55 protein-coding genes are annotated in these 55,829 nt (G+C 64.7%); 21 read left to right on the top strand and 34 right to left on the bottom strand.

The window, feature by feature from the left end; translation table 11 throughout:
• Positions 1-88: 88 nt before the first annotated feature.
• From U5A57_RS09270 to U5A57_RS09250, 5 genes are all read left to right on the top strand, one after another.
• Positions 89-673, top strand: a complete 585-nt coding sequence (locus tag U5A57_RS09270) for a DUF2760 domain-containing protein (protein WP_321910124.1) — start codon at positions 89-91, stop codon at positions 671-673.
• Positions 670-2,514, top strand: coding sequence for an Hsp70 family protein (locus U5A57_RS09265; protein ID WP_321910121.1), 1,845 nt, complete (start codon positions 670-672; stop codon positions 2,512-2,514). Before U5A57_RS09270 ends, U5A57_RS09265 begins: the two co-directional genes overlap by 4 nt.
• Before the next feature lie 5 nt (positions 2,515-2,519).
• Entirely contained in the window at positions 2,520-5,318 is a 2,799-nt protein-coding gene (locus U5A57_RS09260) for an Hsp70 family protein (protein ID WP_321910119.1), read from the top strand.
• Positions 5,319-5,414: 96 nt separating this feature from the next.
• Entirely contained in the window at positions 5,415-6,125 is a 711-nt protein-coding gene (locus U5A57_RS09255) for a YceH family protein (RefSeq protein WP_321910117.1), read from the top strand.
• Between the two features lie 29 nt (positions 6,126-6,154).
• Positions 6,155-7,642: a cytochrome P450 gene (locus U5A57_RS09250; protein WP_321910115.1), complete on the top strand. Its 1,488-nt coding sequence runs from the start codon at positions 6,155-6,157 to the stop codon at positions 7,640-7,642.
• Here U5A57_RS09250 and U5A57_RS09245 read toward each other — a convergent pair.
• On the bottom strand, positions 7,611-8,663 hold the full coding sequence (locus U5A57_RS09245; RefSeq protein WP_321910113.1) for a LacI family DNA-binding transcriptional regulator: 1,053 nt from the start codon (positions 8,661-8,663) through the stop codon (positions 7,611-7,613). The genes U5A57_RS09250 and U5A57_RS09245 overlap by 32 nt on opposite strands.
• A gap of 198 nt (positions 8,664-8,861) precedes the next feature.
• Between U5A57_RS09245 and U5A57_RS09240 the strand changes: the two genes are divergently transcribed.
• The 5 genes from U5A57_RS09240 (at position 8,862) to U5A57_RS09220 (ending at position 15,083) form a co-directional block, all read left to right on the top strand.
• Positions 8,862-9,887 carry a TRAP transporter substrate-binding protein gene (locus tag U5A57_RS09240; RefSeq protein ID WP_321910110.1) on the top strand — a complete coding sequence of 342 codons (1,026 nt, stop codon included), beginning with the start codon at positions 8,862-8,864 and terminating at the stop codon, positions 9,885-9,887.
• 52 nt (positions 9,888-9,939) lie between these two features.
• Positions 9,940-11,841 carry a TRAP transporter large permease subunit gene (locus U5A57_RS09235; RefSeq protein WP_321910108.1) on the top strand — a complete coding sequence of 634 codons (1,902 nt, stop codon included), beginning with the start codon at positions 9,940-9,942 and terminating at the stop codon, positions 11,839-11,841.
• Between the two features lie 100 nt (positions 11,842-11,941).
• Positions 11,942-12,481: a VOC family protein gene (locus U5A57_RS09230; RefSeq protein ID WP_321910106.1), complete on the top strand. Its 540-nt coding sequence runs from the start codon at positions 11,942-11,944 to the stop codon at positions 12,479-12,481.
• Positions 12,478-13,770, top strand: a complete 1,293-nt coding sequence (locus U5A57_RS09225; RefSeq protein WP_321910104.1) for a ribulose-bisphosphate carboxylase large subunit family protein — start codon at positions 12,478-12,480, stop codon at positions 13,768-13,770. The genes U5A57_RS09230 and U5A57_RS09225 overlap by 4 nt, the downstream gene beginning before the upstream one ends.
• Entirely contained in the window at positions 13,767-15,083 is a 1,317-nt protein-coding gene (locus U5A57_RS09220; RefSeq protein ID WP_321910103.1) for a four-carbon acid sugar kinase family protein, read from the top strand. The genes U5A57_RS09225 and U5A57_RS09220 overlap by 4 nt, the downstream gene beginning before the upstream one ends.
• A 24-nt stretch (positions 15,084-15,107) precedes the next feature.
• Here the strand turns inward: U5A57_RS09220 and U5A57_RS09215 are convergent, their stop codons facing one another.
• A complete protein-coding gene (locus U5A57_RS09215; RefSeq protein WP_321910100.1) occupies positions 15,108-15,962 on the bottom strand; it encodes an alpha/beta hydrolase in 855 nt (284 codons plus the stop codon).
• 202 nt (positions 15,963-16,164) lie between these two features.
• Positions 16,165-16,551 carry an SgcJ/EcaC family oxidoreductase gene (locus U5A57_RS09210; RefSeq protein WP_321910098.1) on the bottom strand — a complete coding sequence of 129 codons (387 nt, stop codon included), beginning with the start codon at positions 16,549-16,551 and terminating at the stop codon, positions 16,165-16,167.
• Between the two features lie 275 nt (positions 16,552-16,826).
• On the opposite strand from U5A57_RS09210, the gene U5A57_RS09205 reads away from it, so the two are divergent.
• The 3 genes from U5A57_RS09205 to ubiM all read left to right on the top strand — a co-directional run bounded on the left by U5A57_RS09205 (position 16,827) and on the right by ubiM (position 18,957).
• Complete coding sequence (locus U5A57_RS09205; RefSeq protein ID WP_035514678.1) at positions 16,827-17,036, top strand: hypothetical protein; 210 nt, start codon at positions 16,827-16,829, stop codon at positions 17,034-17,036.
• Positions 17,037-17,287: 251 nt separating this feature from the next.
• Positions 17,288-17,737 (top strand): hemerythrin domain-containing protein, encoded by a 450-nt coding sequence (locus U5A57_RS09200; RefSeq protein WP_321910092.1) that lies wholly within the window; start codon positions 17,288-17,290, stop codon positions 17,735-17,737.
• Complete coding sequence (gene ubiM, locus U5A57_RS09195; RefSeq protein WP_415774595.1) at positions 17,734-18,957, top strand: 5-demethoxyubiquinol-8 5-hydroxylase UbiM; 1,224 nt, start codon at positions 17,734-17,736, stop codon at positions 18,955-18,957. Before U5A57_RS09200 ends, ubiM begins: the two co-directional genes overlap by 4 nt.
• 2 nt (positions 18,958-18,959) lie before the next feature.
• On the opposite strand, the gene U5A57_RS09190 is transcribed toward ubiM, so the two are convergent.
• From U5A57_RS09190 to U5A57_RS09170, 5 genes are all read right to left on the bottom strand, one after another.
• On the bottom strand, positions 18,960-20,207 hold the full coding sequence (locus U5A57_RS09190; RefSeq protein WP_321910087.1) for a glycosyltransferase: 1,248 nt from the start codon (positions 20,205-20,207) through the stop codon (positions 18,960-18,962).
• Positions 20,208-20,350: 143 nt separating this feature from the next.
• On the bottom strand, positions 20,351-20,863 hold the full coding sequence (locus tag U5A57_RS09185) for a universal stress protein (RefSeq protein ID WP_321910085.1): 513 nt from the start codon (positions 20,861-20,863) through the stop codon (positions 20,351-20,353).
• Between the two features lie 11 nt (positions 20,864-20,874).
• The gene (locus U5A57_RS09180) at positions 20,875-21,423 is read right to left on the bottom strand and encodes a glycine zipper domain-containing protein (protein WP_321910083.1); all 549 of its coding nucleotides are present in this window, start codon (positions 21,421-21,423) and stop codon (positions 20,875-20,877) included.
• A gap of 76 nt (positions 21,424-21,499) precedes the next feature.
• On the bottom strand, positions 21,500-21,685 hold the full coding sequence (locus U5A57_RS09175; RefSeq protein WP_321910081.1) for a DUF3563 family protein: 186 nt from the start codon (positions 21,683-21,685) through the stop codon (positions 21,500-21,502).
• A gap of 160 nt (positions 21,686-21,845) precedes the next feature.
• Positions 21,846-23,192, bottom strand: a complete 1,347-nt coding sequence (locus U5A57_RS09170) for a HAMP domain-containing sensor histidine kinase (RefSeq protein ID WP_321910079.1) — start codon at positions 23,190-23,192, stop codon at positions 21,846-21,848.
• A 230-nt stretch (positions 23,193-23,422) separates the two neighbouring features.
• Here U5A57_RS09170 and U5A57_RS09165 point away from each other — a divergent pair, with 230 nt between their 5' ends.
• Entirely contained in the window at positions 23,423-24,136 is a 714-nt protein-coding gene (locus U5A57_RS09165) for a response regulator (protein ID WP_321910078.1), read from the top strand.
• 147 nt (positions 24,137-24,283) lie between these two features.
• Here U5A57_RS09165 and U5A57_RS09160 read toward each other — a convergent pair whose 3' ends face one another.
• The 3 genes from U5A57_RS09160 to U5A57_RS09150 all read right to left on the bottom strand — a co-directional run bounded on the left by U5A57_RS09160 (position 24,284) and on the right by U5A57_RS09150 (position 26,550).
• Positions 24,284-24,487 (bottom strand): hypothetical protein, encoded by a 204-nt coding sequence (locus U5A57_RS09160; protein ID WP_321910076.1) that lies wholly within the window; start codon positions 24,485-24,487, stop codon positions 24,284-24,286.
• A 34-nt stretch (positions 24,488-24,521) separates the two neighbouring features.
• Positions 24,522-24,872, bottom strand: coding sequence for an HdeA/HdeB family chaperone (locus tag U5A57_RS09155; protein ID WP_321910075.1), 351 nt, complete (start codon positions 24,870-24,872; stop codon positions 24,522-24,524).
• A 79-nt stretch (positions 24,873-24,951) separates the two neighbouring features.
• Positions 24,952-26,550, bottom strand: coding sequence for an AMP-binding protein (locus U5A57_RS09150; protein ID WP_321910073.1), 1,599 nt, complete (start codon positions 26,548-26,550; stop codon positions 24,952-24,954).
• 239 nt (positions 26,551-26,789) lie between these two features.
• On the opposite strand from U5A57_RS09150, the gene U5A57_RS09145 reads away from it, so the two are divergent.
• Together U5A57_RS09145 and U5A57_RS09140 are read left to right on the top strand one after the other, a co-directional pair.
• Positions 26,790-27,455, top strand: a complete 666-nt coding sequence (locus tag U5A57_RS09145) for a response regulator transcription factor (protein WP_321910071.1) — start codon at positions 26,790-26,792, stop codon at positions 27,453-27,455.
• A gap of 62 nt (positions 27,456-27,517) precedes the next feature.
• Complete coding sequence (locus U5A57_RS09140) at positions 27,518-28,900, top strand: sensor histidine kinase (protein WP_321910070.1); 1,383 nt, start codon at positions 27,518-27,520, stop codon at positions 28,898-28,900.
• Between the two features lie 49 nt (positions 28,901-28,949).
• Here U5A57_RS09140 and U5A57_RS09135 read toward each other — a convergent pair whose 3' ends face one another.
• The 3 genes from U5A57_RS09135 to U5A57_RS09125 all read right to left on the bottom strand — a co-directional run bounded on the left by U5A57_RS09135 (position 28,950) and on the right by U5A57_RS09125 (position 31,736).
• On the bottom strand, positions 28,950-29,957 hold the full coding sequence (locus tag U5A57_RS09135) for a hypothetical protein (protein WP_321910069.1): 1,008 nt from the start codon (positions 29,955-29,957) through the stop codon (positions 28,950-28,952).
• Positions 29,958-30,129: 172 nt separating this feature from the next.
• Positions 30,130-31,098: an alpha/beta hydrolase gene (locus U5A57_RS09130; protein ID WP_321910068.1), complete on the bottom strand. Its 969-nt coding sequence runs from the start codon at positions 31,096-31,098 to the stop codon at positions 30,130-30,132.
• Positions 31,099-31,217: 119 nt separating this feature from the next.
• Positions 31,218-31,736 (bottom strand): hypothetical protein, encoded by a 519-nt coding sequence (locus U5A57_RS09125; protein ID WP_321910066.1) that lies wholly within the window; start codon positions 31,734-31,736, stop codon positions 31,218-31,220.
• 213 nt (positions 31,737-31,949) lie between these two features.
• Here U5A57_RS09125 and U5A57_RS09120 point away from each other — a divergent pair, with 213 nt between their 5' ends.
• Positions 31,950-32,309: a hypothetical protein gene (locus tag U5A57_RS09120; RefSeq protein ID WP_321910065.1), complete on the top strand. Its 360-nt coding sequence runs from the start codon at positions 31,950-31,952 to the stop codon at positions 32,307-32,309.
• Positions 32,310-32,314: 5 nt separating this feature from the next.
• Here U5A57_RS09120 and flhC read toward each other — a convergent pair whose 3' ends face one another.
• Positions 32,315-33,025, bottom strand: a complete 711-nt coding sequence (gene flhC / locus U5A57_RS09115; protein ID WP_321910064.1) for a flagellar transcriptional regulator FlhC — start codon at positions 33,023-33,025, stop codon at positions 32,315-32,317.
• Positions 33,026-33,074: 49 nt separating this feature from the next.
• On the opposite strand from flhC, the gene U5A57_RS09110 reads away from it, so the two are divergent.
• Positions 33,075-33,269, top strand: a complete 195-nt coding sequence (locus U5A57_RS09110; RefSeq protein WP_321910062.1) for a hypothetical protein — start codon at positions 33,075-33,077, stop codon at positions 33,267-33,269.
• Between the two features lie 184 nt (positions 33,270-33,453).
• A complete protein-coding gene (locus U5A57_RS09105) occupies positions 33,454-34,386 on the top strand; it encodes a tyrosine-protein phosphatase (protein WP_321910060.1) in 933 nt (310 codons plus the stop codon).
• Between the two features lie 52 nt (positions 34,387-34,438).
• On the opposite strand, the gene U5A57_RS09100 is transcribed toward U5A57_RS09105, so the two are convergent.
• From U5A57_RS09100 to U5A57_RS09090, 3 genes are all read right to left on the bottom strand, one after another.
• Positions 34,439-35,752, bottom strand: coding sequence for an ATP-binding protein (locus U5A57_RS09100; RefSeq protein ID WP_321910059.1), 1,314 nt, complete (start codon positions 35,750-35,752; stop codon positions 34,439-34,441).
• 4 nt (positions 35,753-35,756) lie between these two features.
• The gene (locus U5A57_RS09095; RefSeq protein WP_321910058.1) at positions 35,757-36,536 is read right to left on the bottom strand and encodes a response regulator; all 780 of its coding nucleotides are present in this window, start codon (positions 36,534-36,536) and stop codon (positions 35,757-35,759) included.
• A 78-nt stretch (positions 36,537-36,614) separates the two neighbouring features.
• Positions 36,615-37,538, bottom strand: coding sequence for a hypothetical protein (locus U5A57_RS09090; protein WP_321910056.1), 924 nt, complete (start codon positions 37,536-37,538; stop codon positions 36,615-36,617).
• Positions 37,539-37,979: 441 nt separating this feature from the next.
• On the opposite strand from U5A57_RS09090, the gene U5A57_RS09085 reads away from it, so the two are divergent.
• Both U5A57_RS09085 and U5A57_RS09080 read left to right on the top strand, forming a co-directional pair.
• Entirely contained in the window at positions 37,980-38,579 is a 600-nt protein-coding gene (locus tag U5A57_RS09085; RefSeq protein ID WP_321910055.1) for a hypothetical protein, read from the top strand.
• A gap of 85 nt (positions 38,580-38,664) precedes the next feature.
• Positions 38,665-39,480, top strand: coding sequence for a response regulator (locus U5A57_RS09080; RefSeq protein ID WP_321910054.1), 816 nt, complete (start codon positions 38,665-38,667; stop codon positions 39,478-39,480).
• Positions 39,481-39,574: 94 nt separating this feature from the next.
• On the opposite strand, the gene U5A57_RS09075 is transcribed toward U5A57_RS09080, so the two are convergent.
• From U5A57_RS09075 to U5A57_RS09000, 16 genes are all read right to left on the bottom strand, one after another.
• Positions 39,575-40,219, bottom strand: a complete 645-nt coding sequence (locus U5A57_RS09075) for a flagellar basal body L-ring protein FlgH (RefSeq protein WP_321910053.1) — start codon at positions 40,217-40,219, stop codon at positions 39,575-39,577.
• A gap of 163 nt (positions 40,220-40,382) precedes the next feature.
• A complete protein-coding gene (locus U5A57_RS09070; RefSeq protein WP_321910052.1) occupies positions 40,383-41,204 on the bottom strand; it encodes a hypothetical protein in 822 nt (273 codons plus the stop codon).
• Between the two features lie 14 nt (positions 41,205-41,218).
• Positions 41,219-41,464, bottom strand: a complete 246-nt coding sequence (locus U5A57_RS09065) for a DUF6726 family protein (protein WP_415774047.1) — start codon at positions 41,462-41,464, stop codon at positions 41,219-41,221.
• Positions 41,461-41,646: a hypothetical protein gene (locus U5A57_RS09060; protein ID WP_321910051.1), complete on the bottom strand. Its 186-nt coding sequence runs from the start codon at positions 41,644-41,646 to the stop codon at positions 41,461-41,463. The genes U5A57_RS09065 and U5A57_RS09060 overlap by 4 nt, the downstream gene beginning before the upstream one ends.
• Before the next feature lie 428 nt (positions 41,647-42,074).
• Positions 42,075-42,974: a hypothetical protein gene (locus U5A57_RS09055; protein WP_321910050.1), complete on the bottom strand. Its 900-nt coding sequence runs from the start codon at positions 42,972-42,974 to the stop codon at positions 42,075-42,077.
• A 230-nt stretch (positions 42,975-43,204) separates the two neighbouring features.
• On the bottom strand, positions 43,205-44,338 hold the full coding sequence (locus tag U5A57_RS09050) for a branched-chain amino acid ABC transporter substrate-binding protein (RefSeq protein ID WP_321910049.1): 1,134 nt from the start codon (positions 44,336-44,338) through the stop codon (positions 43,205-43,207).
• Between the two features lie 328 nt (positions 44,339-44,666).
• Entirely contained in the window at positions 44,667-45,404 is a 738-nt protein-coding gene (locus U5A57_RS09045) for a FadR/GntR family transcriptional regulator (RefSeq protein WP_321910047.1), read from the bottom strand.
• Positions 45,405-45,448: 44 nt separating this feature from the next.
• Entirely contained in the window at positions 45,449-46,960 is a 1,512-nt protein-coding gene (locus U5A57_RS09040; protein ID WP_321910045.1) for an alpha-N-arabinofuranosidase, read from the bottom strand.
• A gap of 76 nt (positions 46,961-47,036) precedes the next feature.
• Complete coding sequence (locus U5A57_RS09035; protein WP_321910043.1) at positions 47,037-48,368, bottom strand: extracellular solute-binding protein; 1,332 nt, start codon at positions 48,366-48,368, stop codon at positions 47,037-47,039.
• A gap of 125 nt (positions 48,369-48,493) precedes the next feature.
• Complete coding sequence (locus tag U5A57_RS09030) at positions 48,494-49,357, bottom strand: carbohydrate ABC transporter permease (RefSeq protein ID WP_321910041.1); 864 nt, start codon at positions 49,355-49,357, stop codon at positions 48,494-48,496.
• Positions 49,354-50,280 (bottom strand): sugar ABC transporter permease, encoded by a 927-nt coding sequence (locus U5A57_RS09025; RefSeq protein WP_321910039.1) that lies wholly within the window; start codon positions 50,278-50,280, stop codon positions 49,354-49,356. The genes U5A57_RS09030 and U5A57_RS09025 overlap by 4 nt, the downstream gene beginning before the upstream one ends.
• On the bottom strand, positions 50,270-51,358 hold the full coding sequence (locus tag U5A57_RS09020) for a sn-glycerol-3-phosphate ABC transporter ATP-binding protein UgpC (RefSeq protein ID WP_321910038.1): 1,089 nt from the start codon (positions 51,356-51,358) through the stop codon (positions 50,270-50,272). Before U5A57_RS09020 ends, U5A57_RS09025 begins: the two co-directional genes overlap by 11 nt.
• A 297-nt stretch (positions 51,359-51,655) precedes the next feature.
• Positions 51,656-52,117: a DUF202 domain-containing protein gene (locus U5A57_RS09015; protein WP_321910036.1), complete on the bottom strand. Its 462-nt coding sequence runs from the start codon at positions 52,115-52,117 to the stop codon at positions 51,656-51,658.
• A 10-nt stretch (positions 52,118-52,127) separates the two neighbouring features.
• The gene (locus U5A57_RS09010) at positions 52,128-52,991 is read right to left on the bottom strand and encodes a hypothetical protein (protein ID WP_321910034.1); all 864 of its coding nucleotides are present in this window, start codon (positions 52,989-52,991) and stop codon (positions 52,128-52,130) included.
• Positions 52,992-53,110: 119 nt separating this feature from the next.
• Positions 53,111-54,622: an arylsulfatase gene (locus tag U5A57_RS09005; RefSeq protein ID WP_321910033.1), complete on the bottom strand. Its 1,512-nt coding sequence runs from the start codon at positions 54,620-54,622 to the stop codon at positions 53,111-53,113.
• A 48-nt stretch (positions 54,623-54,670) separates the two neighbouring features.
• Positions 54,671-55,588, bottom strand: a complete 918-nt coding sequence (locus U5A57_RS09000; protein ID WP_321910032.1) for a formylglycine-generating enzyme family protein — start codon at positions 55,586-55,588, stop codon at positions 54,671-54,673.
• Between the last annotated feature and the right edge of the window lie 241 nt (positions 55,589-55,829).

The raw sequence follows: 55,829 nt of genomic DNA, 5'->3' as shown, positions 1-55,829 counted from the left end.
CTTCCAGGCATCGATCGGGCCTCGTTGCGAGCCCGGCAGGTCGGCTCGCGTTGCCCGCGAGCCCTCAAGCGATATTGGAGTCGTCTACATGCCCGAATCGAATCTGTCTTTCTTCGGCCGCCTTTCGGTCGCGCTGGGATCCTTCTTCGCGATCCTCGGCGACGGCGAGCTTGCCGCCAACGTGCGCCGTCTGCGTGAAGGCGGGCTCGCACCCGCCGCGGCTGCCCCTGTGCCTGCCGCGGCTCCGGTCGCGAAGCCGGCGCCCGCGCCCGCACCCACCGTCATCAAGGAAGCGACGCCCGACGCCGCGTTGCAACTGCTCGGCCTGCTCCAGCGCAACGCGCGCTTCGTCGATTTCGTCGAGGAAGACATTGCCGGTTATGCCGATGCGGATATCGGCGCCGCCGCCCGCATCGTCCACGAAGGCTGCCGCGCCACGCTGCGCGACCACTTCTCGATCCGCCCGGTGCGCAGCGAGTCCGAAGGCTCGCGCGTGACGCTGCCGGCCGGCTTCGACGCCGCCGCCGTGCGCCTCACCGGCAACGTGGTCGGCGAGGCCCCGTTCAGCGGCAGCCTCACGCATCGCGGCTGGCGCGTCGAGGAAGTCAAGCTGCCGCAGCTCGTCAAGACGCACGACGCGCGCATCATCGCGCCGGCGGAGGTGGAGCTGTGAGCAATCCGCGCTATTCGATTGGGGTCGACCTGGGCACGACGCATTGCGCGTTGTCCTACGTCGACCTCGCCGCCAGCGATGGCGAAAAGACCCAGCAGGGCGTGCTGAACGTGACCCAGCTTACTGCGCCGGGCACGCTGGAATCGCCCGACCTGCTGCCTTCGTTTCTCTACTTGCCGCATGCGGGCGAGCTGACGCCGGGCGACCTCACGCTGCCGTGGACCACCACACGCGAGTACGCCGTGGGCGAGCTTGCGCGCAGCCGTGGCGCGGGCACGCCGATTCGCCTCGTGTCGAGCGCGAAGAGCTGGTTGTGCCACCCCGGCGTGGATCGCCGCGCGGCCATTCTGCCCAACGACGCGCCGCCTGAAGTCGCGCGTGTGTCGCCGCTCGAAAGCTCGGTGCGCTATCTCACGCACCTGCGCGAGGCATGGGACCACGCGCATCCCGAGGCGCCGTTTGGCGAGCAGGAGATCACCGTCACGATTCCGGCCTCGTTCGACCCCGCCGCGCGCGAACTGACGGCGGAAGCCGCGCAGGCGGCGGGCTACGCGAACATGACGCTGCTGGAGGAGCCGCAAGCCGCGCTCTATAGCTGGATCCAGAAGAGCGGCGGCGCGTGGCGCAAGGAAGTGAAGGTCGGCGACATCATCCTCGTGGTGGATGTGGGCGGCGGCACGACCGACCTTTCGCTGATCGCCGTGGTCGAGCGCGAAGGCAATCTCGAACTGCACCGCGTAGCCGTGGGCGAGCACATTCTGCTCGGCGGCGACAACATGGACCTCGCGCTCGCGCACGTGGTCGCGCGCAAGCTCGCGACCCAGGGCACGCAAGCGGACCCGTGGCAGCTGCGCGCGCTGACCTATGCGTGCCGCTCGGCGAAGGAAACGCTGCTCTCCGACGCCTCCGTCGATACGGTGCCGATCGTCGTGCCGAGCCGCGGCTCGAAGCTGATCGGCGGGTCGATCCGCACGGAACTCACGCGTGGCGAACTCACGCAGATCATCCTCGAAGGCTTCTTCCCGCAAGTGGACGCCGCCGCGCGCCCGGCTGTGCGTACGCGCGTGGGTCTCACGCAGCTTGGCCTGCCGTATGCGCAGGACGCGGGCGTGACGCGCCATCTCGCGGCCTTCCTCGGCCGCCAGGTGCAGGCGCTCGCGGAACTCGAAGGCTTTGGCGCGCCGCCTGCGGGCGCCACCTTCCTGCATCCCACCGCGGTGCTCTTCAACGGCGGCGTATTCAAGTCGCCGCTGCTCTCGCAACGCGTGCTCGATATCCTGGGCGGCTGGCTCGCGGCCGAGGGCGCTGCGCCCGCACGTCTGCTGGGCGGTGCGGATCTCGACCTCGCGGTGGCGCGCGGCGCAGCCTATTACGGCTATGTGAAGCGCGGCAAAGGCGTGCGCATTCGCGGCGGCACGGCGCGCGCGTACTACGTGGCGGTCGAATCGGCCATGCCGGCCGTGCCGGGGCTCGAGCCGCCGGTTTCGGCGCTCTGCGTCGCGCCCTTCGGCATGGAAGAGGGCACCGAGGCGGCGCTGCCGCCGCAGGAGTTCGGCCTCGTGGTGGGCGAGCCGGTGCACTTCCGTTTCTTCGGCTCTTCGGTGCGGCGTCATGATCAGGTCGGCACGATGCTCGACTACTGGTCGCCCGAAGAATTGCAGGAACTGGAGGAAATCCAGGCCACGCTGCCGACCGAAGGCCGCACGCCGGGCGAAGTCGTGCCCGTGAAGCTGCACGCGCGCGTGACCGAAGCGGGCACGCTGGAGCTCGAAGCGATGCCGAGCGGCACGAACGAGCGCTGGAAGGTCGAGTTCGACGTGCGTGGCGGAGCAGGCGACTGAGCCCGATGAAGCCATACGTCGTCGGCATCGACCTGGGGACGAGCAATACCGTCGTGGCGTACGTGGAGGCCGGCGGCGACGCGATCCGCGTGTTCGACGTCGAGCAGCTCACCGGCCTCGGAGAAGTGGGCGCGGAAAAGATGTTGCCTTCCGCGCGTTATCACCCGGCGGCGGGCGAACTTGCGGCTGGCGATTTGCGTTTGCCGTGGAGCGCGCCTTCGCAAAGCGATGAGGCCGTCGTCGGCCGCCTCGCGCGCACGCTCGGCGCGCAGGTGCCGGGGCGGCTCGTGGCGAGCGCGAAGAGCTGGCTCTCGCACGCGGCGGTGGACCGCCTCGCGCCGATCCTGCCGTGGGGCGCGCCCGACGACGTCGCCAAGGTTTCACCGGTTGCCGCGAGCGCGAGTTATCTCGCGCACGTGCGCGCCGCGTGGAACCATCGTTTCCCGCATGCGCCGCTCGAAGATCAGGACGTCGTGCTGACCGTGCCCGCGTCGTTCGACGACGGCGCGCGCGCGCTCACGCTCGAAGCGGCGCGGCTCGCCAGGCTGCCCGCGTTGCGTCTGCTCGAAGAACCGCAAGCCGCTTTCTACGACTGGCTGTATCACCATCGCGCGACGCTCGACGCGCAGCTGGGCGCCTCGCGCCTCGTGCTGGTGTGCGACGTGGGCGGCGGCACGACCGACCTCACGCTCATCAAGGTGCAGTTCGAGAACGGCGAGCCGCAGCTCACGCGCATTGGCGTGGGCAATCATCTGATGCTGGGCGGCGACAACATGGACCTCGCGCTCGCGCATCTGGCCGAGAGCCGGCTCGCGAACGCCCAGACGCGGTTGAGCGCGGCGAGCCTCTCGCAGCTCGTGGAACGCTGCCGAGTCGCGAAGGAGCAACTGCTCGACGCCAGCGCGCCCGAATCGGTGCCGATCACGCTGCTCGGCGCGGGCGCGCGGCTGGTGGGCGGCGCGCGCACCACGCAGCTTGGCCGCGAGGAAGTCGCGCAGATCGTGGTGGACGGCTTCTTTCCGATGGGCGCTGCCGGCGACCTGCCGCGCCGCTCGCGCGCGGCGATCGTCGAGTTCGGCTTGCCCTATGCCGCCGATCCGGCCATCACGCGCCATATCGCGGCGTTTTTGCAGCGCTTCGCCGCGCAGTCGCGCGAGGCGTTGGGTGCCGCGTCAGGCGCAGCCAGCGCAGAAAACCCTGCGCTGCCCATGCCCGACGCGCTGCTGCTCAACGGCGGCGTGTTCCGCGCTCGCGCGCTCGCGCAACGTCTGGCCGACACGCTCGGCGCCTGGCGCGGCGAGCCGCTGAACGTACTGCAGAACAATCAGCCCGACGTGGCCGTCGCGCGCGGCGCGGTCGCTTATGCGCTCGCGCGCGCGGGCCACGCGCCGCGCATTGGCGGCGGCTCGCCGCGCAGTTACTTCCTCGTGCTCGACCAAGGCGCGGGCGCCGATGCCGCACCGCGCGGCGTGTGCGTTCTCCCGCGCGGCACGGAAGAAGGCCACGAACTGCATCTGGACGACCGCACGTTCGCATTGCAGCTCGGCCAGCCGGTGCAGTTCCACCTCGCATCGACGGTGGCCGACACCGCGTGGCAGCCCGGCGAGTTGGCCGATCTGGCTGCGGGCGACTTCGTGCGCCTGCCGCCGCTCGCGACGGTGGTGCCCGCAGGCGGCGATGCGAAGGCGGCGCGCGAGCGCCCCGTCAAACTCACGACCGCGCTGACCGAAGTCGGCACGCTGGAGATGCACTGCATCGCCACCGACGACGCCTCGCAGCGCTGGCTGCTCGAATTCGCGCTGCGCCGCGCGGAGCACGAGAGTGGTGCGGGCACGGCGAACGGCGAGTCACGCCACGCGGGCCTCGACGACGCCATCGAAGCAATCGAACGCGTGTTCGGCGCACGCTCCGTCAAGGTCGACGCGAAGGAAGTGAAGCGCCTGCGCGCGCATCTCGAAGAGCGGCTCGGCCCGCGCCAGAACTGGGACGGCCCGCTGCTGCGCGAGCTGTTCGGCGCGCTCTGGGAGCGCGCGGGCAAGCGCCGGCGCTCCGCCGATCACGAACGCCTGTGGCTGAACCTCGCCGGCTTCAGCTTGCGGCCGGGCTTCGGCTATCCGCTCGACGAATGGCGCGTCGAACAGCTCTGGACGCTCTTCGACGACGGCATCCAGTTTGTCAACGAAGGCCAGGTGTGGTCGGAGTGGTGGACGCTCTGGCGGCGCGCGGCGGGCGGCTTGAACGAGGCGCAGCAGCACGAGGTGCTGGAGGCGATGACGTACCTCGAAGAGGCGGCCGGCTCGAAGCGCCACAAGCTGCCTTTCGACCCCGCGAAGCTGGCCCATGCGGACATGATCCGGCTCTATGCGTCGCTCGAGCAGATTGCGGCCGAGCGCAAGATCGAGATCGGCGAGCGGCTGTTGCAGCGGCTGCAGAAGCCCTCGGAGAATCATCAGACGTGGTGGGCCGTGGGCCGGATCGGCGCGCGCCAGCCGTTCTACGGCAGCGCGCACGGCGTGGTGCCGCCGGAAACCGCCGCGCTTTGGCTCGATGCGATCCTGGCGCTCGACTGGAAAAAGATCGAGCCGGCGATGTTCGCCGCGGCGCAGATCGCGCGCATGACGGGCGACCGTTCGCGCGACCTGCCGCCCGAACTGCGCGAGACGGTGGTGCGCCGCATGGAGTCGGCGAACGCGCCGCCCACGTGGGTGACGATGGTGCGCGAAGTCGTCGCGCTCGACACGGCGGACACGGGCCGGGTGTTCGGCGAGGCGCTGCCGGCGGGGTTGAAGCTGATCGCGGGCTGATTCCACACGCGCGACACCTGGCTTCTGCAAGAAGCGCCGCGCGCGTATGATCGAACGCCTGATTCCAACATGAACCACAGCGTGGTTGATCTGCCCATGAATTCTCCTGCCGATGCTTCCTCGCCGCGCACCTTGCGCGCGCTCTCGCCAATCGAGGCGCGTATCGTCGGCGTGCTGGTCGAAAAGCAGCACACGGTGCCCGACACCTATCCGCTTTCGCTCAACGCGCTCACGCTCGGCTGCAACCAGAAGACCGCGCGCACGCCGGTCATGAACGTGAGCGAAGCCGACGTGCTGGCCGCCATCGAAGACCTCAAGCTGCTGAGCCTCGTGTTCGAAGGCAGCAGCAGCCGCGTGCCGCGCTTCGAGCACAACCTGAACCGCGTGCTCGGCGTGCCGAGCCAGGCTGTGGCGCTCCTCACGGTCCTGCTGCTGCGCGGCGCGCAGACGGCGGCGGAATTGCGCCTGAACTCGTCGCGCCTGCACGGGTTCGCCGATGTGTCGTCGGTCGAAGGCTTCCTGGAAGAACTGGCCGAGCGCGAGCCGCCGCTCGTGGTGAAGCTGCCGCGCGCGCCGGGCGAGCGCGAAAGCCGCTGGATGCATTTGCTGTGCGGCGAAGTGAATACGGCAAGTTTTGCCGTTGCGGCAGCGAGCGCACCCGGGGCTCGCGAGGAAGGCGGCGAGAGCGTCTCGCTCGCGGACTTCGAGGCGGTGCGCGCCGAGCAGCAGCGTCTCGCCGACGAAGTCGCACGCCTGCAAGCGCTCGTGGCACGCATGGCCGCCGAACTGGGGATGTCGCTCGACTGAGCGCCGTCTCACCGCCTCACCGCCGCTACATGGACGCCGCCGCATCCACCGCCCAGCGCCTGCGCCAGGTGCGCGACCTGCCGTGCCCGCGCGGCTTGCCGCTCATCGGCAACCTCCATCAGCTGAATGCGCCGAGGCTCCATCGCGTGCTCGAACACTGGGCGCAGGAACTCGGCACGCCGTATCGCTTCCAGATCTGCGGCATGCCCGTCACGGTATGGAGCGACGCGGAGCTGAGCCAGAGCGTGATGCGCGAGCGTCCACACCGCTACCGGCGTTACGCGTCGCTCGAACCCGTGCTTGCCGAAATCGGCTGCAACGGCGTGTTCTCGGCCGAGGGCGCGGCGTGGCAGCCACAGCGGCGGCTCGTGATGCAGGCGCTTTCCGTTCCGCACATTCGCGCCTTCTATCCCACACTGCAAGCCATCACGGCGCGGTTGCACGACCGTTGGCGGCGCGCGGCCGAACGAGGCGACGTGGTCGAGATGACCGATGACCTCAAGCGCTACACGGTGGACGTGACGAGCGCGCTCGCGTTCGGCGAGAACCCGCGCACGCTCGAACAGGAGCGCGGCGTGATCCAGGAGCATCTCGCGCAGATCTTCCCGACGCTCATGCATCGCGTGAACGCGCCGTTTCCGTACTGGCGCTACGTGCGCTTGCCGCGCGACCGCCGCACGGACCGGGCGCTGGCCGAAGTGCATCGCACGATACGCGGCATGATGGCGCGCTCGCGCGAGCGCATGCGCGACGAGCCGTCCTCAATCGACCGTGCGCCGCGCCATCTGCTCGAAGCGATGCTTGCGCTGCGCGAGCAGCCAGACTCGGAGCCGGGCTCCGACGTGACCGACGACATCATCGCCGCCAACGTGCTCACGCTCTTGCTGGCAGGCGAGGACACCACGGCCAACGCGCTGGCATGGTCGCTCTACTATCTAGGCGCCGACGAACCGCTGCAGCAGCGCCTCGCCGGCGAGGCGCGCGCGGTGCTGGGCGCACACGATGTGTGTCCGGACTATGGCCTCGTGAAGGACCTCGACCTGTTCGAAGCCGTGTGCAGCGAAACGCTGCGCTTTCGCCCCGTGGCCGCGATCATGGCGTTCGAGCCCGTCGAGAACGTGGAGGTGGGCGGCGTCGCGCTGCCCGCCGGTTCGAAGATGTTCTTCCTCACCCGGCCGCCCATGCTCGACGCGCGCCACTACGCACAGCCCGGGCGCTTCGATCCCGACCGATGGCTGCGCGGCCATGCGGGTGCCGATGCCGATGCCCGCGTGCACGATCCGCGCGCATGGGTGCAGTTCGGCGCGGGGCCGCGTGTGTGTCCGGGGCGGCATCTCGCCGCCATGGAAATGCGGCTCGTGCTCTCCATGCTGACCAACCACTTCAAGGTGAGGCTCGCCGTCGATCCCGCGACGATCGAGGAGATCACGGCGTTCGCGATGGTGCCGAACCGCATGCCGGTGCGGCTGGAATGGCGTACGGACGCTAAGGCAGGTTCTCGCGCAGCACGATGCTGAACTGAATCGGCTTCACCGCGTCGAGCGCGTCGCGTTTGGCGGCGACATTGCGAAAGATCTTCAGACAGTTGCCCACCATCGACTGCGGCGTTTGCGTGATGAGCGCGTCCATGGTGCCGTCGATCAGCAGTGCGCGCGTGTCGGGCGTGAGGCCGTGCCCGATGAACAGGATCTTTTGCTCGGACTTCGCCTCGACGATCGCGCGGCCCACGCCGTCCGAGCCGCCGCCGCTGTTGTAGATGCCCGCGAGATCGGGGTGCTGTTCGAGCAGCCGCCGCGTTTGCTCGTAGTTGCGCTCGCTGTCGTCCTGGCCTTCGCGCAGGCCGATCACGCTCAACTGGGGAAACATCGATTCGACGAGATGCAGAAAACCGATCTCCCGTTCCTCATGGCCGCGATAGTTGAGGCTGCCCGCGATCATCGCGATCTTGCCGCTTGGGCGCGGGCCCATGAAGCGGCCGAGCAGCAAACCCGCCGTGCGTCCCGCCGACCGATTGTCGATCCCCACGTAGGCCAGGCGGCGTGCGTTGGAAAGATCGGAAATGAGGGTGATGGCGGGCACGCCCTGGTCGGCAAGCGTGTTCACGGCGTCGCGCACCACGGGATGCTCCAGCGCCATGAATACCACGCCGTCCGAGCGCTGCCCGGCTTGCAGCAGTCGCAGCGCAAGCTCGGTCGGGTTGAAGCTCTCGACATACTGCACGCGGCACTTCATGCCGAGCGCGCTCCATTGCTCGTGAGCGAATTCGATATAGTCGCCGAGCATGCGCAGGTAGCGGTTCGTGCCCGCGGGCAGCAGGAAGGCGATGCGCAGCGGCCGGGCGGACGGCGCTTCGGGCGCGTCCTGCGCGAGCACGTAGCCGAGTTGAGCGGCGGCCTGCAGCACGCGCTGCGCGGTAGCGGCGCGCACGCCCTCGCGGCCGTTGAGCACGCGGTCGACCGTGGCGGTCGAGACGCGCGCCGCCCGCGCCACGTCGGGTATGCGCGCACGTGCCGCGAGCGGCGAAATCGTTTCTGACATGACGTCGTTCCGATCGGAAATCAATCAAAAACCATCAGTTGCGCGGTTTGACAGCGTTTCTTGCGCCACATAGTCTTGCAGCTATCGCGCCGCTGCACATGACGATGATAGGGCAAAGCGAAGCGCGGATGGAATGATGGTTTTTGATGGACTTTGCAAGGCCATCATCTACACGACAATAGTGTTTGGAGACACGTCATGACCAACCAGGTGAGGCGCGCGTTGCTGTGTGCCGCCGCCGCGGCGCCGGTGGCCGGCGCACTCGGCTTTCCCGCCATCGTCCGCGCCGCTTCGGCGCCCGAATTCGTCTTCAAGTACGGCAATAACCTGCCGCTCACACATCCGCTCAATATTCGCGCGCAGGAAGCGGCGAATCAGGTGAAGGACGCGTCGAAGGGGCGCATGGAGATCCGCATCTTCCCGAACAACCAGCTTGGCGGCGACACCGACATGCTCGCGCAGGTGCGCAGCGGCGGCATCGAAATGTTCACGCCGTCGTCGCTGGTGGTTTCGACGCTCGCGCCCGCGGTGGCGATCAATGCCGTTGGCTTCGCGTTCAGCGACTACGACCAGGTATGGAAGGCGATGGACGGCTCGCTTGGCGCGTTCGCTCGCGACGCGATGCGCCGCGCCGGCCTCGAATCGTTCGAGAAAATGTGGGACAACGGCTTTCGTCAGACCACCACGAGCAGCGGCCCGATCACGAGCGCGCAGAGCATGAAGGGGCTCAAGATCCGCGTGCCGGTGAGCCCGCTTTCCATCGACATGTTCAAGGGACTCGGCGCCGCGCCTACAAGTCTTCAGTTCAGCGAAGTGTATTCGTCGCTGCAGACGCATATCGTCGATGCACAGGAAAACCCGTTGCCCATCGTGCAGGTCGCCAAACTGTACGAAGTCCAGAAGTATTGCTCGCTGACCAATCACATCTGGGACGGCTACTGGTTCGTGCTCAACCCGCGCGCCTGGCAGCGCTTGCCGAAGGACCTGCAAGGCGTGGCGAGCGACGCTTTCAACCAGGCGGCGATCAGGCAGCGCCAGGATGTGGCGAAGCTCAATGGCGCCGCAGTGGCCGACCTCAAGAGCAAGGGGCTCGCGATCAATCAGCCCGCGCCCGAGACGTTCCGCACGGCGTTGCGCCAGGCGGGCTTCTACGCGCAGTGGCAGAGCCGCTTCGGCAATCAGGCGTGGGACCTGCTCGAGCAGACCGTGGGCAAGCTCGCCTGAGAGTGCGGTGGTGAAACGATTGAGCCGCGAAACGGCGCGAGGACCCAGCATCATGACCGATCAGGCATTGCACCCGGCCGAAGCCGACGCGATGGAGGCCGCCAGTGCGAGCGCTTCGAAGAGCGCATGGCGGCGCGCGCTGCGCGTGTTCGACCGCGCGCTCGTCACGCTCGTGGAGGTGTGCGCGGCAGCGCTTCTCGCCGTGGAGATCGTAGTGCTGCTTGCCGGCGTGATCTCGCGCTACGCCTTTCACGCGCCCTTCGTCTGGTCTGACGAACTCACCGGCATTCTGTTCATGTGGCTTGCCATGCTGGGCGCGGTGCTCGCGCTGCGACGCGGCGAGCATATGCGCATGACGGCGTTCGTCGGACGTCTGTCGCCGCGTTCTCGCGCGTTCGTCGATACCTTCGCGATTTGCGCCTCGATCGCGTTTCTCGCGCTGCTGCTGCAACCGGCATACGATTTTGCCTCGGGCGAGGTGCCCATCCTGACCCCGGCACTGCAGATCAGCGACGCCTGGCGCGCTGCCGCGCTGCCCATCGGCACTGCGCTCATGCTGATCGTCGGGTTGCTTCGGCTTGCGCAGGTGGGCCGAGCGCGCGACGTGCTGGCGATGCTGGCGCTCGCCGTCGCGATTGGCGTGCTGGCGGTGCAGGCCGGTCCCTGGCTGCAGTCGCTCGGCAAGCTCAACCTCGTCATCTTTTTCGTGGGCGTGGTGGCGATCGGCATCTTTTCCGGCGTGCCGATCGGCTTTTCGTTCGCGCTCGCGACCTTTGGCTACCTGAGCCTCACGACGTTCACGCCGATGGAAGTGATGGTCGGCCGCATGGACGAAGGCATGTCGCATCTCGTGCTGCTCGCCGTGCCGCTCTTCGTGTTTCTGGGGCTGTTGATCGAAATGACGGGCATGGCGCGAGCGATGATCGAATTTCTCGCGGGGCTGGTCGGGCATTTGCATGGCGGCCTCTCGTACGTGCTGATCGGCGCGATGTATCTGGTGTCGGGCATTTCCGGTTCGAAGGTCGCGGATATGGCCGCCATCGCCCCGGTGCTCTTTCCCGAGATGAAAAAGCGCGGCGCAAACGAGGGCGATCTCGTTGCGCTGCTCGCCACCACGGGCGCACAGAGCGAGACGATTCCGCCGAGCATCGTGCTCATCACGATCGGCTCGGTCACGGGGTTGTCGATCTCGGCGCTTTTCACGGCGGGCATGCTGCCCGCGGCGTTGCTCGCCGTGATCCTGTGCACCGTGGTGTGGTGGCGCTATCGCAAGGAGGACTTGAGCGGCGCGCAGCGTTTCTCGCGCCGCGAGATTGGCCGCATGCTCGTGATCGCCGCGCCCGCGCTCGCGCTGCCGTTCGTGATTCGCGCCGCCGTGGTCGAAGGCGTGGCGACCGCGACCGAAGTGTCGACCATCGGCATCGCGTACACGATGGTGATCGGCCTCTTGGTCTACCGGCGCTTCGAATGGCGGCGGCTCGGCCGCATGCTGGTGGACGCCGCCACGCTTTCGGGCGCAATCCTCTTCATCATTGGCTGTGCGACAGCGATGGCCTGGGCGCTCACGCAATCGGGCTTCTCACAGGATCTCGCGCAACTGATGAGGGCGATGCCCGGCGGATCGTATGGATTCCTTGCGGTTTCGATTCTTGTGTTCGCACTGCTCGGCAGCGTGCTCGAAGGCATTCCGGCCATCGTGCTGTTCGGGCCGCTGCTGTTTCCGATTGCGCGCACGGCGGGCGTGAGCGAGATCCACTACGCCATCGTCGTGATTCTCTCGATGGGGCTCGGGCTCTTTTCGCCGCCGTTCGGCGTGGGCTACTACTCGGCGTGCGCCATCAGCAAGGTCAATCCCGATGCCGGCATCAAACCGATTGTGGGCTATATGTGCGCGCTATTCGTGGGTCTCGTGCTGATCGCCGCCATTCCCTGGATTTCCACCGGCTTTCTCTAACCCAACCGTTGCGGGCTGTTGTCGAAGGTGTCGTGCATGCAAGTGCGCAACGCCTCGGTGGCGCTCGTCCTTCAATCCTTGCAGCAGTGTGGAGAGTGTTATGAGCCGCTTCTTCGGCGAGATTCGGCAGGCCGGTTATGTCGTGCGCGACATCGAAGCCGCCATGGACTACTGGAGCCGCGTGCTCGGCGTGGGCCCCTGGTTCTACAACGAACGCGTGCCGATCGAGAATTACCGCTATCGCGGCGAGGCCTACGAGGTGCACAACTCGGTGGCGCTCGCGAACTCAGGGCCGTTGCAGGTCGAACTGATCCAGACGCGCAATGACGCGCCCTCCATGTACCGCGATTTTCTCGCAGCGGGCCACACGGGCCTGCAGCACAACGCCTACTGGACCACGAACTTCGACGCCGATCTCGAGCGCCTGCAGGGTCTGGGCTTCAAGGTGGCGATGAGCGGCGAAGTGGGGCGCAACGGGCGCTTCGTCTACTTCGACACGCAAACCCATCCGGGCACCGTGATCGAGCTTTCCGAGGTGGCGGGGCCGAAGGGCAAGCTCTTCGATCTCATCCGCGCGCAGTCTGCGGGCTGGGACGGAAGCGAGCCGGTGCGCGCGTTCCCCGATCTGGCGGCGCTATGAGCGCCGGTATCGAAGCCGTTGGCGCAGATCGTCTCGAAGCCGACTACCTGATCGAAACGCCGCTCGATCCTGCGCGCGTGGCCGACGTGATGGCCGGGGAGCAGTCGAGCGGCACGTTCGTGCGCGTGCACAACGAAACCGATGCGCTGCGCGAGCGCAGCCGCGCGACGGTGGTGCGAGTCGACGAGATCGAAGCGGTGCGGCAACCGAGCCTCGCGAGCGCATGGCTTGCGCGTGAGGGCGTGGACGGACCGTACCGGCGCGCGCACGTGACGCTCTCGTTTCCTCTTGCGAATATCGGCGCGAACCTGCCAACGCTGGCGGCTACCGTAGCGGGCAATTTGTACGATCTCGGCGAAACGACCGGCATGCGCCTGCTCTCGCTAAGGCTCCCGGCCGGCTATCGCGCGCGGTTCGAACTGCCGCGCCATGGCGTGCGCGGCACGCGCGAGTTGACCGGCGTGACGCGCGGACCGGTAATCGGCACCATCATCAAGCCCAACGTCGGCATGGATGCAATGGAGACCGCCTCGCTCGTGCGCGGCCTGTGCGAGGCGGGCGTCGATTTCATCAAGGACGACGAAGTGTGTGCGAACCCGGCACACGCCCCAATCGAAGCGCGCATACGCGCCGTGATGAACGAAGTGAGGCGCTACCGCGAGCGCACCGGCCGCAACGTGATGATCGCCTTCAATATCACCGACGAACTCGACGCCATGCGCCGCCACGCCGACCTCGTGGAGCGCGAAGGGGGCGCGTGCGTGATGGCGAGCATCAACTGGTGCGGCTTCTCCGCCATCCAGGCGCTGCGCCGGGCCACGCCGCTCGTGCTGCACGCGCACCGCAACGGCTACGGCATGATGTCGCGCGATCCCGCGCTCGGCATATCGTTTCAGGCTTATCAAACGCTTTGGCGGCTCGCGGGCGTCGATCATATGCATGTGCACGGACTCGGCGGAAAATTCGCGCAGTGCGATGCGGAGGTGGTCGAGTCGGCCCGCGACTGCGCGACGCCGCTCACGCGCGCGTTCGACGACGCGGTAATGCCCGCGTTTTCGTCGGGGCAATGGGCGGGCACCGCGCGCGCGACCTGCGACGCGGTGCCGAATGCAGACCTGCTGTTCATGTGCGGCGGCGGCATACTCGCGCATCCGGACGGCGCGGCGGCAGGCGTGACGAGCGTGCGCGAGGCATGGGCGGCGATCGAGGCGGGCGTCGATGTCGACACTTACGCACGAGAGCGGCCCGCATTGCAGCGCGCGCTGCAGTTCTTCGGTGCACGACGATGAGCGCGCCCGCCTACGCGTTTTATGGCGATGATTTTACCGGCGCGACGGACACGCTAGCGCATCTCGCACGGGCGGGCCTGCGCACGAGGCTATTTCTTCGCATACCTGATGATTCGTGTGTCGCCCGTGCTGGAACGCTTGATGCGATCGGCGTGGCGGGGGCGGCGCGCTCGATGGCGCCGGCGGCCATGCGCCAGGAACTCGATGCGGTGGGCGCGCGCTTTGCCGCGCTAGGCGTGCGCGTGATGCACTACAAGGTGTGCTCCACATTCGACAGCGCGCCGGAGGTGGGCAGTATTGGCGTCGCGGTGCGCTCGCTGGGGGCGCATTTCGCGCACCCGTTGCGGATGGTGGTGGGCGGGCAGCCCGATTTACAGCGTTACTGCGTGTTCGGCCAGTTGTTTGCGGCGACGGGGGCGGACGACCGCCTGCCGGTATATCGCATCGACCGGCATCCAACCATGAGCCGGCACCCGGTCACGCCGATGCACGAAGCGGATTTACGTCGACATTTGCGTGCTCAAGGCCTGGAGGATGTCGTATCGGTCGACTGGCGCGCCTATGCGTCAGGCGAGCGTGTGCTGATGGCGCGTGTTGAAGACGCGTTGGGGCCGAGGCCCGATGCGTTACTGTTCGACGTGCAAGATCAAGCGCATTTACGCGCGATAGGGCGGTTGATGCGAGATTGCGCCGCGCAACGGCCCTTGCTGGCCGTTGGGGCCAGCAGTGTTGCGCAGGCGTGGGTGCTGGCGGACGATGCGCGCCCAGGCGCTGCGCCGTGCAACGGCGAGCGGGTGGCGCCCGCGCAAGGACCCGTTTTCGTGCTGGCGGGGAGCCTTTCACCGCGCACGCAAGCCCAGATCGAAGCGGCGATTTCGTACCTGCGCGTGCCCCTCGAGCCCTTACGCATGATCGGCGAACGAGAAGGCGAGGCGTATCTGCGCGAACAGATCAATGTGATTGGGGCTGCGCTTGCACAGGGACGCAACGTCCTGGCCTATACCGAGCGCACACGCGTCGAAGCGGCTGCCGAAGGCCGGCGAAACGCGCTGGCGCTTGCATGCGGTGCATTGCTGGACGGCGTGCTGCGGCGTGCACCGGTGCGCCGGGTGGGTGTGGCGGGCGGCGATACGTCGAGTTTCGCCGTGCGTGCGCTCGGGGCGCGGGCGCTTTCGTATCGCGCGTCGCTCGCGCCGGGCGTTGCGCTATGCCGCCTTCACGCCGATGAGGCCCGTCTTGACGGCCTGGAACTCATGCTCAAGGGTGGACAGATGGGTGACGCCGATCTGTTCGAGCGATTGATTGCCGGGTGAGTCGATCGGCGCGCGAGGCGGGTCTCAACCCTGCGTGATGAAGGTATGCACGTGAGTGTTGAAGAGGTCGGGGTGCGTGCCGTTCATGCCGTGCGTGGCGCCCTTGATCGTCACGCGCCGCGCGAACGCGATCCACTCTTCGAGCGCTTCGACGTTGTTGCGGAACATAAGCGGGCTGCGCTGGCCGTCGATGAGCAGCGTGCGGCACTTGATCTCGCCGGCGGCGCGCGGTGCATAGGGCGGCAGCGGGTCCTGCAACTGCTTGGGCAGGGTCGTGGCGTTGGCGATGGCCATCTGGCGAAACGCCGCCGAGCCCTTCTTCCAGGCGCCCGGCACGCTCACGGAGTCGACGAACAACTCGAGCCCCGCTTCGACGTCGCCGGCATGGATGAGGTCGGCTGCGCGCGTGCGCAGCGCGTTGGTGGCGGGCGGCAGCGCGGCGTCGTCGTTGTCCACGCGCGAGAGCGGGCCGCCCGGGTCGGCCAGCACCAGCGTGCGCACGAGCCGCGGATAGCGGCGCGCGAGATGCCACGCCACGCAGCCGCCGCGCGAGTGACCCACGAGGTGCACCGATTCGAGGCCGAGCGCGGTGATGAAATCGGCCAGCTCGGTGACGTGGCTTTCCCAGCCGAAGTCGCCCTGGATGCAGGCGTCGGCAGCGGGCCAGTAGTGGCTCAGGCTCGGCGCGATGCAGCGGAAATGCTCGGAGAGGCCATTGAGCTGCGGCATCCAGTAACGGTAATCACAGAGCGATCCGTGGACGAACAGCAGCGGCTCGCCTTCGCCGCGCTCGAGAAACGGCAGGGCAATGCCCGAGTGCAACGTGGCGTACGACAGGTCGGGCGCAGCTAGTAGGGAGGGATCGATGCGTTGGTTCAAGGAGGGGCTCCGAGCGTATGAGCGTCACTTTGCCGCAAGCGCACGATTAAGGGAAACTCAATAAACTGAAGGAATCGATAAGGTTTTCTGATTGAAAAAAGGGGCGCAACGCTGCGAGGCTTGTCGGGCGGGATTCTTTTCTTTCAGTGATGAAAGCAAGTGTGTGTGCGCAAGACCGGCGACCTGGCGCGCTCAAGCGGATTTATGGCTTCGGCGCCACAAGATTGGCGTCGCGCGCGAGCAGCCAGCGCCCGCTCGCATCCTTGCGCACGAGCGTGAGCGTGTAGCCCGCACGCCGCATCGGCTCGGTTGCACCCGGCGGCGTGATGGAAATGTCGATGCGATTGCGCAGAAAAGCCCAGTCCCCCATCACCTGCAGCTCCACGATCTCCGCCGTGCCCTCTATGCGCATGGCTGGCTGCGCCTCGGAGGCCGCAGCGAACCCGGCTTTGCCGAACGGCTCCTGGCCGGGCACCGTGAACACCACGTCGTCGGTCATCAGGCTTAGCACTTTGGCTGTGTCGCCCGCGCGGCTGGCGTCCATCCAGGTCTGCACGAGCTCGCGAATGGCGCGTTCGTCATCGGTCATAGTCGCGTCTCCCATGTCGTTCAGTTCGACGATTCCGGCACGCGCGCCTTAAAACGCGCTGCGATAAGCGAACATTGCTGTCCCGGCGTTTGCGATGGCGGCATTTGCGGTTGCCACGCGTCGAATCATAACCAGGGTAATTCTCGAATAAAGCGCCGCGCATCAGGGTTCTCACGTCCACGTAATTCCGTATTGCGTCGCAGCACGGAGGTTTTTAGACTGATTCGTATCCAGGCAATCGTCCGAGACGATATTCCCACTACGGGAGGCTTCACATGAATATTTTTCAATCGCCGAGCCAACCATCGAGTCCGAGGCTGCACGTATTCGAACAGGAAGGCGGCTGGCACTGGGGTATCACCATCGAGCGTTCGGCAGGCGGCGGGTTCAAGGTCATCGCTTATAGCGAGAAGACGTTCCGCGCCGAAAACGAAGCACAATCCGACGGCGACCGCGCCCTCGTCAATCTCGCTGAACTGGTTTGAGCCGCGCGCCGCGCGGCTTCATGTTTTTACGCCTGCGGCACTTCTCCTCGCATCCTTCCATATTTGCGGTCGGCGCGATCCGCGCTGAGCCCGAAACGACATCTCCTTCGTCTGACCGCTTCCATGCGGGCACGCCGCGTCCATCGGCCTCAGTGACCGATCGTGCGACATTTGCCAAAAATCAGCGCGCCATCCCCTGTGCCCCGATATGGTGAGAATTTGCCCGCGAGGGCATTTCAGAGCGCTGCTGAATGCCGCCACCTTCCTCTATGACCTCACACGCGTCGCGCCCTTCGCCAACGCTTACGCCCGATATGCAACTGGGCGAACCCATGACCGATACGATGCATGCCGAGTTCGTCGTGCTGCTCGACGCGCTCGCGCACGCGAGCGACGAAACATGGCTCGGCGCGTTCGACGCGTGGGTCGCCCATACGAAGCAGCATTTCGCGCAGGAAGAAGCGTGGATGCAGGAAATGCACTTCGGTCCGCGCCATTGCCATGCGGGCCAGCATCGGCACGTGCTGAACGTGGCCGGCGAAGTGCGCAGGCAAGTTGCCGACGAGGGGCGCTTCGAAACGGGCCGGCAACTGGTGGGTGAACTGCGCGAATGGTTCGCGTGGCATGTGAAGTCGATGGACGCGCTCATGGTCGAAGGGTTGCGCGAACGCGGCATCGCAAAGATTGATCAGGTCGTTTGAGTCAGTTTCAAATCGTTCGATTCATGCAAGCAGATATCGTTATTGTGGGCGCCGGGCCGGTGGGGCTATGTCTTGCGCGCTCGTTCAGTGGTTCTGGCCTCAAGATCGTCATGGTCGAGCAGCAGTGTCTCGCCGACATCAGCGAGCCGCAGTTCGACGGGCGCGAGATCGCGCTGACGCAGAAGTCGGTGCGCTTGATGCGCAAGCTCGGGCTTTGGGATCGCATTGAAGCGCACGCGCGTGCTCCGCTGTGCAGCGCCAAGGTGTTCAACGGTCCCTCGCCGGGGGCGCTCGAGATCGGGCACGAACTGAGCGGGCACACGGAGCTGGGCTGGCTGGTCTCCAATCACCTGATTCGCAAGGCTGCCTATGAGGCGCTGCGCCAAAGCACGGCAGAGCACGGCGACGTGACGCTGCTCGCGGCGCAAAAGGTCAGCGGCGTGAAAGCCGGCGAGGATCTGGCGAGCGTGACATTGGAGAGCGGCGAGACGCTCTCGGCGAAGTTGATCGTCGCCGCGGACAGCCGCTTTTCGGCCACGCGCAAGATGATGGGCATTGCCGCCAACATGCACGATTTCGGCAAGGCCATGCTGGTTTGCCGCATGACGCATGAGGCGCCGCACGAGCACGCGGCGTGGGAATGGTTCGGGTACGGGCAAACGCTCGCGTTGCTTCCCATGAATGCGCAGCGTTCGACGAACGCGCATCAGTCGTCGGTCGTGCTTACGCTGCCCGTGGGCCAGGTCAATGAGATCGCAGCGCTCGAGCCCGACGAATTCGCGCGGCATATCGAGCAACGTTTCATGCACAGGCTAGGCGCGATGAAGCTGGCGAGCACGCGGCATGTCTATCCGCTCGTGGCCGTCTATCCGGAGCGTTTTGTCGGGACACGCTTCGCGGTCGTGGGCGACGCCGCGGTCGGCATGCATCCAGTGACCGCGCATGGTTTCAATTTCGGTCTGCTCGGCGTGGAAACATTAGGTAACCGAATTATCGAGGCGAAAAATAGCGGCTTCGACATCGGTGCCTTACAGGTCTTGCAACGCTACGAAACACAGCATCGCCGCGCGACCCGGCCGCTCTATCTCGCGACCCGCTTCATCACTGATGTCTATACGAACAACACCGCGCCCGCCAAACTGGCGCGCGACTTCATGCTGCGCGCCGCTTCCCTGCTCATGCCGTTCAGGAAGGCGATTGCGGCCTCGCTGACCGGCTAGCTTCAGGCTCCCTCGCGCACGTCGACGGCGACGATGCGCTCGAGGGTCGCTACCGCATTCTCCACGCCGTTTTCCGCACGCATCGTTTTGCCTAATGCGCGGGCACGGCTTTGCACCGTTTCGCTGGCGGCAAAGTCGAGCGCGCTCGCGAACGCTTTGGCGCTGGGCTTGCGCCCATCGACGGCCACCGGTGCGACGCCCGCCTCGCGCAGGCGCTGCGCCCAGAAGAACTGGTCGCCCGCGAACGGCGTCACGATGGAAGGCACGCCCGCACGCGTTGCGGAGTGCGAAGTGCCGGAGCCGCCGTGATGAATGACGGCAGCGGTGCGCGGGAACAGCCAGTCGTGCGGCGTGTCGCCGACAACGAAGAAGTTTTCGGGCAGCGCGTTGGGATCGATGCCGTTCCAGCCCGGGTAGAAGAGTGCGCGCCGGCCCTGCATGGCTTCGATCAGCGCGGCCAGCAAGCGCGCAGTGTCGAAACCCGTCATGTTGCCAAAGCCGATATAGACGGGCGCTTCGCCCGCAGCGAGGAAGTGCGCCAACGCGGGCGGCGGCGTCCAGGCCGGGCTCGGCGCCAGCCACTGCCCGCAAAGATGCGCGTTGGCGGGCCAGTCGGCGGGCGCGGCGAGCAGGCTTGGCGAGATGCCATAAACCATCGGGTGGTCCTTCCAGACCGCCTTGCGCGGCGGCAGGCCGAACCTCGCGCGCGCGACGTTGGTCGGGTCGCGGAACGCCTTCCAGAGCATGCCGTTCACCAGGCCGTGGCTCGCACGGTTGAACACGCGCGGCACCCATCTGGGCGGCAAGAACGCCGAGGGAAAGGCCGCCGTGGGCGTGAGCGGGATCATGCCTGCGCCGATGCCTTTCGCGCCCAGATATTCCGCCGCGGAAAGCCCCACGAACGCGGCCAGGCCCGCAACCAGAATGGCGTCGCAACCCTCGCCGGCCTCGACGAGGGTGCGCATCCACGACTGCGCGTTTTCGTTGGCGATTTTCGCGAGCGCGCGTGCGGTCTCGTTGAAGCCGCCGCCTTTCTCGACGACACCGGCGATGGCGTGGTCCGGGCGCAGCATGCCGCGAATGTCGCCGGCGAGCGCGGTGGCCGGCACGCCGAGTGCGTGGGCGCTGCCCAGCGTGGCCGCATCGGCGAGCAGGTGCGCGTCGTGCCCGGCGTCCATCAAGCCACGGCACAGCGCGGCGAACGGGCGCGCATCGCCTTCGGTGCCATAGGTCGCGACTAGTAGCTTCATGAGGCCTTTTTCCGTGCTTGCGGCGCTGCGTTCGTTGTGCGTTCCGGACGGCTTGTGCGGGATGTGCACTGCGTGCCGTTACCTGCAGCGTTTCGCAACGGCAGGCGTAGTGTCGCCAAACCGGTTCGCCCCTGCAACCTCGGTCAGCGAACCCATCCTGATTGTGGGTGTTTATGGCTGTGCCGGAGCGAGCGATGAACAGCGGGCGCGGAGCGTGATGTGACGACGATTTGTACGGGTGTGCTCGTTTGGCGCTGCACGGTCGCGGCGACATCTTCATTCATGAAGCGCCACCAACCCGGTTTGCGAATTCCCAGAAGTACGCGCTCGGCACCGGCTGCGTCACAAACCGCGGCGATCTGGCGGCCGATGGTCGAACCGGACATCGGTGATGTCACCATGCGCGCTTGCGCACCGTGTCGATTGCATTCGAGTATCCGCATCGCGCGGGCCAGCGTCTCGCGGCCGCCTTCTTCCATTGCGCCCGCGATCAGGCCGTAGTCCAGGTGGTCGCCCATCCCCTTGAAGCAGGGCGTCAAATCGACGATATGCACGGCGACAATATGCGCTTCGCAATTTCTGGCTGTGTCGAGCGCCGCCGCGAGGAACGCATCGGACGAATTCTGACTGATTGCAACAACGATGGTCTTGGACATTGTGAGGGCCCTCAGTACGCCCAGTAGGTGAAGGAGCGCGGGTAGCCATAGACAACCGGCGCCGGCGCCAGCATGGGGGGCGGCGCATACATGGGCGCAGTTGCGTAGACGGCCGGCTGCGAAATGCTATTGCCCTTGGACGCCATGCATTGCAAGTAAGCCGCGTCGTAACTGGCCTGCAAGCTCGCGGAACTCGCCTGGGTGTTATTGGCGCCGACGGCGCTCCCAAGCAGCAAACCCGCGCCGGCGCCAATCGCTGCGCCAACACCGGCATTTCCCGCCGCGGCGCCTAACAGCGCTCCCGCCGCCGCGCCGCCTGCCGTGCCGATCGCAGTACTACCCAGCGCGTCGTGGCTCGCCGAGGGCTGGGCTGCGCCGTCCGTACGGAAGGCGTAATTCCTGCATGCATAGTCCTCCTGCTGGAATTCGCCCAGCGGCTTGCCCTTTGGCGGCAATGCGACCACGGTTGGGCCCGTTGGCGGAATGACGGCGCACCCGCCCAGGCCGAGGGCGACGATGCAGGCGGATAAGACGAGGCAGGCGGTTCGTGAGGGTTTCATGATGGGAGTGTCCAGTCAGTGCACGGATAGCATGCTGACGCGCGAAAGTTAGACGTGAGTTATGACTCGTCGAGCGTCAATGCCGCCAGTCGATTTGCTCATCGACGTAGTAAGGCGCGAACGGATTGTGGTGCGCATCGAAATACCGGTTGCGGCGCTCGAGTTCTGCAAGATCAGTGGACGAGGCGAGGTAAGCCTCGCGTTGTCGAGCTTCCACAGCGGCGAAGTGCGCTTCGAGTTTGCTGACGAGTTTGGCGAACATGATGCTTCTCCTTGAACAGGGACGGCGAGCCGTCGATGAGAAGCATCATCGCGAAGCAGAATGAGTCGTGAGTTAGCAGGAGCCAAACCGAAGACCCGATGCGAGGCGTCCCGGCCCATCGGCCCGCTGCGCAAGCTCGGCGCGTCAGGACGTCAGGACGTCAGGGCGCCTCGGCGCAGTGCGCGCCATCCTTGGCGAGAAGCGGCATTTCCACGATGGCTCGCAGCCCCGTCACGCCGTCATGGCGATTCTCGAGGGTCACGCGACCGCCGTAGCGTGTCACGATCGCGAGTACGATCGCGAGCCCGAGACCGCTGCCCTCGACGCCATGGTTCACGCGAAAGAACCGGTCGAATACACGCGGAAGCGCCGCTTCGGGAATGCCGGGTCCGGTGTCGGCAATTTCGATGCGTGCCTGCCCATTCGCGGCGAGCACGCGCAAATCGACGGAGCCGCCGTCGGGCGTGTAGCGCAGCGCGTTGCCGATCAGGTTCTTGACCACGGCGCGCAGGTCCGACTCGGTTGCGCAGATGCGCGCCGGCGTCAATTCGCTCGCGCCGATATCGATCCGCTTCTGGTTGGCGATGGGCAGCAGCTCGGAGACGACTGAAGCAACGACTTCCGTCACGTCGATCGAAGCGCTCGGCGCAGACGTCATCTGCGCATCCGCGCGCGCCAGCTGCAACAGCTGGGCGACGAGTGTGCTCGTGCGTTCGATTCCCCGCCGCAGTGCCTGGAAGCGCTCGCGGTTTTGCGGAGCAATGTCGCCTTGCAGATTGTCGGCCTGCAATTTCAGCGCGGTGAGCGGGGTACGCAACTCATGGGCGGCATCGGAAATGAAATCGCGTTCGAGCCGCATCGATCCGTCGAGCCGCTCGATCATGCGGTTGATCGAGCTGACGAACGGACGCAGCTCGATGGGCAGGCCTTCGTCCGGCAGGGCCTCGAGACTCGTCGAATCGATTGCCTGGGCGCGGCGTCCGAGCCGGTCGAGTACCCGGAATGCACGGCGCACGCAAAGGTACACCGCGATCCACACGGCCGGAATCAGCACGTAAACAGGCGTCAGCGCGCGTGCGGCGCTGTCTTGTGCCATGCGCACGCGCACCGACATGCGTTGGCCGACCTGTATCACCTCGTTATAGGTGACGAGCGTATACACGCGCCACGCTTCGTTGGCGGCGTATTGCTCCGAGAAGCCCGTGGGCGAATTGCGGTCGAACTCGACGGCGCTGTCGGTGGTGCGGGTGGGCGAGGACTTGTGTTCAGCAGTCCAAACGACGACGACGATGTCGTCGGCGTTGCTGGAGCCAGGGGAGCGGCGCGGAATGGCGGCCTCGTACACGTCGCGTATGCGCCCCGCGACGTTCGAGAGCCGATCGTCGAGCAGGGCATTCACGCCGACGAGAGCGAGCCGGTAGGAGGTCACGCCTTGCACGATTCCGAAGACGGAGAGCAGCAGCCCCAGCGAGACGATCAGCTGGGTGCTGAGAGATCTGGCTTTCATGAGCATGACGGTTCGTCCCGCGTTGGCCAGCGGCGCAGTGCGGCCCGCCGCCGCGCCGGCAATGCTGGCGCGTGCGCCAACGATATCAGATTATGGGGACGATACGCCGCCGCGAAGCGCGCGGTTGGATGCTATCGGGCGCTTGCCTTTGCCCGCGTCGCCGGATCACAATCGCGCGTGCGCGGGCGAACGCCCGCCTTGGCGCGGCCCATTCATGCGGATGATTGATCATGCGAATCCTCATCGTTGAAGACGACATCGATATCGGCCAAAGCTTGATGCGTGCGTTGAAGGACGCCGGCTACAGCGTGGACTGGATCCGGGACGGCGCGCAGGCGAGGGAGGCGGTGGTGGGCAACGCGTATTCGATCGTGTTGCTGGACCTGGGTCTGCCGGGCTCCGATGGGATCGACGTTCTCGCTGCCGCGCGAGGGCGCGGTTGCACGACGCCGGTGCTCATCGTGACGGCTCGCGACGACATCGAGACCCGTATTCGCGGTCTAGACATCGGTGCCGACGATTACCTGCTCAAGCCCTTCAACACTTCCGAGCTGCTGGCGCGCATTCGCGCCGTGATACGCCGGCACGCGGGCGCAGCGGTTTCTGTGCTCGGCGACGAAACGTTGAGTCTGAATCTGGATAAGCATGAACTCTGCTACAGGGGGCAGCGCGACGTACTGTCCGCGCGCGAGTTTGCGCTCATGGCGGCGCTGCTCGAGCGCCCCGGCATGATCCTTTCGCGCGCCCAGCTGGAGGACCGGCTGTATGGCTGGGGCGAAGAAGTGGAGAGCAATGCTGTGGCGGTGCTCATTCACGGCGTGCGCAAGAAGTTCGGCCATGACGTGATACGCAATATTCGGGGGTTCGGTTGGACCATCGACCTGGCCGCCCGCGACGAGCAAGCGGGCACGCCCTCAGCAGACGGGAGCGAGGCGCGCGAATGACAGCGTTCGCGCTTGAGTGCCGGCTACGGCTTGATCGGAACGCGTAATACTTCGTTAATCTAAATGTTTGAAATCGTTCGCGTTGGAAAACTCGCGTTCGATCGTGCTGCCGACGGAAAAAATCCGGGATCGAACGCGATTACGCAGTTACGCATTGCGGTTCACAACGAAGCTGAAATGCGGCGCGTCCGAGGCGGGCCGGTGATGGAACTGGCGCTTGCGCAACGTTCTGTGTGAATGGAAGGCGTCGGGACATTCGGCCTTCAGTTGGAGAATGGTCGCGTCGATACAGTTGATACCAAGCTTCGAGGCCTGGATCAGGGCGCTTTTCTGGTCAGCGTTGAGCTTCATGACGGCTCCTGCGAAAACGGGTTGCGGCAGACGCTTAGCTATGCTGGAACAGCGCGAGGCGGCCGCCCTTGTAGAGGTCGTGCACCTTGTTTGCAAGCGGGGCGTGCGGCGCCTTCTGGCATTCGCCGACAACGGCGGCCACCGGCGTCGCGACATCCACGACCGTCGTCACGGTTTCGCTCACGCCGAGCTTGTCGACGCCCGAGATCCAGTAGACGAGTGCCGGTTTGTAGGCATCGTCCACGGCGAGAAAGTCGGAGCAGGTCATCTTCGCGGGCGTGACTGCAGTGACGGGTTTTGCGGTGTCCGCAAGCGCGAGCGGGGAAGCGCAGAGACCGGCAACAAGGGCGGCACTGAGCGTTGCGGCAGAGATAAGGTTTTTCATGGCAGTTCTCCAAAGGTGAGGAAAGTAGGCAACGTATCCTTGCGGGTGCGTCGATGATTGTCATCGTACGGGCCGAAAGTTAGCCCAGAGTGATGGAGCAAGAAGGCTGGAGCCGAACGACGGCGTGGCAGAGCGCTTCCGAGGCGTGCGACGGCGCCGCCCGCATGATCGCCATGCGGTCCACCTTCCCCTGTTCGGTCTGCGCAATGGCGCGGCTTTGCGTGAGGCGGACCTGACTCGCAACCGTTTCGCCGAAGGCCGCATCGAGCGCGCGCAGGCATCGCGCCACGTCTACTCGACGCCCGGCCCATGGCTCGACGACGGCACGCCACAGGTCGTCGCTGAACGCGTCACTGCTGGCAAAGGCGGTCGCAAAGCGCACGTCGGGCAAGCGGCAGAGGACATCTTCGATATCGACGGGAGCGATCGTGCGGCCGGCGATTCGCCTGATGTCTTGCGCGCGCCCGAGTACGTGGAGGTAGCCTGCTTTGTCGATGAAACCCATATCACCCGTGAGGCACCATCCGTTGCGGAATTTCAGGGCCGCTTCTTCAGGCTGATTCCAGTAGCCTTTTGCAACCGCCGCTGAGCGCACCTCGATCTTCCCCGGCTCGCCAGGCGCCGCGAGCGTGCCGTCAGTACGCCGAAATTGCACATCGACGCCGGCGCGCACGCGCCCCGCGCAGTCGAGCAGCGCCGGCTTCGAAGCCGATTCGTGAGGCGCCAGCGCGCTGACGATCCCCGCCTCGCTCGCGCCGTAAAAATGCGTGAGCACGGGGCCGAACCGTTCGATTGCGCGGCGGCGAAGCACGGCCGGCGCCGATCCGCCCACATGCGCGATCGAGCGCAGCGAGGAGAGGTCGCGAAAGGGGACGTCGCGATGATCCATCGTTTCGAACAACTGAGGTTCGACGAGCAGGAGATCGGTAATGCGTTCGACTTCGATCGCGGCAAGGGTGGCGGCAGGGTTGTAGCGGCGCTCGAGGACGACCGTGCCGCCCGCGGCCAGCGTGGTATCGACGAGCACCTGTGACAGGTAGGCGAGCGGACCGTTGACGAGCTGACGCCGTTGTTCGTCGCGCGGCGCCTTCACGAGCGCCGACCAGGCTGCGAACGAACGGCAGCTGCATTTGGGCACGCCCGTCGTGCCGCCCGAGGAAACGATCACCGCGAGTTCGTCTGGCGTGTTGCGTCCCTGCAGTGGCCTGTCGGGCTGCGCATTGGCGAGCACGTCCAGACGCGTCGCCGCGTTGCCGAAGCCGACCTGCATCACGCGAAGCGGCGTCGTGGCGGGCGTGTCGGGTAAAAGGCGGGCGGTCTCCGGAAAGACCACCAGCAGCGCGGGCGCCATTCGCGCAAGCAGGGCCGCGCGCCGGTCGGCATCCGCGAGCGCGGGCAGGTAGATCGCTGCTGCGCCGATCAGGTTGGCGGCGTAACGGATGGCGATCGCCTCGGGCCGGTTGGGCGCGAAGAGCGCGACGAGCGAGCCTCGGTCGACGCCGAGCGCCTCGAGCGCCCGTGCGTAGCGGTAAATGGCGCTGCGCAGCGCGCGGCCCGTCACGTTCGTTCCTTCGTAGCGGATAACCGGCCGGTCGGCCCGCGATTCGAATTCGTCGAGCAGGCAATCGACATAGGGCCGGTACGTCCCTGTCGCTCTCGTTGTCGTGTCTTGATTCATGGCGTCACCTTGCTTCATCGCGTTGTCCCGGAACATCGCCGCCTCGCGCGGCGATCCCCGAGGTAATTGAATGGGGCTGTCGTGGAGAAGCAGAGTGATCGCGCAAAGTTAGTGGCGAGTGAGCGCATACGCGCCAGGCGGCGTTCGCGTTGCTAACTTTGCGCTAAGCATGCGGGTCTACCATGCGCTGCGTATCAGCAAACTGCCGGCTAACGGCGGCGACCCGTGGAGGTCGACTCATGCGTATCCTCATTGTCGAAGACGACATCGATATCGGCCAAAGCCTCATGCGCGCATTGAAGGACGCCGGCTACAGCGTGGACTGGCTGCGCGACGGCGGGAGTGCGAGGCGCGCCGTGTTCGATCACGCTTATGCGGTGGTGCTGCTCGACCTCGGGTTGCCCGGCGCCGACGGCATCGATGTGCTCACCACCATGCGCGCGAAGGGCTGCGCAGCACCTGTGCTGATCATTACGGCGCGCGACGACATCGACACACGCATTCGCAGCCTCGATCTCGGCGCCGACGACTATCTGCTCAAGCCGTTCGACACGTCGGAACTCAAGGCCCGCATTCGCGCTGTTTTGCGCAGGCGCGCGGGCGCGAGCGTTCCCGTGCTCGGCAACGCAACGCTGGGGCTCGATCTCGACCGGCGCGAGCTGACGTTTCGCGGCCGCCGCGAAATGCTGCCCGCGAGAGAGTTCGCGCTGATGGTGGCGCTGCTCGAACGGCCAGGTGCGATCCTGTCGCGCGCGCAACTCGAAGATCGCCTCTACGGCTGGGGAGAGGAAGTCGAAAGCAACGCCGTAGCGGTGCTCATTTATTCGATCAGAAAGAAGTTCGGGTACGGGGTCATTCGCAATCTGCGTGGCTTCGGCTGGACCGTCGATCTTCACGATGCATGACCGGACAACCATGGCTTTTGCCGTTGATGCAGCCAATGGATCGGGTCGTAGAGGAATCCAGAATGAAATCCAAAGCCAGATCGCTTGGCACGCAACTCGTGCTTTCGCTTGGGATCGTGCTTTCGATCTTCACCATCACGCAGGCAATCAGCTCATACGATCTCGCGCGCGTTGGCGTGAACGCCGTGCTCGACAGCCGCTTGTCGAATGTCGCGCAGCGTGTGCGCGACATGTTCGAGGACGCCATTCCGCGCCATTCAGCAGGCTCGTTGAACGCGGACGACATCGTGGTGCTGGTCTGGGAGCCCGGCCTCGAGCGGCCGGCCCGAACGACCGACAGCGCGGTCATTTTCGATCGCGACGCCGCACCCGGCTTTTCCGATCAGTTTGTCAATCGCGAGGCGTGGCGAGTCTATACCCTGGTCGCGCCCGACAATGACGTGGTCCAGGTCGCGCAACGCATATCGGTGCGCCAGCGCATGGCCGAAGCGAGTGCCTTTAGAGGGTTGCTGCCGGTGTTCATCCTGATTCCGGCAGTATGGCTCGCCGTTTATGTGTGCGTGCGCCGGTCGTTCAGGGTGCTCAAGCGGCTCGGCCAGCAGGCGCGCGCGATCGACTCTGCGCATCTCGTGCCGTTGTCGGCCCGAGGCCTGCCCGTCGAACTGATACCGTTCGTGTGTTCGATCAACCGCATGATCCGGCGTCTCGACGCTTCGATGAAACTCGAACGCGACTTTATCGCCGACGCCGCGCATGAGTTGCGCACGCCGCTCACGGCGCTCAAACTCCAGGCCGACAACCTGGAAGGCGATATTGCGCCTTCCAGCGAGGAGCGGTTTCGGGCGCTGCGCCAGACCATCGATCGCACGAGCCAGCTTGTCGCGCAGTTGCTGCAACTTGCACGCGCGGACTCGCAGGTCGTCGAGACCGCAACGGACGAGCCCGAGGTGACGCACGTGGTGACCTCGGTCGTTGCCGACCTGTTGCCAATCGCGCGGGCCAAAGGCATCGATATCGGTGCCGGGAAATTGTCGGCGGCGAAGGTGCGGATTCCGGAGTCCGATCTGCGCGCGCTCGTGAAGAATCTTGTAGACAATGCACTGCGCTATACGCCTGAAGGGGGTTCCGTCGATTTGCGCGTCTTCGCCGTACACGGGCGCGCGCACATCGAGGTGACCGATACAGGGCCCGGCATTCCCGATGCCTTGCTCACGCGCGTATTCGACCGCTTTTTCCGCTGCAATCACGGCGTCGAGGGCAGCGGGCTTGGCCTCGCGATCGTGCGGGCCATCGTGCAGCGGCACGGCGGCACGATATCGCTGCACAACCGTCGAGATGGACAGAACGGCTTGCGCGCCGTGGTGACGTTTGCGCTCGCGGGGTGCGAGACGCCGGGACAGATCCGTGGCGGCCCGTGCGTGACCGCTTTTAGCGGGCACGTCTAGGTAGGATGCCTTAACAAAATCGATCGGCGGGAAGGTTCGGCGCAAAGAATCAGTGATGCCAGAAAAGGGAATCCTGGCGCGAACGGGTGTCGGCCGCCTGCGCATACTGGCTTTCCCATGGCAAGGTCCAGCCACTGCGCTTGCCGCCGCCCGGCCGGCGCTCGGCGCTGGCAAGCGCGAGCAGGCGCTTCGCCTCGCGGCTCGATGCGTCGACATTCACCGCATGTCCCGCGTCTTGCCGCACACAAGCCCATTGGCGCTCTTGCGCGCATTGCCGTGCCTCACCGATCAACGCGTCGCGCTGGTGCTCGCGCGCGACGAGGTCGGCTTGCATCTGCTGTGCGTCGCGGTTGCCGGGTTCGACGGCGAGCGCGCTCGTGAGCGCCCTGCGCGCGGGCCAAAGGTTGTTTCTGTCGAGACTCGCGTGTGCGCTGGCCAGATCTTTCGCGACTCCGGGGTGCGCACTTGCATAACGTGGCGCGGCGGGCGCGCGCTCGACCGCAGGCGCATTTTGCTGGACGAGGTTGCGCTGAGCTGCGTTCGCTCGCGGCAGGACGGCTGGCGGCCGGCTGATCAGCGCGGCTGGCGAGCCCGATGTGCCTGGCCTGCCAGGCGTGCCCTTCGGGCCGCTCACGGACCCCACGACCACCTGTGCGCCGAGTTTCGGCTCCCACTCGCTGCGATGCAGGAACGCATAACCGCCGAACGCGATCGCAAGCGCGCCGAAGCCTGCCCATGCATAGCGCGGCAGCCGCGAGCGCTCGGCAATGTGTGCCTCGTCGATCGATGAATATTCGCCGTCGTAGCCCCCGTCGTAGCCCCGATTGCCGCCAAGTCCGCCCGGGAGCCCCCCCAGGTTCGCGCGCAGACGCCCGGCGACCCCATGCGCACGTTCGCGTTCATCCAGCGCGCCCTCGCTCGCGGCTGCGATGCGGGCGGCCGCAGCCAGTTGATTCGCTCCGCATTGGGGGCACAGCGCTAGCGGTGCAATGAATCTCGTCCCACAGTAGGGGCACTCCGACGGACCGGGATCGTCGCGACCAGGGGCATTGAACATGGGAGCAGTGCGCTTTCGCTTCGATTGACGAATGGCCGCAAAATCGCCGCAAAATCGGTGCCTGATTTGCGCACCGATTCGAATATGGGCCAGTTCGCCGCGAAGATCAATCGGCGGATTCCGCCAGTCTGGCGGATACGGACAGGCATGGCGCCAGCACGCCGCGCCTGCCTTATTGCTTCACGCAGCCGACGATCGTGGCGATTGCAACGGCATCCAGCGTCAAGCCGATGTGCCCCGCGCGAGGCACGAGCGTAACCGGCACGTGGGCTCCGGCTTCCTCGAACGCCGCTGCGTACTCGCGGGCGAGAAAAACCTCGTCTTCGGCGCCGGCCAGCACATGCAGGGGTTGCCGCACGCCGCGTATGTCCGTGCGGTAGTTGGCGTGCGGGCGGAAATTCTGCATCAAATTGAACGAATACTGCGGTGTGAGCTGCTCGCGTACCTCGGGCGCCAGCGCATAGGCGATCGTCGGCAGATGATTGAAGGCGCGAATGCGCAGGCCGTTCAGCAAGGCGAGCACGGCGACACGCGGCAAGCCGACTGATACCCAGCCGCCGACCTCGTTGCGCGTGGTGCGCGCCTTGTGATGCAGGAAGGGCGCGAGCAGCACGTAACGATCGAACAGACGTTGACGCGTGCTGCCCGCAAAGCGCAGCGCAAAGCCGCCGCCCGCCGAGAAACCGACCAGCGTTTTCGGCAGCGCGCGCAACTCGCCCGGCAGCGCGGCGAGCAGATCCTCGAGATCGTCTTCGAGCTGGCCGATGTAGTCGATCGTGCCCTTGCGGCCCGATTCGCCATGGCCGCGGACGTCGGGCACGCAAGCCGCGTAGCCCGCGGCGGCGAACTGGCGCGCGAGCGGGTGGAGGCTCGCGCTGCTTGCCGACGATCCGTGGATGAGCACGACGCAGCCTTGCGGCGAGCGGGCAGGAGGCCGGTACGCGCGCCAGGCAAGTGACGCACCGTCTCGCGCGCTAAAACGGCGCAATGCGGGAAGGTCGGAGAAGTCGACTTCCTTGAACGGCGCGTTGATCGACTCGAGTGGCGCGGGCTGCTTCGGGCCGCCTTTCACGAGCGCAACGGCGGCAGCGGTGATAGCGGCGATAGCGGCGATCGGAACGGCTGAAGCGCTGAGAGACACGGGTGGACCTCGTGTACGCGACGGGTTGATTGTCTTGCCGGCGGTGATGATAGCCAACTTGCCGCCCGTGTCCTCTGTTATCCGAAACATGATGCGCGCCGGGTTGACACGCCGAGCGCTCAGATGAACAGGGAAATGATGCCGCCCAGCGTAATGCCTGCTGCGATCCAGCGTCCAATCGTATAGGTGTGGTTCGGGTCGGCGGGCACGTCGGGACGCTCGAGTCCTAGCGCACCATAAACGAGCGATTTCATCGGTTGCGCGTTGGTCGGCGTAGACCCCCCGTCGCTCGTGTCGGCCGTGTCGCCGGTATCGCTGGTATCGGCCATATCGCTGACATCGGCCGCGTCCGTCGCGTCTGTCGCATCGGCCGATTCGGTCGCATCGGCCGCGTCTGTTGCATCCGTCGCTTCGCTCGCGGCAAGGTCGCTGTCCGCGCTATCGTCCGTCGATGCGGCGGCATAGCCCTGCGGCGAAATCCGCACGGCGTCGTCCTGCGATGGGGACGATGCAACGTTCGTCGAACCGTTGTTCGACTGCGTGCCGTCCTGTTCTGCCTGGTCTGAAGCCGCGCCCGCACGGAGTGTGTTCGTGTTGGCGCTGCTGCTGGCGAACTGTGTCGCCGCCCCGATTTGCATGGTCGACTCCTTTCGACTTTCTTATGTCTACATAATCGCAGGTCCGGGCGCTGAAACGCTCCACGAATAACGCAGAAAAATTCGCGATATTCCGCGGCCAATTCCTTTGCGCCGCCTGCGACAATATCGGTATCCGTAACGTCGTGCGCGCAGGCTCGCGCGACGACCGCGGGACCCCCTACCCGCAAAAAGAAGTACGCCTCGACCCCGCATGTGGATGAAGTCTTTGCGCCTCACAAGTCCCGTAACGTTCGTGAAGAGACGAGCGTGAAGCGCCCGTCACGCCGCGAGGTTTTCGAGGCGCTTTATCGCACGCATTATCTGCAAGCTCACACGCGGCTGCCCGATGCGCTGGAGCGCGATCAAAACGACGATTACGTGCAAAGCGGGGCGCAGATCGCCTGGGAGATATGGCAGGCGGCACATTCACACGCCATCGAGCTGGCGGCGCAGCAATGCGAACGTCTTCAGCATCAGCACGACCATCAGGATTACAAAGCAATCTGCCGGATTTGTGCATGCGATATTCGCGCTCTGCAAGCGGATGCAGAGCGCGATGAAGATGTGACGTGAGTCGCCTAGGCAGGCACTGAAGGGACGAGGCGCAGGCGGTTCGCGGAACGCTTTGGATCGAGGGCGCGCGTGACTTCGGCGAGCGTGTCGCGCATGGTTTCGCGCATGGTGCCCGAGAGTTCGCCCAGTGCCGCTGCGGCGCGTCCTCGCGTGGAGGAGGCGGGGGGCGCGGCGTCAGCTTCCGGACTGCGGGTCGCACGTGCTGCGCGCGTCATGCCGGCGCGCGCGGGCGGTACGCAAATGCAGCATGCTGTGGGCTTGTGTGCGTCGCGCACGTGGCGCACGAACCGGCCGGAGCAGACGGTGCAGTTCGACAGCGTGAGCAGGCCGCCATCGAAAAAACGCAGCAGTGTCCACGCCCGCGTGAAGCTCAGCACGCGTTCGGTCTCCGCGCTCTCGCAGTGTTCGAGATAGAGACGATACGCACGCGTGAGTGCATCGAGCCGGCTGCATTTCGCTCTGTCGGTAAGGAACAGATAGATGTTGTAGAACAGCGACGCGTGAATGTTCGGCAGCCACGTGAAATACCAGTCCGCCGAAAACGGCAGCATACCCTTGGGCGGCGAGGCGTTCTTGAGTTCCCGATAAAGCCTGATCAAACGATTGCGCGACAGTGTCAGCTCTTTTTCGAGCACAGGCATGCGTGCACCCAGCTGGATCAGCTCGATTGCACGCAGGACTTCGCGCGCTTCCTCGGTCACACTGCCTTTGTACATGACGTGGTACTCCCAGGGGCAGCCGGTGACGGCCACGATGGCCAGGCGAATGCCTGAATTTACGGGCGATTATAAAAGCGCGACAAAGAGCGTCAAGAATAATATTTGGAAAGGAGTTGAAGGAACTATAAAGAAAATGCGTCGTGGAGCCGATATTCAGGCATGGCTTGAAGCGGGAATTAAACGCCCTTTACCACCATCATTACCTGTTGTGTGTAAATGGAAAGGTCCGGTAAGAATATAAATAAAAACCGGTGAAAATATCGGTGCGCAATGCACTGAAAATCGGGAAGAATTATTACGGCGTTTTGCGCTTTTACCCTTTCAGGCTTATCTGCCGGTAAACTGCGCCCTTTCCGAACGCATGCGACGCGCGACGTTGCAGCGGCCCGCACGAAGCGCGGGTACCCTACAAAAGCTGCCGACTGATGATTTTGCCTTTCTCCGCCTACACCTCTTCGTTCGCGCAGGCGCGTAAGCGTTTGCCTGTGGCCGCGACCGGCAACTTCAACCGGAGCGACCGCGCCACGCTCGCCAACCCGCCGCGCCGCGCGCTGCTCAAGGGCACGGTGAGCCTGCTGGCGCTGAGCGGTTGCGCCAGCACGTTGCTGAGTGCGTGTGGCGGCGAATACACGGGAGGCGACGGCGCGCAGGATGCGCCGACGCCCGTCATCGGTGCGGTGGCGAACTTCCGCGATCTGGGCGGCGCTGCACCCGGCTATTCGACGAGCGACGGCGCGCATGTGCGCCGCGCCTTGATTTACCGCTCCGACGCGCTCACACCGAATGCAGCCGACGCCGCTACGCTGGAGCGCATGGCGCTTTCCAACGTCTACGATCTGCGCACGCCGGCGGAAATCGACGCGGCGCCCGACATGACGCCGAGCACGGCCACTTACCTTGCGCTCAATGTGCTGGGTACGCTCGAGCCGCCGTCGTTTGCGGGCATGCAGGCCGGCGATCTCGACGCGGCGATGCAATCGCATTGGCGCACGCTCGTGACCGGCCGCATGCAATCTTCGATTTACGGCGCGCTGCTCGAACATATCGCAGATGCGCCGGGGCCGCTGCTGATCACGGGTGGGACCGGCGTGGACGTGGTGGGTTGGGCGTGCGCGCTGTTGCTGCTGATCGCAAACGTGCCGCTCGAAATCATCGTGAAGGATTTCATGCTGAGCGCCGCGTGGCGCTCGACGGGCGTAGACTCGGTCAATGTGGCGCCGCCCGTGCAGGCCAGCTATTTGCAGGCCGCGTTCGACGCGGTGCAGGGAAGCTACGGGGACCTCAACCGCTATCTCACCGTGGGGCTCGGCATTGCGTCCGAAACGGTGGATCGTCTGCGCGGCCGGCTTGTGGTCTGAGCGGCGCGCGCTGCGTAGCGCCGCTGAGCGAGCAGCTCACCGAGTCGCGAACTTATGCAGCGGCCCTTGCATCGGCCGGTAGCGCGATACGCACGCGCAGCCCGCCTTCGGGATGATTGGACAATTCGCAGCGTCCCCCTTGATTGCGCGTGAGGCGCGTCACGATGGCAAGGCCGAGTCCGCAATGGCCTTCGCCGCCGCGCGCTTCGTCAAGGCGTACGAACGGTTTGAGCGCGGCGGCCACGCGTTCGGGGGGGATGCCCGGGCCATGATCGCGCACTTCGACGATCCACTGCGCGCCTTCGCGGCGCGTGGCGATTTCCACGGGCGGCACGCCATGTTCGAGCGCGTTGTCGACGAGATTCGACACGAGCCGGTCGAGCAGCGTGCGCGGTAGCCGGAACGCCGAGCCTGCGCGCAGATCGAGCCTGAAGAGCGCCTCGTCGTCATCGCCGTCATCGGAGAAGAACTGCTCGCGCAGCAGCGCGTCGACTTCCACCTCGGGCCCCGACTCGGGCCGCTGCCGTGCGAATTCCAGAAACTGCTGAACGATATCGTTGAGCGAATCGACTTCGCGTATGAGCTGCTCGCGCTCGCGCTCCGAGCCCATCATGCTCGCGCGCAGCTTCAGGCGCGTGAGCGGCGACTTGAGATCGTGCGCGACGCCCGCGAGCATGACGGCCTGATCGTCGTCGGCTTCGTTGAGCTGCTTCATCATGCCGTTGAACGAGCCGATGAGTTCGCGCAATTCGCGCGGCCCGTGTTGTTTGACCGGCGCGGGACGATGGCCGGTGCCGAACGCGCGCGCGGCCTGGGCCACGAGCGAAAGCGGCCGCTGCATTTGCCACATGGCGAGCAATGCGAGGAGCAGCGAGATGGCAAGCATCGAACCGAACAGCGGCAGCAGATTGCGCGCCGGCGGCAGATCGACAGGCGCGACGATCCACGTGGGCTGGCCCGCGAAGCGCACCCACAGGGCTTCGCGGTGGCGCAGGTCGGCAAGGATCTCGGTGCCGGGCGGCAGATCGCGCAGGAGTTGCTTGCGCAAGTCGGCGAGCGGCTCGCGCTTCGGAACTTCGAGCCGCACGTCGGCGGGCATGTTCCAGGTGGGCACGAGATGCACGCGCAGGGCAGGCGCGAGGTCCATTTCATTGGGAGGCGCGCTCGTTGCCGCGCCCGTCGCCATACCGGGCGCCGCGCTTGTCGCGGCATGCAGCATGAGCAGCAGGCCGCGCTCGAAGCCTTCCACTTCGTGGCGGCGCGGCTGTGGCGCGAACACGATGAACCAGCATGCCTGAATGGCGAACAGCAGGAGCGCGGACATCAGCGCCATGCGCCCGAACAGCGTATTCAACGGATTGTTCATGCAATTACGCGTTCGTGCTATGGCCGCTGTCGTCTGCGGTGGAATTCGCAGTGGGGGCTTCGGTGTCGCCTTCGATGCCGACCCCGCTCTGCGGCACGAACACATAACCCTTGCCGCGCAGCGTCTGCACGTAACGCGGCTGTGCGGGATTGTCTTCGATCACGCGGCGCAAGCGCCACACCGGCACGTCGAGACTGCGCTCGTTAAATTCCATGCCGTCTGCGTGCAGCAGATCGTGAATCAGTACGCGCGAAAGCACGCGATAGGGATGCTCCGTGAAAATCTTCAGGAGCACGAACTCACTGCTGCGCAACGGCACGCGCTTGCCGTCGCGTTCGAGCGTGCGCGCCATGAAATCGAGCTCGAAAGCGCCGAAGCGGTAACGTTCGCGCGCCGCGGGTGCGCCTGCGGGCCCGTTGCCGCGCCTGCGCAGCACGGTCTGGATACGCAGCAGCAATTCCTGGGGATCGAAGGGCTTCGCGACATAGTCGTCGGCGCCCAGCGTAAGGCCGGCAATGCGGTCGCCCACCGCGCTACGTGCGGAGGCGAAGATCACCGGAATATCGTCGCCTTGCGCGCGCAGGGCGGCGAGGGCGCGCAGGCCGTCGGTGCGAGGCATCATGACGTCGAGTACGACGACCGATGGCCGCTCGCGCTCCAGCCGCGCGCCGAGATGCGTGCCGTCGTGAAGAACCGAGGCTTCGAAACCGTTGGCTCGAAGAAAGCCGGAGAGGAGATCGCGCACGACCGGATCGTCGTCGACGATGAGAACGTGTGGACTCATCGCCGTATTTTATTTGATATCGACAACCGGCAGAACAGCGCGCGACCGCAGATTTCTTGCCGCAGCTTACATGGCTTCTTACTTCAGGGCGACGGTGCCTTGCTCAATGGACGTTTGCGTAGCGTGCGCGTGCTCCGTCGATGCAACGGTGGCGCAGTTGAGCGCGCCCGCGTTCTGCTGTGCGCTTGCCTGTTCCGCGGGCTTTGCTGCGGCGTCGTTGGCCACGGGATTCGCGGGCTGCACGGGCGGTGCGTCGATCGACGCCATGCCGGCCGCCTTCGCGAATGCCGAGTTCGCGCCGGCCATCTTCGCGGTCGCCGCCGAGACGTCACCGGCCGGTGCGGCTTCCTTGGGGGGCAGGCGATGAGCGTGCGCTTGCGCGAGCTTCGTCTGGCGTGCGTCGGCGGCCACGCCGCTCGGCATTTTTTGCAGATGAAGCGGCGCGTTGGCGTCGGCCGACGCGACCTTTGCGCCCGCCTTCTTCACGCTTTTCGCGTTGTCCGCAGCGGGGGCGGCCGCTGCGTTTTCGTCCTTCGGCGCGGGCGGGATGCCGTGCATTTCGAGCACGGCGTCCTGTGCCGAAGGGGCGAGGTGCTGGTCCACGACGCCTTCCTTCACGCGCTGGACGGACGCCTGCTTGCCATGCTTGAGATCGCCTTCGAGTTCGGCGATACGGCGGTCGTACCAGTCCGTCACGCACGCCTTGTCCTTGCAGTTGTGCTGGCGCCATTGCCACTGGCTCACGCGGTCGGCTTCGAGCGCGGTCGTATCGGTGGTCGCGTCGAATGCGCTGCGATAGAGCGCGGCCAGTTTGTCGTCGAGCGCGGAGAGTGTCGGATCGTTGCACACGAGGCGCTCGGACGCCGAAGCGTTGCGCGGGCAGTGAAAACTTGCAGCGTGCGCGAACGGCGAGCCAGCGAGCGACGCGAACAGCGCGATCGCAGCAGCGTTCAGGCCGCGCTTGAAGAAGGGGGCGCGACGGATTTTCGGTTCTCGATTCATGGCAGCCATGATGATGTTGAAATAGGGGAAAGACGGTAGCAGCGTGTGGCTCGTGCGGCGTCGCAAAGACGCGAGGCGCCGCAGTGAGAACCGCAGTGGGAACTGCAGTGAGAAAGATAGCGCGGCGATGAATCTGCAATGTCTTACTCAGCGGGGAGAATGCAGAAGCGCTTACTAAACATTACATGTACCGCCGCGCGCGGTAATCGCCAATGGGCGATGACGGCCTGTAGCGCGCACCCGTGCATTGAAAAGGCGCGCAATGCGGGTGTTCAGGTCCTTACCGTGCGGGAGGATTTTGAAGAAGTGGAAAGTGGCATTCAACATTGACCGATGTCCCGGCCATCGCGCGCGTCGCTTAGCAACGATCATGCGTGCTGAGTCCTGCCGGGGGCACGTCATGGTCCGCGCAGCCCATCAACGCATCGGGTATCCGCTCCCATGCCACATGAAATCGTGTCATATGTCAGCCGTGCGAGCGCACGCACGGTGAAACTCGGCGCCGCGTGTGCCGCGGCGCTCGCGCTCAACGGCTGCGCATGGACGCTCATTACCGCGGCCGATGCGACTGGCTCCGTGATTCAGGCGGGTTACGCGGTCGCGTCGAATTACTCCTCGCCTAAATTCGTGACGGGCCGGCCGGTCAATCTCAGCTCGATCTGTATCGAGAACAATCCCATGGTCACGTCGGGAGACTTCGTGCCTTCGCTGCAGCTCGTGCTCTCGCAGCGCGGCGTGACTTCGGACGTGTACGGCGCCGGAACGGAGCCGGTGAGCTGCGAAGGACGTCTCGTGTATAACGCATCGATCGAATTTGGCAAACCGACGTTCAGCGACGAAAGCCGGGCCTATCTTTCGACGATCAATCTGACGATCTTCATGCACAACCACATTGCCGTTACGGGGCGTTACGAAGTGCGCGGCCTCGGTACCGACCGTTATTCGAGTGCGGCGGTAAAGCTCAAGGGGCTGGTGGACAGCATGGTGGTCGACCAGACGCAATTGAGCAATTCATTCCAGTCCGCTTCACGCGACCAGTAAATCTGGTGGCCCGCGCGCCGCGCGGGAAAGGATTGGTAAGGCTGCGGGCCTGTACCGGCTCGTTCTCGTCCCTTACGATTTACGCATGGCAAATAATATCTTTCTCGTCGACGACGATCCGGTCGTGCGCGACGTCACGGCCGAATATCTGCAGATGCGCGGCTTCACCGTCACGACGCTGCCTTCCGTGCGTGCGATGCAGGAGCGGCTGCGCTCCGAGCGGCCGCAGGTTGTCGTGCTCGATATCATGATGCCGGAAGTGGATGGCATCAGCGCGCTGCGCGCGTTGCGCGAAAGCGGCGACGACCTGCCGGTCATCATGCTCACCGCGCGCAATGAAGTCATCGACCGCGTGCTGGGCCTCGAATTCGGCGCCGACGACTATGTTGGCAAACCGTTCGATCCGGGCGAACTGGTGGCGCGCATTCGGTCGGTCATGCGCCGGCGCAGCATTTCGAATCTCACGGGCGCGCCGGAGAGCCGCGAATCGTTTCGCTTCGGCCCTTTCGAGCTCGATTTCCGTTCGCGGGAGTTGTATCGCGATGAGGTTCGCATGCCGCTGCGGTCTAGCGAGTTCGCGTTTCTCAAGCTGTTCGTCAATCACTCGATGACGATTCTTTCACGCGAACGCATTATCGAAATCGTGTACGGGGAAGCGGGGCGGTACCGCAATCGTAGTCTCGACGTGGCGATCTGGCGCTTGCGACGGCTGATCGAAACCGATCCTTCCGAGCCGCGCTATCTTCAGACGGTATGGGGGCACGGATACGTGTTTGTGCCCGATGGCGAAGTTGGCTTCGCCGAGCGCTTCGGCGAACATGCTCGCGAGCATGAGGGTGAAGCTGGCGGTGAGTACGCCAACGAGTTTGAAGGCGAAATGCCTGATGATGAGGAAGACTGAGCGTTTTATGCCCGACTTCGTGACCGGTCTGACACGGTTGGCCTTTCCTTGAAACCAGGGAAAGGCCAACGCGGCCGGGAATGACCAAAAAGCCTCAGAACGTCAGCACACTAAGAAACATACGCTGCAACCAGCCAACGGTAGTCGCATCGTTGAGCAATCCGCGCCCAACCTGCTCGATCCGCGCGTTGGCGATCTTTCCCGACTCAACGTAATTATCGGCTTCCACGTCATTCGGATTGACGATCCCGGAAAGCCGCAGGCGTTGATGCTCGCCACTCATCGCAATGATCTTCTCCCCCGAGACCACCAGATTGCCCGTAGGCGTCTTGCTGATGACCGTGACGGCCAATGTGCCGGTCATGTCGCTCGAAAGCGAGTGATTGCCGCTTCCGTTGAACGTAGTCGAAGCCGAGCCGATATTGAACAGGCGTGCGAGCCGTGCCGCCGCGCCGGTCGATTGATCGGCCGCCGTGGCCGTGATGTTGCTCTCGCGCTTGGCGGCGGCGCTCGTGACGTCGTTGCCGCTATACGTTTCGGAAAGCCGGATCGTGAGCACGTCGCCGATTCGCTGCGCACGCGGTGTTTCGTACAGCGAGATGGCGGTGCCCGACTGGTAGATCGCGCCGCTGGTGTTGACGTTCAGCAGCGGTTCCGCGAGCGGCGGCGTCATGGGCGTATTGACGATCGACTCCGGCGTCGCGCAGCCAGCGAGCGCAGTGGCGAGCGATGCGCACACCAATACGTACGGCAGGCCTTTCGAGCGAGTCGTGCGGCATGCGCTTGAAATTGAGGATTCCGATTGAACGAATGGCATGGCGGAGTAGTGGGTGCGAGAGTGATTCATCGGATGTAGCGAAATCGGCGGAGTTCGTCCGGGCGGCTGCTCGGCGCGTTCCGATTCAACCTTCGTCGAACTGGCTGAGCTTGAGCGTCTTCTCGCTGCCTTTGCCGCGCAGCGTGGCGGGCTTGAGCAGATACGTGAGCGTCGCGCGCTGGCTGTCGGGCAGCAGGCAGATGGTGATCGTGCTCGACGCGTTCTCCCACACGAGCAGCGGCAGCGAAGGTGCGCCGAGCACGCGCGGTGCACCGTAGCGGGTGGCGAGCAGGTTGCGCAAATCGAACGCCGTGGTCGAATCCACGACGAACGACATTTCATACAGACGCAGCGGGTCGCCGGCTGTGGCGTGCGCAAAGCGCAGGATATGGTCGACCGCGGGCACGCCGTCCACCACGGCTCGCGAAGGCGTCCAGCCTTGCGCCGTGTGGTGCGCCCATCGGCAGGCCACGGTAAGGCTCGTGTAGCTCTTGACTATCATGCCGATGTCGCTGCCCGCGATATCGGTTTCGCAAAGCAGCTCGCTCTCGTGTGGCGTCGCGCGCACCATGTCCGTTTGCCGCAGCGCGCTCAGCGGCGTGCCGAGTGCAATGCCGCGAAACGCGAACGGCGAGTCGTCCGGCGGTGTAACGCGCGCCCGGGTGGCCGATGCAACGGGCGCTGCGCGCCGCTTTTTCGCGGGCGCTGCCGACGGTTTTGCCGCGCTCGCCGCAGAGTCCACGCTCGCAACATTCACCGCGCTCGCCGCTGCCGCAGGGGCGGGGGCCTTCGGCGCGACGTACGTTTGCACGCGCCCTTCGAAATGCGTGTCCGCATGCGCGGGCGAGAGCGGCGCGGCCAGGTATGCTGCGCTCAAAATGAAAGCGATCAATGGCGCCCGTTTCATCGGCTGGACCTCGATCAGTCGACCGCCGCCGCGCAAGCGTCGAACGGCACGGCCGCCGGGTGGCCGACCAACGGCACGATCTTCAGCGTGGCCGATGCGACCCGGCATGGAAAGGCCACCACGGCACAGCCTTCGAGCGGCAGGGCGAGGCAGGCGAGGGCAACGGCCGACGCGGCGCGCACCAGATGCGTTGACAACCGTGGCGTCAGGCACATGGGCGAGCGCTGCGTCGGCGTTTCCCGTGACGGCGAAGTGGTCATGCCGAGGTATTGATGTTGTGGCCGAGCGGACCGACCGGCGCAGCCGGATGCAGGGTTTCCTGTTGCGGAAACGGGTTGCCGCCGGTGTTTCCCGTGGTGGAGTTCTTGGTGCTGCGGTTTTCGCCCGACGACGTCAACGAGGACGTGTGCGCAATACTGCTCGAACCGATAGGGCTGGTCATGATGGGCCTCCTTGGCGCAATGGAACAAAAAGAAGGGGCGCGCCGAGAGGGGGGAAGCGCGCCCCGCCTTACGCCGATCGGGGGGCAATCGGCGAGCGGCGAGGCAAATCTTCGCTTCGAGAGCGCTTGCATGAAGCAAGAATCAGCGTGGCGTTTGGCCAATCGCTTACGAGTCCTTCCAGGGGTATACGTATGTGCAAGATTGAATGGCGCACATGCAGCCGGGGGGGCGTGAATACGCGATGCTTTGAGGCGGGTCGGAGGACGACCCTCAGGCGCGATTTGCGCACGCCGGATTGGCGTGCGCTGTCTTGGGCGGGAGAGGGAAAGAAGGTGAATTGAGTGCGAGCGCCCCCAGGCTGCTCAACTCAGCAGCCTGGGACGGTAAGCAGTGGGAAGCAGAAGGGATCACGAGGGCATCAAACGCATCAAACGCCCTTCATGCGCTCCCAGCCGTGGCGAACGGCAGCCTTGAACCTTTCCCAGCCGTTTTCCGGGTAGCGAGATTCCCAATCCGCGCGTGCATTCGGTTCAACGCCTTGCCAGTCGTGTCCGCTATACCGTTCGTCCTGCCCGAGCATTGCGCCGTGCTCGTAAGCTGCGCAATATTCTTCGTAGGACATGCCGGAGTTGGCGTAGTTGGCGGCGTAGTCTTTGCGGACTTCTGTCTCGTATGAGGCGTCGTCGATTGGCGTGCCCATGACAGGGTCGCCTACCAGGCCTCTCGTCGATGTCTGCTGTGCTCCGGCTGCGTTCGCGGTCGCTTCGGGCGCGGTTGCGGCGCGCGTGGTGACCTGCCGCATGCCGCTGACCACGGTTGGCACTGCCGAAGCATACGCAGCGCGCCGTGTCTGTGCCGCCGCCTCGGGCGACGTCGCGTGTAAATTGCCGGGCGCTCGCGTCGTGCTTCCGGAGGGCGCGATGTGCGAGGAAGCGCTGTGCCAGGCTTGGCTGCGCTCCTCGATGTCGGCGGCGCCCGCGCTGCGCATGACGTCGCGCGCGAGATTCACCTGCATTTCGGAAACGTCCGCGCTGACGACCGATCCGCCGCGGCGAACGAACTCCCGGTAATCTTCGGTTTCCGGTGGATACGCGCCGTGCGTGAAGAGCCGCGCGAACAAGCGTTCGAGTTGATCGAATACCGGTGTGTGTTGCCCAGGATCACTCAAGCCAGGCGCATACACACGCGGCCCTTTTTCTAGCGGGGCCTCGACCGACATCGAGTAAATGGCGATATCGGCCTGCGCAACGCCTGCTTCGCCTAGTGCTTTTTGCGCGGAACGTGCGCTCCCATAGCTGTCGTAGACGCCCAATACGGTTTGCCTCATGACTGTCTCCCTTCGCTTTCGACATGCGGCGGTATCGCCACGTATGAGCGAGGGCGCAACAGCCATGCCCGGCTACAGGCACGCAAGACACGTCGCAGGTCAATCGCACACAGCGATCTGGCACCCGAGGGTGTTCGAACGGTGGGCGCGCGGGAGATGCACGAATCCGCACCGATGGCCAGGACCAAACAGTGCGGATTCAGCGGGTCCTTCATGGACCCGCGAAGAGATCAACTGCCCGCGATCGTATCGACCGGCTTGAAGTCGCCATGCTGGACCTTGTAGATGGTCACAGGCGCATCCTTCAGGTCGCCGGTCGGGTCGTACGAAATCGTCGCCGCCGAAACGCCCTTGATCGACAGCTTGTCGAGGTACGGGCCATAGACCTTGGGATCAGTCGAGTTCGCGTTTTTCATCGCGGTGAGAAGCGCCATCGTGCCATCGTACGAGTACGGCGAGTACGTGATGGGGTCCTCGCCAAAGCGTGCCTTGTAGCGCGACGCGTAGCTGGCGAAGCCGGGCATCTTGTCCTTCGGCAGACCGCCCATGTAGACGATCGCCCCTTCGGCCGCGCTGCCGCCGATCTTCAGGAAGGTGGGCGAGCGCGACATTTCACCGGTCACGAACGCCGCCTTGATGCCGAGCTGGCGCATCTTGCGGATCATCGGCGACGACTGCGCGTCGCCGCCGCCATAGAACACCGCATCCGGATTCATGCCCTTCAGATTGGTCAGGATTGCAGAGAAGTCGAGTGCCTTGTCGTTCGTGTAGTCACGCTTGACCACGGTGCCGCCGGCGGCTTCGACTGCCTTCGCGAACTCGTCGGCAATGCCCTGGCCGTAGGCGGTGCGGTCGTCGATAATCGCAATGCGCTTGTAGTGCAGCGACTTCACGACATAGGAGCCGACAATGCGGCCAGCCTGCGCGTCGCTCGTCAACAGGCGAAACGTCGTCTTGTAGCCGCGCGCCGTATACACCGGCGAGGTCGCCATCGAAATCTGCGGCAGCCCGGCGCGGTTGTACAGATCGGATGCAGGAATGCTGGTGCCCGAGTTGAAGTGGCCGATGATGCCGCTCACGCCATCGTCGATCAGGCGTTGCGCCACCACGGTTCCCGTGTGCGGGTCAGCCTGGTCGTCCTGCGAGTCCAGTTCGAACGATACCGCCTTGCCGCCGATGGTGGGATGCGTGGCGTTGAAATCGTTGATGGCCAGTTGCACGCCCTTTTGCATGTCGGTGCCATAGTTCGACTGCGCGCCCGTGAGCGGCGCGGCAAAGCCAATCTTGACGACATCGGCGTGCGCGGCGGCGGATGAAAATACCCAGGCGACTACAAGTGCGGAGTGCGTTACCTTCAAATTCACTTTTCACTTCCCCTCAGGTGCATGGTGGGCAATGCCGGACATTGCCTGCTTCGGTGCCGGCGAATGCGATCTTGAGTTGTTGCGAACACGCCTGTGAGCTTCGCGCTCGCGCGAGAAGCGTGGCGAGATCGGCGAAGCCAGTCTAGGTAGCGAAAATAGGTACGTCTTGGTCGATTAGGGTTCGACTCGTGACGATTTCGGCATAGTCGGCGCAAGCGGGCGCGGACCAGGGTGCGCACGGGTAGCGGCGGCGCGCAAGCCGTGCGTAGAGGCGGATGGTGCAATCAGCACAATGCGGGCACAGCGCGCGAACGCGTGCCCACCGTCGTCACGGCGCGATCGTATAGCGCAGAATCCGGTCGCGCGACTGTTCGAGCAGGCGCGTCATGGCAGCCGCCGCCGCGTCGGCTTCGCGCGCCACGATATGCCGGCGCACGGCGTCATGCAGTTCGAGGTCTTCGCTCGGCTTCGCGGCCTGGCGCTGCATCATCTCCGACGACACGCGCAGCGCCGCCTTGATCGCATTGCCGATCGTGATGAACATGCCGTTCTGCGAGGCCGTGATGATGGCGAGATGAAACTCGAGATTGGCGTCGGCGGCTGCGCGAATGTCGGAGGCGCCATGCTGGGCCGACTGGCCGTATGCGCTCGCCAGTTCCAGGTACCGGCGCTCGATGATCTGGAAGGTGTCTTCCTTGCCGTGGCGCGCGGCGAGAAAGCTCGCGCGCGGCTCGAAGCAGATGCGCATTTCGAAGATGTCTTCGACGATCTTCGAGTCGAACTGCGCGTTGAGGCGCCACGCGAGCACGTCGCGGTCGAGCAGGTTCCAGTCGGAGAAGGGCAGGACACGTGTGCCGATTTTGGGCGAAACGGCAATGAGCCGTTTGGCCGCCAGCTGTTTGATGGCTTCGCGCAGCGTGGTTCGGCTCACGCCGTAGGCACTGCACAGTTCGCTTTCGACCGGCAGCGCGTCGCCGGGCGCGAACTCGCCCGAGACCACGCGCATGCCGATAATCTTGGCGATCTGCGTTGTTATATTGCCAACGATCGGTTCGCGCTCGAACATCACTTCCCCTTCATGGACGTCGTGCACAGCGTGTGCGTGCTGTGTTATCGGGCGGTCGTCACAATCACGTTCCACGAGCCCGGCTTGAGCTTCGCGCGCACGCGTTCCCCCTCGACCGACACGGCGTTGTTGACTGCCGGCGCCACTGTAGTTGGCGCCTCCACCGTGTTCACCGCTTTCATGTTGGCATGATACAACTCGAGCGCGTGATCGAGCGTACGTTCGCGGCCGAGTCCACGCAGCTCGACATTCAATTCCATCTCCTCGCTCAGGTGACGATTGAGCGCGAAGAGGGTCGTCGTGCCCGTAGCGCGATCGTCCACGACCGCTGCGCAAAGATAAGGGATCTCCGGAAAGGTTTCCGCTTCGTAGGTGGGCGAATCGATCACCGGCTTGAGCACGCGGCCATGGCCGAATTTCGAGGCCTGTGCGAACGGGTGGAAGATGGTTTGACGCCACGCGCGGCCGCCGGGCTCCGTCATGATCGGCCCGATCACGTTGACGAGTTGTGCGAGACAGGCGGTCTTCACGCGGTCCGAGTTGTTCATCATCGTGATGAGCGCGCCGCCCACGACCAACGCGTCTTCGTGGTTGTAGACCTCCTCGATGAGCCGCGGCGCCTCGGGCCAGCCCGGCTTGCGCAGATCGTTGATGGTGCGCGCCTTGTACCAGACATTCCATTCGTCGAATGAAAGCATGATGCGTTTGGACGAATGCTTGCGCGCGGCCACGCTGTCGGCCACTGAGACAATTTCCTTGATGAACAGATCCATCACTTCGATATTGCCGAAGAATTCGGCAGTCGAATCGCGACGGTTCTCGAAGTAAGTATGTAGCGAAATGAAATCGACCTGTTCGAAGCAATGGTCGAGCACGCGGTCTTCCCACGCGCCATAGGTGGGCATTTCGTGCGTGGAGGAACCGCACGCCGCGAGCTGAATGGTGGGGTCGACCGAGCGCATGAGCTTGGCCGTTTCGAGTGCGGCCCGCCCGTATTCTTCGGCCGTCTTGCGGCAGATTTGCCACGGGCCGTCCATTTCATTGCCGAGACACCAGAACTTGATGTCGTGGGGCCTTTCATAGCCGTGCTCGCGGCGCAGGTCGGAAAGCGCCGTGCCGCCCGGGTGATTGCAATACTCGACGAATCGGCGCGCCTCGTCGGGGCCGCGCGTGCCGAGGTTCACGCCGTACATCGGTTCGATGTCGAGCGAGCGGCACCATTCGATGAATTCGTTCGTGCCGAACTGGTTGGTTTCGGTGGAGTACCAGGCAAGATCGAGGCGGCGCGGGCGCTTTTCTCGCGGGCCTACGCCGTCTTCCCAGTTGTAGCCCGAGAGAAAGTTGCCGCCGGGATAGCGCACGATCGTCGGGCCGAGTTCGCGCGTGAGCGCCATCACGTCCTTGCGGTAGCCGCGCTCGTCGGCGTCCGGATGGCCGGGCTCGAAAATGCCGGTATAGACGCAGCGGCCCATGTGCTCGACGAAGACGCCGAACAGGCGCCGGTCGAGTTCGGAAATGACGAAGTCGCGGTCGACGATGAGGCGGGAAGCGATCATGGTGTTCCTCTATCCATGCTGTAGCGGTGTGAAGTGAGGCGGTGCGCGCCGCGCAGGCGTGCACCGCATGCTGACGTTATCGTGCGAGCAGGGCGTTGGTGCGTTGTTCAGCTTCCTTCTGCACGTCGGCAACCGACTTGCCGGTCGAGAGCATGTTGCTGGTCTCTTCGCCCACGATCTGCTGGATTGCGAACTGGCGCGGCACCGTGTTCGGCAGCGCGTAACCTGTGGCCGAGATCTCCTTGATCTCCGCGCGGTGCGGCAGCGCGTTGAAGCTGGCGCTCGTGATGATCGACTCCCGTGCGGGCAGGTGGCCGGTACGCGCCCAGTCGCCGTCGTGGTCGTAGAGGAACTTGAGGAACACCAGCGCGGCGTGGCGGGTCTTCTCGTCCTTCGCGCCGCCCTTGAGCATGACCCACGAGTGGCCGTCGGCCCACACGGCCTTCTTCTGGTACAGGTTCGGGAACGGCACCACGTCGTAGCCGTTCGCAAGCGGGGAGTCGGGCTTCTTCGCAAGATTCGTGAAGTCCTCGATCATCCATGTGCCGCACATGAGCACGCCCGCCTTGCCGTTTTCGAAGGCCTGATTGGCCGCGCCGTAGTCAAGGCCCGGCGTGATCGAGCCCGCCTTCATGAGCTTGTCGTAGAGCGTGAGCGCGTTGGTGGCGGCCGGCGTGTGCATGTCGATCTTCGTCGGGCCATTGGGGAACAGCGTGCCGTTTTGCTGATAGACCCAGGTGTCGAACGTGCGCGTTTGCGCGGCCGATTCATTGGCGATCGGCACGGCGAAATAGGGCAGACCCGTCTTGGCCTTGAACTGCTTCGCCTGCGCGAGCAGTTCGTCGGGCGTTTTCGGCAGGATGGGTTTGCCGCTCGCGTCGACGAGGCCCGCCTTCTTGAACAGGTTCACGTTGATGTGCCAGAGCCACGAATGCGTGTCGAACGGCAGCGCATAGGTCTTGTCACCGAACGTCACGGCGCGGTGCGCCTGGGCCGTGAAATCGTTCTTGTCCACGCCAACCGACTTGAAGCCGTCGTCGAGCGGTTCGACCAGATTGCGCTTCACGTAGTCGCCCAGCACGGCTTCGTGCATGACCGAGATGGTCGGCACATTGCGGCTCAGAATGCGCGCGTCGAGCTGCGTATAGTAGGGCGCCCACTCGATGATCTGCGGTTTGACGACGATGTCTTCCTTGTTCGTCGCGTTGAACTGGTTCACGAGCGTCGTGATGATGCCGCACTCGCCCGAGGCCTGGCTCACGTCGTTGACCTTGCCGTATTCGGCGTCGCAAGCGCCGAAGAAGCGCGACAGCGTGATTTCCGTTTTGGCCTGGGCCGGCGCGGTCAAACCCGCCGCGAGGCCGAGCGCTGCGAGTGTGAGTACGCCGCGCACCAACGATCTTCTCATGTCTCTCTCCTGTGGAAGATCCAGCTGCCGCGCTGTCGCTGCGCTCCCAGTGGATCGTTTTGTTTGTACTACGAATTAATTAAAAATAGAGCGCAACAGATCGAAGCGTGACTCGATGGCGTCGTCTACCGAACCGCGGTGCCGGCCACGGCCGCCACGATGTACTTCTGGAAGAACAGATACAGCACGAAGATGGGCAAGCCGGCGAAGACGGCTTGGGCCATGAGGTAACCAATGCCTTCGGACTGGGCGAAATTGCCTTGCGTGGAAGCGAGCCCGATTGTCAGCGTGTACATCTCGGGCTTCGAGGCGGACACGAGCGGCCAGAGATAGTCGTTCCACGCACTGAGAAACGTGAAGATGGCGAGCGTGGCTTGCGCCGGCAGCGAAAGCGGCAGCACGACGCGCCAGAACACCTTGAAACGCGAAGCATTGTCGAGCAACGCGGCCTCTTCGATCTCGATGGGCACGGCCTTGAAGTACTGCGTCATCAGATACACGCCGAACGGCGAGGCGAGACGCGGCAGAATCAGCGCGCCATAGGTGTTGTGCCAGTCGAGCGAGGCGAAGATTTGGTGTAGCGGAATCACGAGCGCCTGCTCGGGCACCGCGAGTCCGCAAAGGCAGAGTACGTAGAGATAACGCTTGCCGGGAAACTCGGTGCGCGCGAAGCCGTAGCCCGCGAGCGAGGCGATGACGAGCGTGAGCAGCGTCTGGCCGATCGAAACGATGAGGCTGTTGACGAGCCACCCACCCACCGCCGAGGTGTTGAGGATGTTCGTGTAGTTCCGCAGCGTGAAGGGCGGCGAGAAGAGCACGTCGGTGTGCTGCTCGAGAAACGCGTTCGGTTTGAACGAGAGGCACAGCACCCAGACGAGCGGCGTGATCCACAGCAGCGCGAGCACCACCACGGCGCCGAGCATCAGTCGGTCGCCCATGCGGCCCGTTAGCGAGCCGCGCGAGCGCGTCTCGAAAGCCAGCGTGCTCATGCCTTCTCCTTCTTGCGCAGAAGCCAGGCCTGCGCAACCACCCCGATCAGCATCAGCGCGAAAAGCACTTGCGCCGCTGCTGCGGAATAGCCGAACGACCATTGGCGGAAGCCGGTTTCGTAGATGAATTGCACGAGCGGGCGCGTGGAGTTGTTCGGGCCGCCGTCTGTGAGCAGCTGGGCCTGGCCGAACAACTGGAACTGCAGCACCGCTTCGATCACTGCCACGAGCGCGACAGTGCGCCAGATGGAAGGCAGCGTGATTTTCGTGAACGTGCGCCAGCGCGAAGCGCTGTCGAGCGCCGCGGCTTCGTAAAGCTCCTGCGGAATCTGCTGGAGCGCCGCGAGAAACAGCATCATCGGCAGGCCCATGATCCACCAGACCGTGACGACGGCGATGGCGGGCAGCGCGGTGGCCTCGTGCATCAGCGGAACGAACTCCGGCAAATGGAGCGCGTGGCTCATGTCGGCGAGCAGGCCGTTGCCGGGCATCATCACGAGCTTCCAGACTAGCGTGACAATTGTGACCGATAACACCGAGGACCCGAAAAACAGCGCGCGCAGCGCTGCGCCGAAGCGGCCGGGGCGGTTCAGCACCAGCGCGAGCGCCAGGCCAAGCAGAACGAAAATCGGGACCGTGAGGATGACGAAGTAGAACGTGTTACGCAAAGCGCCGCGAAAAATCGGGTCGAGCGTGAGGTCGAGATAGTTGCGCATGCCGATGAACTCGCTCGTGCCGGCGAGCAGGTCCACGCGTTGCAGGCTGAGCCACCAGCCGAGGCACAACGGGACGATCAGCAACAGCACGTAGACGATCACGAACGGCAGCACGAACAGCGCGTTGGACCATGGCGCGCGCAGGTTGCGCCGCCGGCCGTCGCGCGTTTTTGGCAGCGGGATGGCGAGCGAGCGGTTAGAGGCCATGCCACGCCTTCCCGGTTTCGTCGAACACATGCAGGTGCGCCGCGTCGAGACTCATGCGGATCGTGTCTCCGGTTTCGATATCGAGCTCGCGCGCACGCGGCAACTCGGCCACGAGCAATTGGCCGTTGGGCATGCTCACATGGGCGAGCGAGCGGTCACCGAGCCGCTCGATGACTTCGGCGCGGCCAACCAGCGGCCCTTGCGGGTCCAGCAGCACGTGTTCGGCGCGTACGCCCAGCGTGAGCTTGCCCGCGGGCAGGCTCGCTGTGGCGATGGCCGTGGGCGCGTGCACGCCGTCGAACGGCAGTCCGACGATCAACCGGCCGCCGTTGTCGCCCACGCGCTCGACATCGATGAAGTTCATGGCCGGCGTGCCGATGAAGCCCGCGACGAAGCGCGTGGCGGGCCGTTTGTAGATCTCGAGCGGCGCGCCGATCTGCTCGATACGCCCGCGGTTCATCACCACGATGCGGGTGGCGAGCGTCATGGCTTCCACCTGGTCGTGCGTGACGAACACCATGGTCGAGTGCAGGCGCTGATGAATGCGCGCCAGTTCGAGGCGCGTGCGGGTGCGCAGCGCGGCGTCGAGGTTGGAGAGCGGCTCGTCGAACAGGAACGCTTCGGGCTCCTTCACGACGGCGCGCCCGATTGCAACGCGCTGGCGCTGACCGCCCGAAAGCTGGGCGGGGCGGCGCTGCAGCAGCGGACTGAGTTCGAGCATGCGCGCGGCTTCGTTGATGCGCTGGTCGACTTCGCCCGCGCTCACACCCGTATTGCGCAGGCCGAACGCCATGTTGTCGTACACGGTCATGTGCGGGTAGAGCGCGTAGTGCTGAAACACCATCGCCACGCCGCGCTTGCCCGGAGGCTGTTCGTTCACGCGCCGCTCGCCAATGCTGATCTGGCCGTCGCTCACGGTTTCGAGCCCGGCGATCATGCGCAGCAACGTGGATTTTCCGCAGCCCGAGGGGCCAAGGAAGACAAGGAACTCACCGGATTGAATGTCGAGGTCGAGGCCGGTGATCACCTCGGTTTCGCCATACCGCTTCGTTACGCCGCTCAGTCGGATGCCCGTCACGGTGCCTCCTGTGGAGTAGTCTCGTACCGCCGCTTTTAGTGCGTTGATATTATGAAAAGAGCGGCCACCTAACCCATTCGTGTAAACACTGATCATCCGGTGTCCCAAATAATGGGTTCTATGCGAATTGCGTGAGGGACTGAATTCGCACGTGACGTGGGGGTGTTGATTGATCAAAGAGGGAGGATGCGCTGATTGAAATTAAAATTATTTGGCATCCTGAATAAAGATAAGGTGGTTGTCGTGAAGAAAAAGCGGTTTGACGCGGGTGCCGGCGTTGCCGGTCCCCGTCGGCGATCAGTCCAGCACCAACGTACCGAGCGCAAATGCGCCGAGCGCGGCCACCGCAATCCCGACCCAGTAGGCGAGATTCCATTGCGGCAACAGGCCCTCGCGTCGCAGCGCATTGACACGGCGCTTATGCTGCACGACCGCGACCAGCAAGGCCACCGTCCCGATCACGACCATCGCCGTGCCGACCGCGCGCGGCGACCACGTTGTGCCGAAATGCCCGACAATGGGCGCGCCCTTCTGGCTTTCCACGTATTCGAAAAACTTCGCGAGCGTAAAGCCGAAGCTGATCATCGACAGCGCGGTGCGCAGCCAGGCCATGAGCGTGCGTTCGGCCGCGAGAAAGGTGCGCTCGATCGCGAGCGAGGTGCGTGCGCGCGTTTGCAGCGTGCCTTCGTCGGGCTTGACGGGCGCCGACAAGTCCGTGTCGGGTATCAAGGGATTGTCGCGGTCATGTGAGGTAGGCATGGCGTGACCTTTAAGGCGTGCCGGATGAAAGCGCTGAGCGGCTGCGTTGCCATTTCACGTATGGAATGGCCAGCATCGTGCACAGGATCAGATAGAGCACCAGCGTGGGTGCGAACTGCTCGCCGGGAAAGTTGACAGCGGAAATGGACAGTGCGATGGCGGGATGGCGCGAGGCGGTGGACAGCGCAAGCACTGATGCGTGCTGCTGCTCGGGCCCGCCGAGCCAGTGCCCGACGATCAGGCCCGCAAGCACGAAGGCAACGATGGCGACTACCGTCCAGTGGCCGGTGGCCACCCAGATTCCATGCCAGGTGCCTGCCAGCAGGGCGAGTATGCCCGCAAACAGCAGTACGGTGGCCACGAGCCGAACGGGCGCGAGCAGGCGCTGTGCGGCGCCTGAAGCGAGCTTCGAGACCAGCACGCCCGCCACGAGCGGGGCGATGATCATGGTCAGCACGATTTTCATGATCGCAACCGGGCCGACCGCTATCGCTTCGGCAAAGAGCCAGTTCAAGAGTGCCACCGAGAGCGGAACCGTGACGATGGAAACCAGCGCAAGCACCACGAGCAAACCCAAACCGTAGGGCGCGATGCCGCCTGCTTTCTTGTGTTTTCTGGGCAATAGCGGCGGCACCGGCGAGATGGCGAGCGCGATCAGCACGACGGCGGTCGGCTGCGGCAACTGGAGGTAATACACGCACGCGACCACGATGAGCGGCATGATAACCAGCATGGCGATGAGCGAGCGCACGAGCAGGCCGGGCCGGCGTGCGATGTAGAGCAGGTCGTCGCGCGTGGCCTGCAAGCCATACGTGAAGACCGTTCCTGCAATGGCGCACTGGAGCGCGAGGAGAGTCAGGGCCTTGGCGTCCATGGATGTCCTGGCACGGCGTGCCCTCGGTGGCGTGCGGACGAACGCCACCCGAGGGCTGCACTAACGCAGTGGCGCGCGAACACGCGCCGCGTGGGCTGACTGGCGGTGGCTAGCGGTGGCTAGCGGTGACCGCCGCCTGCGGCGTCCATCATCTTCTCGACCACCTGGTCCACGCCGAAGCTCGCCGCTTTCTGGCGTGGCGGGAATTCCTTGAAGGTCTGCAGGAATTCGGCGACGCCGGCTTGTGCCGGCACGAGAATGAAGACGTGATCGAGCAGCCAGTCGTAGTAGGTGTTGGATGTGATATCGGCCCGTTCGTAGGGGTCTGTTCGCAGGTTGAATATCTTCGGCACCCGCAAGGTGACGAGCGGTTCGGCCCATATCCTCAATGTGCCGGTCGTGCGCTGCTCCATGAAGACCACTTTCCAGTTGTCGAAGCGCAGGCACGCGAGGTCGCCGTCGTCGGTGAAATAGAAGAAGCCTTTTCGCTCCGGTTTCTTCGCCTTGCCGGTGAAGTAGGGCAGCAGGCTGAAACCGTCGAGATGGACCTTGAAGTCCTTGCCGTTGGCCTTGAAGCCTTTCTTGAGTTCCTCCTTGATATCCGGGTTGCCCGCTGCATCGACGATGGTGGGCAGCCAGTCGAGGTGGCTCACGATCTCGTTGCACACCGTGCCCGGATCGATCACCCCCGGCCAGCGCACGAGGCAGGGCACGCGGTACGCACCTTCCCAGTTGGAGTTCTTCTCGTTGCGAAACGGCGTCATGCCGGCGTCGGGCCAGGAGTTCATGTGCGGACCGTTGTCGGTGCTGTACATGACCATCGTGTCGTCCGCAATGCCCAGTTCGTCGAGCAACGCGAGCATCTCGCCGATATGCTTGTCGTGCTCGACCATGCAGTCATGATATTCGGACTGCCAACGACCTGCCTGGCCACGGATGCGGTCCTCGATATGCGTGCGGAAGTGCATGTGCGAGGTGTTGAACCAGAGGAAGAACGGCTTGTCTTCTTTATGCGCTTTCTGGATGAACTCCTTCGCGGCCGCGAGAAATTCGGTATCGACCGTTTTCATCCGCTCTCTGGTGAGCGGGCCGGTATTGTCGATCTTCTGGCCGCCCTTGCCGTCGGACCAGCAGTGCAGCACGCCGCGCGGGCCGTACTTCTTGCGGAAGTCGGGAAACTCGTTGGCATCGGGGTAGTCGGGTAGTTCCGGCTCTTCCTCGGCGTTGAGGTGATAGAGGTTGCCGAAGAACTCGTCGAAGCCGTGCATCGTGGGGAGATGCTCGTCGCGGTCGCCGAAATGGTTCTTGCCGAATTGTCCGGTGCTATAGCCAAGGTCCTTCAGCAGTTCCGGAATATTCGGATCCTCGGCGCGCATACCGAGCGGCGCACCGGGCAGGCCGACCTTGGTCAGTCCCGTGCGCAAGCCGCACTGTCCCGTGATGAACGACGCGCGGCCTGCGGTGCAGCTCTGTTCGCCGTAGTAGTCGGTGAACACTGCGCCGGCCTCGCCGATGCTGTCGATGTTGGGTGTGCGGTAGCCCATCAGCCCCTTCGTGAAGATGCTGAGATTGGACTGGCCGATGTCGTCGCCCCAGAGGATCAGGAAGTTGGGTTTCTTCTTGCCCGCCATGGAACACTCCTTGTCGTAGAGCTACCGTCGACGGTAGCGGTGTGGGATTCAACCGGAAGCGTTATCGCGGACCACGCAACGAAAGCCCACATGGCACGTGGAGGTATCGACAGGCTGAGCCATTCTCGCGGCGGGCCGGTAACGCCTGCAGTAATTCGGTGCGCACAGGTACGAGCCACCCTTCATGACCTTGCGCGGTATCGTGAGTTGCGGCGTGCGCGGGTCGACGCTGGATTCGATGGTTCCGCCGCGCGGATTGTCCAGCGTGCAGCACGCCTTAACGATCTTGCCGTGGTCCTGGTACCAGTCGCTCGTCCACTCCCACACGTTGCCGGCCATGTCGTAGAGGCCGTAGCCGTTGGGCGCAAACGAGCCGACTGGCGCAGTCCATTCGTAGCCGTCTTCGAGCAGGTTCTGCCACGGAAACTCGCCTTGCCACGTATTGGCCATTTGCCGGCCTTCGGGTGTGAACTCATCGCCCCAGACGAACTCGGCGCCCTCCAGGCCGCCGCGCGCGGCGAATTCCCATTCGGCTTCGGTGGGCAGGTCCTTGCCCGCCCAGTGCGCGTAAGCGGCGGCGTCCTCATAGGAGACGTGCACGACGGGATGATCCTCGAGCCCTTCCAGTGAACTGGCCGGGCCGCGTGGATGCCGCCAGTCCGCGCCCCGCGTGTAGGCCCACCAGTTGTAGTGATTGCGCAGGTCAACGCGGCGTGGGGGTTTGGCGAACGTCACCGAAGAGGGCTCCAGCATCTCGGGCAATGCGCCGGGATAATCGTCGGGGTTTGCCGGCCGCTCGGCTGAGGTGATGTAGCCGGTCGCGTCGACGAATTGCCTGAACTGGGCATTCGTGACCGTATGGCGATCTATCCAGAAGCTGCGAACGCGCACTTTGTGCGCCGGCGCTTCTTCCGGGTAGTGCTGATTCGAGCCCATCAGGAATGTGCCGCCCGCAATGTGGACCATATCTGGCGATCCAGTTGGCGAGGCGGTGTCACGGATGTCACTGGTCGCTTCAGGTGCGGGATGGGCCATGGTCAGCCGGAGCGTTGACGTACCGGCGTTCAGTATCGGAGCGGCCACACGGTTTCGCTATCGGTAGAAGGGGCAACGGGATTGCCCGCAAGGGCAGGGCAATACGGGCTGTCATTTCATTTGTTTCGATTCATATTGAATATTCGCCATACTAAACATGAGGTGTCTGATA

It is taken from the genome of Paraburkholderia sp. J11-2 (assembly GCF_905220185.1).
Classification (GTDB): Bacteria; Pseudomonadota; Gammaproteobacteria; order Burkholderiales; family Burkholderiaceae; genus Paraburkholderia.
The sequence above is the reverse complement of the archived record's forward strand: the minus strand, read 5'-3'. Positions and strand labels throughout refer to the sequence as shown.

What these genes read in the sequence shown, in the direction of transcription:
- U5A57_RS09085 (WP_321910055.1), top strand. Translation starts at nt 37,980, where the DNA reads ATGCCACATGAAATCGTGTCATATGTCAGCCGTGCGAGCGCACGCACG.
- U5A57_RS09025 (WP_321910039.1), bottom strand. Translation starts at nt 50,280, where the DNA reads ATGGCCTCTAACCGCTCGCTCGCCATCCCGCTGCCAAAAACGCGCGAC.
- U5A57_RS09140 (WP_321910070.1), top strand. Translation starts at nt 27,518, where the DNA reads ATGAAATCCAAAGCCAGATCGCTTGGCACGCAACTCGTGCTTTCGCTT.
- U5A57_RS09135 (WP_321910069.1), bottom strand. Translation starts at nt 29,957, where the DNA reads ATGTTCAATGCCCCTGGTCGCGACGATCCCGGTCCGTCGGAGTGCCCC.
- U5A57_RS09035 (WP_321910043.1), bottom strand. Translation starts at nt 48,368, where the DNA reads ATGAGAAGATCGTTGGTGCGCGGCGTACTCACACTCGCAGCGCTCGGC.
- U5A57_RS09005 (WP_321910033.1), bottom strand. Translation starts at nt 54,622, where the DNA reads ATGGCGGGCAAGAAGAAACCCAACTTCCTGATCCTCTGGGGCGACGAC.
- U5A57_RS09200 (WP_321910092.1), top strand. Translation starts at nt 17,288, where the DNA reads ATGCCGCCACCTTCCTCTATGACCTCACACGCGTCGCGCCCTTCGCCA.
- U5A57_RS09210 (WP_321910098.1), bottom strand. Translation starts at nt 16,551, where the DNA reads ATGACCGATGACGAACGCGCCATTCGCGAGCTCGTGCAGACCTGGATG.
- flhC (WP_321910064.1), bottom strand. Translation starts at nt 33,025, where the DNA reads ATGTACAAAGGCAGTGTGACCGAGGAAGCGCGCGAAGTCCTGCGTGCA.
- U5A57_RS09270 (WP_321910124.1), top strand. Translation starts at nt 89, where the DNA reads ATGCCCGAATCGAATCTGTCTTTCTTCGGCCGCCTTTCGGTCGCGCTG.
- U5A57_RS09185 (WP_321910085.1), bottom strand. Translation starts at nt 20,863, where the DNA reads ATGTCCAAGACCATCGTTGTTGCAATCAGTCAGAATTCGTCCGATGCG.
- U5A57_RS09155 (WP_321910075.1), bottom strand. Translation starts at nt 24,872, where the DNA reads ATGAAAAACCTTATCTCTGCCGCAACGCTCAGTGCCGCCCTTGTTGCC.
- U5A57_RS09260 (WP_321910119.1), top strand. Translation starts at nt 2,520, where the DNA reads ATGAAGCCATACGTCGTCGGCATCGACCTGGGGACGAGCAATACCGTC.
- U5A57_RS09125 (WP_321910066.1), bottom strand. Translation starts at nt 31,736, where the DNA reads ATGCAAATCGGGGCGGCGACACAGTTCGCCAGCAGCAGCGCCAACACG.
- U5A57_RS09240 (WP_321910110.1), top strand. Translation starts at nt 8,862, where the DNA reads ATGACCAACCAGGTGAGGCGCGCGTTGCTGTGTGCCGCCGCCGCGGCG.
- U5A57_RS09250 (WP_321910115.1), top strand. Translation starts at nt 6,155, where the DNA reads ATGGACGCCGCCGCATCCACCGCCCAGCGCCTGCGCCAGGTGCGCGAC.
- U5A57_RS09000 (WP_321910032.1), bottom strand. Translation starts at nt 55,588, where the DNA reads ATGGTCCACATTGCGGGCGGCACATTCCTGATGGGCTCGAATCAGCAC.
- U5A57_RS09055 (WP_321910050.1), bottom strand. Translation starts at nt 42,974, where the DNA reads ATGAGGCAAACCGTATTGGGCGTCTACGACAGCTATGGGAGCGCACGT.
- U5A57_RS09110 (WP_321910062.1), top strand. Translation starts at nt 33,075, where the DNA reads ATGCCTGAATTTACGGGCGATTATAAAAGCGCGACAAAGAGCGTCAAG.
- U5A57_RS09205 (WP_035514678.1), top strand. Translation starts at nt 16,827, where the DNA reads ATGAATATTTTTCAATCGCCGAGCCAACCATCGAGTCCGAGGCTGCAC.
- U5A57_RS09045 (WP_321910047.1), bottom strand. Translation starts at nt 45,404, where the DNA reads ATGTTCGAGCGCGAACCGATCGTTGGCAATATAACAACGCAGATCGCC.
- U5A57_RS09160 (WP_321910076.1), bottom strand. Translation starts at nt 24,487, where the DNA reads ATGAAGCTCAACGCTGACCAGAAAAGCGCCCTGATCCAGGCCTCGAAG.
- U5A57_RS09010 (WP_321910034.1), bottom strand. Translation starts at nt 52,991, where the DNA reads ATGGACGCCAAGGCCCTGACTCTCCTCGCGCTCCAGTGCGCCATTGCA.
- U5A57_RS09100 (WP_321910059.1), bottom strand. Translation starts at nt 35,752, where the DNA reads ATGAACAATCCGTTGAATACGCTGTTCGGGCGCATGGCGCTGATGTCC.
- U5A57_RS09225 (WP_321910104.1), top strand. Translation starts at nt 12,478, where the DNA reads ATGAGCGCCGGTATCGAAGCCGTTGGCGCAGATCGTCTCGAAGCCGAC.
- U5A57_RS09015 (WP_321910036.1), bottom strand. Translation starts at nt 52,117, where the DNA reads ATGCCTACCTCACATGACCGCGACAATCCCTTGATACCCGACACGGAC.
- U5A57_RS09180 (WP_321910083.1), bottom strand. Translation starts at nt 21,423, where the DNA reads ATGAAACCCTCACGAACCGCCTGCCTCGTCTTATCCGCCTGCATCGTC.
- U5A57_RS09070 (WP_321910052.1), bottom strand. Translation starts at nt 41,204, where the DNA reads ATGAAACGGGCGCCATTGATCGCTTTCATTTTGAGCGCAGCATACCTG.
- U5A57_RS09230 (WP_321910106.1), top strand. Translation starts at nt 11,942, where the DNA reads ATGAGCCGCTTCTTCGGCGAGATTCGGCAGGCCGGTTATGTCGTGCGC.
- U5A57_RS09170 (WP_321910079.1), bottom strand. Translation starts at nt 23,192, where the DNA reads ATGAAAGCCAGATCTCTCAGCACCCAGCTGATCGTCTCGCTGGGGCTG.
- U5A57_RS09190 (WP_321910087.1), bottom strand. Translation starts at nt 20,207, where the DNA reads ATGAAGCTACTAGTCGCGACCTATGGCACCGAAGGCGATGCGCGCCCG.
- U5A57_RS09065 (WP_415774047.1), bottom strand. Translation starts at nt 41,464, where the DNA reads ATGACCACTTCGCCGTCACGGGAAACGCCGACGCAGCGCTCGCCCATG.
- U5A57_RS09105 (WP_321910060.1), top strand. Translation starts at nt 33,454, where the DNA reads ATGATTTTGCCTTTCTCCGCCTACACCTCTTCGTTCGCGCAGGCGCGT.
- U5A57_RS09090 (WP_321910056.1), bottom strand. Translation starts at nt 37,538, where the DNA reads ATGAATCGAGAACCGAAAATCCGTCGCGCCCCCTTCTTCAAGCGCGGC.
- U5A57_RS09145 (WP_321910071.1), top strand. Translation starts at nt 26,790, where the DNA reads ATGCGTATCCTCATTGTCGAAGACGACATCGATATCGGCCAAAGCCTC.
- U5A57_RS09060 (WP_321910051.1), bottom strand. Translation starts at nt 41,646, where the DNA reads ATGACCAGCCCTATCGGTTCGAGCAGTATTGCGCACACGTCCTCGTTG.
- U5A57_RS09165 (WP_321910078.1), top strand. Translation starts at nt 23,423, where the DNA reads ATGCGAATCCTCATCGTTGAAGACGACATCGATATCGGCCAAAGCTTG.
- U5A57_RS09150 (WP_321910073.1), bottom strand. Translation starts at nt 26,550, where the DNA reads ATGAATCAAGACACGACAACGAGAGCGACAGGGACGTACCGGCCCTAT.
- U5A57_RS09255 (WP_321910117.1), top strand. Translation starts at nt 5,415, where the DNA reads ATGAATTCTCCTGCCGATGCTTCCTCGCCGCGCACCTTGCGCGCGCTC.
- U5A57_RS09245 (WP_321910113.1), bottom strand. Translation starts at nt 8,663, where the DNA reads ATGTCAGAAACGATTTCGCCGCTCGCGGCACGTGCGCGCATACCCGAC.
- U5A57_RS09040 (WP_321910045.1), bottom strand. Translation starts at nt 46,960, where the DNA reads ATGATCGCTTCCCGCCTCATCGTCGACCGCGACTTCGTCATTTCCGAA.
- U5A57_RS09220 (WP_321910103.1), top strand. Translation starts at nt 13,767, where the DNA reads ATGAGCGCGCCCGCCTACGCGTTTTATGGCGATGATTTTACCGGCGCG.
- U5A57_RS09080 (WP_321910054.1), top strand. Translation starts at nt 38,665, where the DNA reads ATGGCAAATAATATCTTTCTCGTCGACGACGATCCGGTCGTGCGCGAC.
- U5A57_RS09175 (WP_321910081.1), bottom strand. Translation starts at nt 21,685, where the DNA reads ATGTTCGCCAAACTCGTCAGCAAACTCGAAGCGCACTTCGCCGCTGTG.
- U5A57_RS09030 (WP_321910041.1), bottom strand. Translation starts at nt 49,357, where the DNA reads ATGAGCACGCTGGCTTTCGAGACGCGCTCGCGCGGCTCGCTAACGGGC.
- U5A57_RS09235 (WP_321910108.1), top strand. Translation starts at nt 9,940, where the DNA reads ATGACCGATCAGGCATTGCACCCGGCCGAAGCCGACGCGATGGAGGCC.
- U5A57_RS09095 (WP_321910058.1), bottom strand. Translation starts at nt 36,536, where the DNA reads ATGAGTCCACACGTTCTCATCGTCGACGACGATCCGGTCGTGCGCGAT.